The sequence below is a fragment of the Nonomuraea dietziae genome, from assembly GCF_014195505.1.
In the GTDB taxonomy this organism is placed as follows: domain Bacteria; phylum Actinomycetota; class Actinomycetes; order Streptosporangiales; family Streptosporangiaceae; genus Nonomuraea; species Nonomuraea roseola.
The window spans coordinates 3,415,522-3,471,106 of record NZ_JACIBV010000001.1; the positions used below are offsets into that span (position 1 = coordinate 3,415,522).

Here is a 55,585-nt window from a genome sequence, read left to right on the forward strand (position 1 = left end):
CTTGGTTGGTAGACCTGTCAACGGCGCGGGCCACGTCCCGCTCACTCCTGAGGCGCCTCGTCGGTCCAGCCCAGCCGCTTGACCACGTACGAGTCGAACACTTCGCCGTTGCCAGAGTCGCTCGCCTGACCGCCCGCAGGGATCAGCGCGTCCTGTACGGCGAGCAGATCGCCGCTGTCCCTGTCGATGACGATCTGCCGGCGCGCAGGAGAGGCTCCGTGCATCAGCGCGACCCCGGTGCGACCGTCGAGGTCGGTGACGCCGTCGGCCACCCGTGTGCCCGGCAGGTCGGCGAGTATCCGGTACAGCGCCGCCCTCGTGCCCGGGGTGCTCTCGGCGTCGAGGAGCAGCCACGTGGCGGCGCCCCAGAGCCACTCCTCCTGGCTGTCCACGCCACTCGCCGGGAAGTGCCTCAGCATCTCGGCCTTGAGCGCCTCGGGATCGGTGGGCAGTCCCGCCACGGGCTTGAGCGTCAGGCCCAGGGGGGTGAAGAAGGTCCTGCCGAGCCGGCAGTCGTCGCTGGGCTTGCAGAGCTTCGGCGAGCCGGCGTCCTTCCACGCCTGTTCGTCGGCGGCAGTGAGCGGTCTGGCGACCACGTCTCCCGTTTCCGTCCGCTGTCTCCCTTCTCTGTTCACCCACAGCACCTCCTTGACCCGCCGCTCGACGGTGAAGGTGGGATGGTCCTTGGTCCTGTCTCGCGATACGTGCAGCATCTCCCGCCGCCACCAAGCGCCGGTGCCGGGGGGTCGCGCGGCGAGCCGGTCGGCCGCCGCGCCGAGCACCGCGGCAGGCTCGGGCACCGCGGCCGTTTCGCCACCGGACCCGCCCAGCATGGACACCGCCACGAAGCCTCCGACCAGCACCAGGCTGACCGCCGCGGCCGCGAGCGCCACCCTTGACAGGGCAGGCAGGCGGTGACGACGGCGGGCGCCACCCAGCATCCGCGCGCGGACCGCCATCGCCCTGGCCTGGTCGGCGGGCGGCAGGTCCGGCATCACCTCGTCGATGAGCTGGAACTCCTTCATCACACCTCAACTCCCAACGCGTCACGCAGCTTGGTCCTGGCCCGGCTCAGCCGGGAGGCGACGGTGCCGTAGGCGACGCCGAGCGCCTCGGCCACCTCGTCGTAGGTCAGCTCGCCGTACGCGACGAGCAGCACGACATCGCGCTCGCCTGGCGACAGCCCGGCCAGCGCGGCCGAGAGTTTCTGGACGGTCACCCCGGCGGTGACCCGATCCACGACTCGCTGGTCGTGGCCGTCGTCGGCGGCGGGCGGACCGGACCTCGACAGAGCCCGGTAGCGTCGGAGTTCGGCCCGCCTGTGCCTGCCGATGAGGTTGGTGGCGATGCCGTACAGCCAGGGTCTTATGCCGCCTCGGGCGGCGTCGAAGCTGTCGCGCCGGCGGAACGCGACGAGAAAGGTCTCGGCGGCGAGGTCCTCGGCGATGTCGAGGTCGAGGCGTCGGCCGACATAGCGGCGTATCTCCTGGTAGTGCGCGTCGAAGATGACGGCGAATCGCTCGGGGTCGGCGACCGCTCCGTCGAGGGACATGGTCATGCAAGGGTCTCCCTTGCCGGGGAACATGGGACACCAGTGATTGCCCGTTCCCGGGAGACCCTTCCATCAGATCTCGGGCGGCTCGTCCTCTCTGCGCGCCGGCCGGTTCGTCGGGGCCGCGTCGGCGACCGCTCACGGGCGACGGCCGCGCCCTGCCCTGTCCGGCTCTCCCCCTGCTCTCAGTCTTCGCCGTGATAGGCGCGCAGCTCCCGGCGCGCCCGGCGACGGCTGCGGCGGCGCTCTCCAGAGCTACAGCTGACGTAGCACCTGCATGGCCTCCCGCTCGATGCGCGAAAGGTCGTGGAGGATGACGCCGGCCTGCTGGAGGTGCGCGTCGTCGCCGCTCTGCCCGGCTTCGGCGATCAAGCCTGCCACGTCCGTCCACATGGTGGCGGCCTCGCCGTACAGCCGGTGGCCGGCGCGCAGGCCGTCGTCGTCGATCAGCCCGGCGCACTCTTCGAGGAAGTCACGGTAGAGGGCGCGGAACAGGGCGCCGCCGGTGCCGGCCTTCTCCATGAGGAGGGCCGCCTGCGGCAGGTCCCGCTCTGGCCGCTCCACGCGCAGCAGCCATCTGGGCACCTGGCCGGCGGCCTTCTCGATGCCGCGATGGCCCACGTTCGCGATGGGGGCGGCCAGGAAGGCGTCAGCGCAGGCCTTGATCGCGGGGATGAGCTGGTCCTGCCAGCGGGGCGGGTGCGCCGGCAGCGAGATGGCGAAGGATCGGTTCCTGGCGGTCATCGGGCCCCGTTCGGCCCTCGCCATGGCCAGACTGGTCCGGCTGGTGCGCACCGCTCCGCCCTGCTGCTCGGTGTCCACCAGGTAGGCATGGTGTTCGTCGTAGCCGTACATCGCGACGACATGGCCGCCGAAGCGCACCTTGGACCGGAAGTAGTCCAGGTGGTAGCAGTCGAGCTGAAGGCCGACCGGCCGGCCGGCGTCGAGTTGGCCGGCCACGTTCTCCCACGCCTTGCGCGGTGAGGTGGTCTCCTCGACCCGCAGGGTCAGCCCCAGCCTTGCGGCCAGATTCCGGGTGAGCTCGAACGGCTTGACACGGCCTCCGAGGAAGGGGAAAGCCATGGCCTTGCTGTCCCAGTAGATGAAGGACAGGCCCGAGCCGAGCCCGAACAGCATGGGCTCGGACAGATCAAGCCCCTCGTGCCGCAGCAGCACCCCGAGCGCCGTCGTCTCGCAGTGCTGCATGCCCCGGGCCTCGATGTCCTCCACGATCGTCATGCGTCGCTCTCCTCCATGACTGGGCGATGAACGTGTGCGGAGCCGCTGTCCGGCACGCCGGATCTTCAGCGGCTCCAGTGGACCAGCATGAAGTCTCCCTCAGGGGGAGAGTCCAGCCGCCGTGGTGTCGCCGAGCATGAGGAACAGGGCGTCGCGGTGGTCTGAGCCGTCCCCGCGGAAGGCGCCACGCGGTCCCGCACGTTGTGGTTCGATGATCATCCATGAACGCAGGCTCAACGGGCGGGCGCGAGTCCGGGTGGAGAAGACGGCTCGTGCTGGTCGCGGCCCTGCTCGCGGTCCTCCTCCTGGTGGCGACGGGCCTCTACCAGCTGATGAACGCGCGGACCTTCCAGCTGGCGGGGCAGCTGACCCACCGGGTGGTGACCACCGAGAAGGTCGTCGCCCTGACCTTCGACGACGGCCCCGACGAGCACACCGGCCAGATCATCGACGTCCTCGCCGAGCAGCGGGTCCGCGCGACGTTCTTCGTCATCGGCTCCCAGGTGAAGGCCAGGCCGCAGGACGCGAAGGCGCTCGTGGCCGCGGGGCACCAGCTCGCCAACCACACCTACAGCCACCAGCGCATGGTCTTCGTCTCCCCCTCCACCGTGGCGAAGGAGGTCGAAAGGACCGACGCGGCCATCCGCATGGCGGGTCAGCGCGGCGAGATCCCGTTCCGTCCGCCGACGGGCAAGAAGTTGCTGATGCTGCCGCTGTACCTGGCCGAGCACCAGCGGCACACGGTCATGTGGGACGTGGAGCCCGACTCCGGCACGACCCCGGGGGCCGCCGGGATCGTCGCCGCCGTGCGGGAGCAGACCAGGCCGGGGTCGATCATCTTGCTGCACCCGTGGTACGCCGGCGGGGCGAGCACCCGCCAGGCCGTCGAAGGCGTGATCACCGGCCTCCGCGAGCAGGGCTACCGGTTCGTCACGGTCTCCGAGCTGCTCGCCCTGCGGCGCGGATGAGCGGACGGAAGGGCCTTCAAGCGGGCTCGCCCTCGCTGAACTTGCGGGTGTCGCGGGGCTCGACATAGGGCTCCTGTCCTGCGGGGTGTCCGTCCCTGATGGCGCGTTCGCGGGCGAGTTCGGCGTCGAGCTCCACCCCGAGCAGCACGGCGATGTTGGAGATCCACAGCCAGATCAGGAAGACGATGACACCGGCCAGGGCGGCGTAGGTCTTGCTGTAGGAGCCGAAGTTGGCCACGTAGAAGCCGAACGCGGCGGACGCGATGATCCACACCACGACGGCGAGCATGCTGCCGGGGGTCAGCCAGCGGAAGCCGGGATGCTCGACGTTGGGTGCGGCCCAGTACAGCAGGGCCAGGACCAGCGCCACCATGATCACCAGGATCGGCCACTTGACGATGCCCCAGATCACCAGCGCGGTCTCGCCGATGCCGAGGACCTTTCCCACCTGATCGGCCAGTCCGCCGGTGAACACGACCGCGACCGAGCCGATGGCCGTCAGGATCACCAGGACCGTGGTGATGGCCAGGCGCAGCGGCAGGGTCTTCCAGATGGGCCGGCCCTCGGGCATCTCGTACACGATGTTGGCGGCACGCATGAACCCCCCGACGTAGCCCGAGGCGGACCACAGCGCGACGGCGATACCCAGGATCGCAGCGATGCCGGCTGCACGCTGGTTGCCCTGCAGGGCCTGCAGCACGGTGTTGAGAGTCTGTCTGGCGGGCCCCGGCGCCATGGCGCCCAGGTTGTCGATGAGCGACTGGGTGGTCGACTGACCGAACAGGCCCAGCACCGAGACCACGGCCAGCAGCGCGGGAAAGATCGACAAGGTCGCGTAGTAGGTCAGAGCCGCGGCCCAGTCGGTGAGGTGGTCCCCCTGGAACTCCTTGAAGGTGCGTCTGAGCACGTCCCACCACGACCTCTTGGGCAGCTCCGTCGGCTTGTCCGGGGTGTCACCGCCGACCGGTTCCCCCGGCCGGTCGGCGGCGGCGCGTCTACTCATGACCGTGAGCTTTCGTGAGCTTTCGTGCGTTTGCGTCGGGCGTCGCCTGGCCAGTGCCCGGTCGTCTTGCGGACACCCTGTGCGCCGGCGCGTTGAATGGCCGCCTTCACCAGGCCGAAGATGGCTCCCTGCACCATGGCGGCCACGAGCACCTGCCGCCAGGTGTATTCCTGGTCGTCGGCGTCAGGCGCGTCGTCCTGCCCCGCGACGACCTTCCACACCTGCTTGAACAGCGCGCCCGCGATCATCCCGCCCAGCACGCTGATCAGCAGTGACAGTGGCTTGTAGATCAGGGCCATCGCACCTCACCCCATTTCGACGTGCCGGCGGGCCCGGCGGCGGCGCAGCCACACGAACATGAGCAGGCCGATCCCCGCGGCGGCGGCGCCGCGCGCCCCTGGCGTGACCGCCTGCGACGTGGCGGCGTGGCGCACCTGTACCCCGCTCCGCCGAGCGGCCCACAGCGCTCGCTGCCAGGGGGTCTGCCTGGCGGCGTTGCGGCGGCGCAGCCACGCCGTCACGGCGACGGCCCCGCCGCCCGCCGTCGCGACCGCGGCGGTGGCGACGGCACCGCGACGCACCGCCGGCATGGCGTTGTCCTTCGTGGCGATCTGCCGCGCCTTGGTGGTGACCTCGGTGGCCATGGTCCGGACGTGGGCTTCCGCCTGGTGCGCATGAGCGGCGAGGTTCGCCTTGACGTGCTCGGTCTTGTCCTTGGCCCCGGCCTTCGCGCGGGCCTTGACGTCGGCCTTGGCGGCCAGCGCCTCCACGATGTCCCCCAGGTCCTCGCGCATCTGGGCGATGTCGGCACGCAGCCGCGCGGCGGAGTCGGCCTTGTCATCCCCCTGGGGCGACCCGACCTGGGTCGAGTTCGTACTGTGAGATCCGCTGATGGTCATCGTCGTACTCTTTCTTGATCTCGGTCACGTCTTGTCGGGTGCTGTCGATCGCCCGCCAGGCAGGTGCCGGCGCATCGCGTAGGCGACACGTTCGCGGCCTGTCAGGCCCACCGGCAGGCGGTTGCACCGTGTCATTGCCGTTCGTCTCCTCGCCTGCTTCGCGCAGCCTGCGATGTTCCTCCCCTAGCTGCACCGCTACCCCTCGATGGCCCTCACCATGTGTCATCAGGGCAGGCTCCCTCCTCGGGGACAGGTCAGGGGGAAGCGGAGGAGAGCGGAAAGCCGTGGCCCTCGGCGAGTCCGCGAAGGGCTCTGCGGGCCGCGATCACTCGATCGCCTGACGGGATGACGAGCTCGGGCCGCGCCCGGGATGGATGAGACGCTCGCTTATGCGCCTGCGCGTCTCGACGATGTTCAGTCTTACCGCCGGCTGATGGACTAGAGCCATGACGAACAACGACACCACCACCCTGGTTCTCGGAGCTACCGGCAAGACCGGCCGCCGCGTGGCGGACCGCCTGAAGGCGATGGGCCGCGACGTGCGCGCCGGCTCCCGCCCCGATTTCGACTGGGAGGACAGCACCACCTGGGCGCCGATCGTGCGCGACGTCCATGCCGTCTACATCACCTACTACCCCGACCTGGCCTTCCCCGGCGCCCTGGACCGCATCCGCCAGTTCACCGCGCTGGCCGTCCAGGCCGGAGTGCGCCGCCTGGTGCTGCTGTCGGGCCGCAACGAGGAGCTGGCCCAGCAGGCCGAGCAGGTCGTGCTCAACTCCGGCGTCGAGGCCACGATCGTGCGCTGCAGCTGGTTCATGCAGAACTTCAGCGAGGGCTGGCTGCTCGACCCGGTGCTGAGCGGCACGATCGCGCTGCCCGCGGGGGAGGTGACCGAGCCCTTCGTTGACGTCGAGGACATCGCCGACGTGGCCACCGCCGCCCTCACCGAGGACGGGCACGCGGGGAAGGTGTACGAGCTCACGGGGCCGCGCCTGCTGTCCTTCGCCGAGGCCGCGGCGGACATCTCCGCCGCCAGCGGCCGCGAGGTCGCCTACGTGCCGGTCACCCCCGAGGAGTTCGCCGAGGGCGCACGCGCGGCGGGCCTGCCCGAGGACGAGATCGTCGGCCTCAACGCGCTGTTCGCCGAGGTGCTCGACGGCCGCAACGAGAGCCTCGCCGACGGGGTACGGCAGGCACTGGGCCGACCAGCGCGCGACTTCACCCAGTACGCCAAGGACGCCGCCGACGCCTGGCGCGCCTGAAACGCGAGGTTGCCGTCCTGGCCGGCGCCGACCGCACGAGGTCCTCGGCGGCGTGCCGGTCGCCGGTCAGCAGGTACGCCGCGAGGCGATGCGTCCAGGATGCGCGGCATACCGGCGGGGCTTCGTGATCGCGTCGTTGCGACCCCAGGCGGACCCGCCGTACTACGCAAGTCGCACATGAAGCTGGACATTCGTCCGAAGCGCGGGCCTCGGCGAGATCGAGAGCATGGGCGTCATGGAAATCAAGATCATGCGCGGTGTCCGCGTCGCGGGCGCCGTCACGGCGGGCCTGCTCGCCCTCCTCGCGGTCGTGCCGGCGCAGGCCGCGACTCTGACGCGAACCGAGCCCGCCCAGGACAAGAGCCTGGCGCTGCCGGCGCCCACCGGAGCCCAGCCGGTGGGGACGGTCAGCCTGCACCTGGTCGACCGCGGTCGTCCAGATCCCTGGGTGCCTTCGGAGAAGGCCAGGGAGCTCATGGTCTCGCTGTGGTACCCCGCCGAGAAGGGCGCAGGCCGGCCCGCGCCGTACATGACCGACGAGGAGGCCGAGGCCCTGCTGAAGGGTCAGAACCTCACCGGCGTGCCGAGCGAGGTGATCAGCGGCGCCAAGACGCACGCCACCACAGGGGCCCGTCCTGCCGGGCGCAAGGGCGCGCTGCCGCTGATCGTTCTCTCACCCGGGTTCACGATGTCGCGCTCGTCGCTGACCAGCCTCGCCGAGGAGCTGGCCAGCAGGGGGCACGTGGTCGTCGGCATCGACCACGTGCACGAGTCGTACGGCACAAGCCTGCCCGGCGACCGGCTGGCCCGCTGCGCGGCCTGCAGGGAGCAGCAAGCCGACCCCTGGGCCTTCGGCGCCAAGGCGGTCAAGGGACGGCAGGCGGACGTGTCGTTCGTGCTCGACCGCCTGCTCGGGCGGCATCCGGTGTGGAAGGGCGCCAGACTCATCGACCGCTCGCGTATCGGCATGGCAGGGCACTCGGTGGGCGGCTCGAGCGCGACGTGGACGATGCTGAAGGATTCGCGCGTGCGGGCCGGAGTCAACATGGACGGCACCTTCTTCGTGCCCATCCCTGACAAGGGTCTGGCCCGGCCGTTCATGCTGATGGGCGCGGGCGAGGTGCACGAGCCGGGTGGCAAGGACTTCACCTGGGGCCGCGACTGGGCGCGCATGACGGAGTGGAAGCGCTGGATCACGGTGGAGGGCGGCGACCATACCTCCTTCACGGACTACCCGCTGCTGACCAAGCAGTCGGCCAGGGAACTGGAGGTCACCCGGGCCTACGTGGTCGCCTTCATGGACCGGCACCTGCGCGGGCGCGAGCAGGAGTTGCTGGACGGGCCCTCCGCGACCTTCCCGGAGGCCAAGTTCTGGAAGTGAGGCCCACCGCGGGCCGTTCCTGAGATGGCCGGAGGAAGCCGACCGATCCCCGTCCGGTCGTCCTGATCGGACGGGCGCGCGCGCCTCAGGTGATGTCTCTGCGCAGCGGTGCCAGGACCGCGATGGCCACCGCGACCAGCGCGTAGCCCACCAGCACCGCGCCACCGGCCGGCGCGGACAGGAGCGGGACGGCCGGCTCGCCCGTCTGGCCGGCGACGGCGTCGGCCAGGTAGGTGAACCCCGTCAACGCGGCCGTGGCCCCGCCGGGCAGGAGGGGATACAGAGCCTTCACCCCTGGGATCATCGTCAACGCGGTCTCGACCGCGTAGAGATACCCGCCGACGACCGCCATCGCGGCGACCTGATTGCGCAGGAGCGCGCCGATCGCCACACCCAGGAGGGTGTAGACGGCCATGGTCAGCGCCACACGGGCCAGCAGCGACAGCACGACACCCACCGGCAGACCGAGCGTGACGCCGTCGATCGCGGCCGCGGCGAACAGGGCCGCCGCCGCCACAGCCGCGGCCAGGAATCCGTAGACGAGGCCGGCCCCCGTGTAGGCCAGGAGTTTGGCGGTGAGCCAGGTCCAGCGCCTGGGCGCGAAGAGGCTCGTGGTGGTGACCGTCCCGTGACGGTATTCCGAGGCCACGGCGGCGGTGCCGAACAGGGCGGGAAGGCAGGCGAGGAAGCCGAGCAGGCCCAGCAGCACCCGAGTGCCCTCAGCGGTGTCCAGAGGAGGCAGCGGAGGGTCGAAGTTCTCCGGGCCCGCCAGAGCCAGCAGCCCGATGAAGGCACCGCTGGCGAGCGCGGCGACCCCGCCCCACAGCCAGATTCTGCTGCTGGTCAGGCGGATCCACTCGGCGGAGATGAGTGTGGTCACGGGGTGGTGCCTCCTGTCAGGTGGAGAAATGCCTGCTCCAGGGTGGGCCGCTCGGAGGTGAGCTCCTGCAGCGGGATGCCGTGCGCGGCGGCCACCGAGGCGATCTCAGCGGCGCTCAGGTCGTGGACACGCAGAACCTCGGAGCTCAGGATCTCCGTCGGCGCCGCGAGCATCGTGCGCAGCCGGTCCGCCTGCGGCGAGCGGACCAGGACCGAGGCGGAGCCGTACAGCTCGCTGAGAGGGCCCGCGGTGACCAGCCGCCCTTCGCGGATGACCACGACCTGGTCGGCCGTCTGCTCGATCTCGCCGAGCACGTGGCTGGAGACCAGGATCGTGCGGCCCTGCGCGGCCAGGTCGCGCAGGAACCGACGTAGCCAGGCGATGCCCTCCGGGTCCAGGCCGTTGCTCGGCTCGTCGAGCAACAACACCCGCGGGTCGCCGAGCAGGGCGGTGGCCAGGTTGAGCCGCTGCCGCATGCCGGTGGACAGGCCACGGGTCCGCCGGTGGGCGAAAGCGGAGACCCCGGTCACCTCGGCCACGCGGGCGACGCGGTCGCTGCCGTACCGGCCCATGCGGGCGTACAGACGCAGGTGGTCGCGGGCGGTGTGCGCGGGGTGGAAGCCGGAGCTGTCGAGTACGGCGCCGACGACGGAGGTGGGGTCCCGCAGTTCGCGGTACGGCCTGCCGTCGATGGTGACGCTGCCCGAGCCGGGGGCCACCAGGCCCAGCATCATCCGCATGGTGGTGGTCTTGCCTGCTCCGTTGGGGCCGAGGAAGCCTGTCACGGTGCCGGGTCCGACGTCGAAGGTGAGGTCGGTGACGGCGGCCACCGGGCCGAAGGTCTTGGTCAGACCGCGTACCTCGATCATCGGCGCACCTCCGCCAAGGCCGGCGCGGGAGCGCTGAGGATCAGTTCGTCGTATCCCGATGAACGGTCGGCCAGGACGATCCGCACGCCGGGCTCGCCCCGCCTGGCGGCGACCAGGCGCTTGACGCCCCGCAGGGAGATCCAGGCGCCGACCTTGGCGACGCCGCTCATGCGCAGTCCGGCATGCAGGCCGGTGGCGGCGCGGAGCGGGTGGTCGAGGTGCTCGATCTCGCGGATGGACGCCAGGGGCACGGTCATGGAGCTCCTGCGGGTGAACAGCCGGGCCCACGGGTCGAACAACACGGTCAGGGCTTGGCCACGAATCTCGATCTTGATCACGTTGATCTCCTAGATCTATCTGTTCTATTAGTTATACATCAGATAAGATGGCCTTGTGAATCTGAGTCTCGATCTGGACAGCGAGGTCCCGATCTACCAGCAGATCCGTGACCGGATCGTGGAGGCCATCGCCTGCGGCGAGGCACGGGAAGGCGATCCGCTCCCCTCCACGCGACAGCTGGCGGCCGACTTCGGCATCAACTTCCACACCGTGAACAAGGCCTATGACCTGCTGCGGCATCAGGGCGTGATCCGGATCAACCGCAAGAGCGGCGCGGTCATCCGGCGTGACGCCGCCTCCGGCCCACCGGAGGCCGGCTTCACCGACGACTGGGAGGAACGCATGCGCGTACTGCTGGCCGAAGCCACCGTCCACGGCCTCGACCGCGACGAGGTGGTTCGCCGCTGCGAGACACTGCTGGAGGGATTTCGCTCGTGATCGCCATGAACCTGGCCACTGTCACGCTGATCACCATCGTGATGGCCGCGCTCCCTGCACTGTCCCGTCCGACGCTGCCGTTCGGGGTGCGGCTCCCCGCGGAGCGGGCCTCCGATCCGGTGATCATCGCCGAGCGGCGGGTCTACGCCCGCCTGGTCGTGGCAGCGGGCGTGGTCGCCGCGGCCCTCTCCTTCGAGGTGCTCGCCGTCGTCGCCCTGGTGCCTGTCGACCTGCTGCTGTTCTACCGCGCCCATCGCCGGGTCGCGCGCGCGAAGCAGGACGGACGATGGCAGGCCGGACACCGTCAGCGCGTCACCGTGGACACCAGCTTCCGCACCGATCCGGTCCGCATCCCCTGGCGCTGGGCCCTGCCCGCGCTTGCCGTCCTGCTGTCCACCGCCGCCCTCGGCTGGTCACGGTACGGCGGGCTGCCCGCCACCCTCCCTGCGTTCCGCGGCTACGGCGTCGACCCCGCGCGCCGCGTGGCCACCACGGCGCCGAGCGCCTTCGAGCCCGTGTTCCTCCAGGCCGCGATCACTGTGCTGACCCTCGCGCTCATGCTGGTGATCCTGCGCGCACGCCCCGACCTTGACGCGGCCAGACCTCGGGGCTCGGCCCGCCGATACCGGACCTACCTGCGCGGCATCGCCGTGCTGTCGCTGCTGGCCGCCGCCTGCCTGAACCTGGGCCTGCTGATCTCGGCCCTGCAGCTCTGGGGTGTCGTCGAGCCGTCCGGCGGCTGGCGGGTGGCCACGTACCTGCCGCTGGCCGCGCTGGTGGTCGGGGCTCTGGCCTGGGAGCGACGGGTGGGCTCGGCGGGGCACCGCCTGCCCGCCCTGCCCGGCGAGGAGCGGGAGGACTCCGGGGTCGTGCAGCGCGATGACGACCGGCACTGGTTCCTTGCAGGCATGGTGTACGTCAACCGCCGCGACCCCGCCCTGCTCGTCCACGCCCGCATCGGCCACACCTGGACGCTCAACCTCGGACACCCGGTCGCCTGGGTCATCGTGGCCCTCCTGGTCGGGCTGATCCTGCTCGCCCTGACCGGCGTGGTCGATCTGCCCATGAGGGAGAGCGCCTTCTAGCCGTCTCCGGAGGCATGACCCACTTGCGTTAGTCGGACTAACGATATAGCTTCATTCGTGTCATAAACGTTTGTCGCACTAACAGATTGTCGGGTCATGCCTTCCATCGATGTCCTGGACTCCTCCATCCACTACGAAGACAGCGGAAGCGGCGCGCCGATCGTCTTCCTCCACGGCAACCCCTCCTCCTCCCACGCCTGGCGCAAGGTCCTGCCCGCGATCGGCGAACCGGCCCGGCTGCTGGCCCCCGACCTGATCGGCATGGGACGCTCCGGCAAGCCCGGCATCGCCTACACCTTCGCCGACCACGCCCGCTACCTCGACGCCTGGTTCGACGCCCTCGACCTGCGGGACGTCGTCCTCGTGGGCCACGACTGGGGCGGCGCCCTCGCCTTCGACCAGGCCGCCCGCCACCCCGGACGGGTGCGCGGCATCGCCTTCTTCGAAACCATCGTCCGCCCCCTGTCATGGAACGACCTGGGCGAAGGCTCCCGCTCCCGTGCTGAGACGATGCGCTCGCCGAAGGGCGAAGAGCTGGTCCTCGACCAGAACTTCTTCATCGAGACCGCCTACACCGGCGGCGTCCTCACCCCGCTGACCCCGGACGAGATGGCCCCATACCTCGACCCCTACCCCACCCGCGACAGCCGCCGCCCCGTCCTGCAGTGGGCCCGCTCGCTGCCGCTCGACGGCGACCCCGCCGACGTGGCCGCACGCGTGGCCGCCTACGACACCTGGCTGGCCGCCAGCCCCGACGTCCCCAAGCTGCTGCTCACCTTCGACTCCTCACCGACCCTGCTCATCACCCAGGAAACGGCCGCCTGGTGCAGGGACAACATCGCCGGCCTGAGGATCGAGCACATCGGCCCGTCCGGCCACCACGCCACCGAGGACCAGCCCGAGGCGATCGCGGCGGCGATCACGGCCTGGATCGCGGGGAGCACCAGTCACTGACCCTCGTGCCGCCGGTGTGGGCAGCACGCCGGACACGCCCAGGAGCACACCGGCCGCGAGGCCCGTCGCGGCTCCTGTCAGCGACCCCGACCACGAGGTGAGCGGTGCCGCTGCCAGGTAACCGATCGGGGTCATCGTGGTGGCCGGCATCTGGTTGGCGGACAGCACGCACGCCGGTCGCGCCGGTCAGACGATCAGCAGTACTTGGCCTTCCTGACGCTGCCCACGGCGGTGGGGGCGGTGATCCGCGCGTTGACTCCGTGACGGATCTCGCGGCACAACGGATCCGGCCCGTACGCGATGTCGAGCGTCACGAGGTCCGTGCTGCCGCAGTTGAGGACATCGGCCCAGGCCTTCCCGCTGGTCTCGCCCTTGGCCGTGATGTGAAGGCCGGTCTTCCCCGAGCACGGGGCGCCACTCGCACCCGCCGAGGCCGCGGTGGTTCCCGCTCCCAGCCCAACGATGGTGAGAGCTCCGACGAGGAGTGCGCCCGCCGTACGCCTGTGGATCGACATCTGTCCCCTATTCTGACTTGGAGGCAAAGATCACGTTCGGCCGCATTGTAAAGGTTTGTCCGCCACCGGTGCGGACGAACGCGGAGAGCGGGCGGCCCCGGCACACCGACCTTCTCGAGGCGGATGCGGGGCGCCTGGGCCGGAGAGACGGCGCACTCCGTGTTCGTGGGAAGATCATTAGCGGTGGGCGATGGGCGAGCCGTACGCCAAGCGCGGCCGCCACGCCGCCGGCGGCCGTTCCCTGCCCGATCCTGCGGCGCGGCAGCTCGGACAGGAACGGCCGCACCCACCACACACGCCCTCCGTTCGGCCCTCGGAATGCGCGGCTCGTGTGACCATCTTGATCAGATATGGATGATCATGTGATACTTCGCGCAAAGAGTGAAATATGTCGGAAGAGCGACTCTTTTGGCATGTGATGCCCGAGGCGTTTGAAGTGGGGATCGACGCATGCCGTTCGACGCGGACACCGCTGCCTCTGGACTGCGTGTCCTTCCCTTCTACCGTGCCGTCCCCCGATTGGTGAAGGATCCGGTCACCGAGCTGGCCAAGATGGGCACCGAGACCGGCGGCCGGATCGTCCGGTTGGACATCGGGCCTTTCCGGCCGTACCTGGTCTCCCACCCCGACCACGTCCAGCAGGTACTGAAGACGGACTGGTCCAACTTCGTGCGCGAGGGAATGTTCTGGCGGCCGCTCCAACGCGTGATCGGCCGGAGCATCCTCGGGGAGGGCGAGGGCTGGGAGTCCAGCAGGAGGATCCTCCAGCCGCTGTTCACCGCGAGATACACCGCCTCGCTGGGCGAGGACATGGCCGACATCATCGCCGACTGCATCCTGGAGCTCGACGCGTACGCGCTGAGCGGCCGGCCCGTCGACGGCGGCCATCAGATGACGAGGATCGTCAACCAGGCCGTCATCAAGGTGCTGTTCGGTGGGCGGATCTCCCGCGACGTCGCCGAGCGGCTCGCGCCGGAGTTCGCCACGTGCGCGACCTCGATCGCCTTCCGGCTGCTGTTCCCCTTCGCGCCCTACTCCATCAAGGTGCCCGGGGACCGCGCCTTTCTCGCGGCCGCCAAGAAGATCGACGAGATCGTCTATCCCCTGATCGAGCAGGCGCGCACCGAGGGCACCGGCTCCAAAGAGGTGGTCTCCGCGCTGATCGGCGCCAGGATCCGGCAGGACGGTGAAGTCGACCTCAAGCAGGTCCGCGACGACCTGGTCAGCATCTACGGGGCCGCGTCGGAGACCACCGCTATGTCGCTGACCTGGCTGTGGTCCGTCCTGCATGATCATCCTGACGTCTACGCCCGCCTGCAGGCGGAGGTCGACGAGGTGGTCGGGGAAGGCCCGGTCCGCTCGGAGCACGTCCCCAGGCTCGGCTACCTCCGCATGGTCCTGCAGGAGCTGTTGCGTGTCTACCCGTCGGGGTGGATCATCCCTCGCCAGACGGTGGCGGACACGGAGATCGGTGGCGTCCCGATCAAGGCGGGCTCGCAGGTGCTGGTCAGCCCCTACACCACCCACCGGCTGGCGGAGTTCTGGGAGCGGCCACTCGTCTTCGACCCCGAGCGCTGGGCGCCGGAGCGTAACGAGCGTCGGCATCGCTACGCCTTCATCCCCTTCGGCGCCGGTCCGCACAGCTGCCTCGGACAGCACCTGTTCTACCTCAAGGCTCCGTTGGTGGTCGCCAACCTGCTCAGCAGATATCACCTGACGCTGACCAACCCGCAGCGCCTGACGCCCGTGCCCGGGGCGTCGGCGCGGCCCAAGGAGAAGCTCCTGCTGAAGCTCGAGCTCAAGTCGGGCCGCGGGGCGTGAGCGCGTGGCCCTCGGTCCCTGGCTGGCCGGGCTCGCTTGTCGCGCGCATCAACAGGCATGCCGGAGGTGTCCAGGTGAGCATCGGCCTGGCCGCCGATGATCGCTACCGGAAGCCCGCGACCGCTGCTCAGGGGCGGGGGATGGCGACGGCGGTGTACGGGGTGGTGGGGGTCGGGGTGGTGTCGAAGCGGGCGTTGGGCAGATACAGCCGGGGCCCGAAAGCCGCCACGGTCGCCGGTACGTCGAACCGGCGACTACTCACCCGCCGCACGACGCGGCCGTCGGTCCCCGCCGCGTTCAGATGCAGGACGGCCACGGCGTTGAGCCGGTTCTGCACCGCGAACAACGTCCGGCCGCGCAGCAACAGGCCGTCGCCCTCCCGCAATGACTCGCCGTGCAGGTCCACCCGGCGGGTCACACCGGACCAGTCGACGCGGAACAGTCCGCCGGTGTTCGACTGCACGACGAGCAGGCCCCGGCCGTCCGGAGTCGGCGTGATGCCGTTGGCGTTGAAGCCGGCGCCGTACACCAGGTCTCCGGTGAGAGGGATCCGCACCGCGGAGGCGGGCAGCCGTCCGCCGCGCAGCGGCAGTTGGTAGAGCACCGGGTTGGTGGAGTCGGTGAACCACGCGGCGCCCTCGGTAAGGATGACGTCGTTGACGAACGCCGGGCCGGTGGCCAGCCGGTAGGAGGCCAGCACCCGGCCGGTGCGGGAGTCGACGACGCGCGCGTCACCGCCCGTGCCCCCCGCCACGAACAGCCGTCCGCGCGGGTCGATCTTCATCCCGAGGGACGGCGTGCCGGGCCCCCGGCTGATGATCGCGCCGCGTCCGGTGCGCAGGTCGGCGCGGTAGATGGAGCCGTCGGCCATGGAGCCGATGAAGGCGAACGGGCCAGAGCCGATGGCGATGCCCTCTGGCCGGAAGCCGTCGGGCAACGAGATCGATGCAGGGAACTTGCCTGGCCGCCGGTCCGGCGTCGCTCCGGCGGAACCGCTCATGGTGATGGCCAGTGTGAGTGCGGCGAGAATCGCACCGAGACCTCTGATCGATCGCATCAACGGATGCCCTTCTGACATGGCGAGTGGGGTTCGAAGGCTGAGGTCACCAGCCGCCGTCTGTGACGTCGCCGCTGATGATCACCTATGACGGGGGCTGGGTGGAGCGGTCGTTGTGCCCACGGCCTCAGTGCTGGTGGCGGAGGTGGGCGGGCTGTTCGCTGATCCTCACCAACCGTTCGAAGTCGACGGCCACGCCGCGCAGCACCACGTCCACCAGCGGCCGGGCCGAAGAGCGGTCGATCGGCGCGTCACCGAACAGGGCGCGCTGATAGACCACGGACGCCAGTAGGTCGACCAGGAGTTCCGGATCGGCGTCCGGCCGTAGGTCGCCCCGCTCGACGGCGCGCTTGACCGCGGTGGCGGCGGCGTGCCTGCTTGGCTGCACCAGCACCGCCAGCAGGTGCTGGTGCAGGTCGGCGTCGCCCGCGCAGTCGGCGATGAGGGGCGCGAGGACCCTGGGGGGCAGCCGGTCGTGCAGCGCCTCGGCAAGCAGTTGCACGCTCCGGGTGAGGTCGCAGCGGGTGCAGCCCTTGTCCGGCACCGGCGGCGTCACCAGCACAGAAGCCAGCGCGTCGATGACCAGTCGCTGCCGCACGGGCCACCGTCGCCGGATCGCGGCTTTCGTGGTGCCGGCCCTGGCCGCGACCGTCTCGATGGCGAACCCGGCGTACCCGAACTCGCGCAGCACCGCCACGGTCGCGGCCAGCACCGCCGCGTCGATCGCGGGATCGCGCGGCCGACCGCCCCCTGCCCGACTCACCGCTCGGCGTCCTGGGGGTACCAGCGCAGCTCGACGGTGTTGCCGTCCGGGTCCTGCACATACAACGACTGCGCCTCGCCGCGCGCGCCGAACCGGGCGACCGGCCCCTCCAGCACGGTGAAGACGCCGGAATCGATCACCTGCTGCCAATCCACAGAATCCACGGCAAGGCAGATGTGGTCCACATTGGACTCGCCACGCGGGCGGTCGACCAGGTCGATGATGGTGGACTCGTTGACCCGTACCGATGGGAAGGGCGCCCTGCCCGCCCGCCACTCCGCCACCCGCTCCTCCTCGAGTCCGAGTGTTCCCGAGTAGAACGCCAGCGCCCGCTCGACATCCCGCACGTTGAGCACCAGGTGGTCAAAGGCCTTCACACGCACCGGCAGTCTCCTCAGTTAAGATCCGTACCGGTTCGGATCGTAATAGAGCCAGTCCTCTGGAAACAAGCCCGTCGGGCCGGCCAGGGCTTGCTCTAGCCCGGGCGGAGGCCGGCCTCGCCCGCCAGGTCCCGCACGGTGTAGGCGTGGGTGTCCCTGGTCATGTACCAGCGGCCGTTGAAGGAGACGCTCCTGAGCTGCCCTTCCGCGATCTCCGCCAGTTCACCGCTCACCTGGGCGACCTCGCCGCGGAAAGCCGCGTCGATCTCGTCGATGTGGGCCGTGACCCGCCGCACCGCAGCGGCCGCGCCGATGCCCGATGCCTGCAGGATGCTGATGGAGTTGGGTTTGCCCTCGCTCTTCTCGCGCTCGAACGAGCGGATGTCGTTGGCCAGCCGCATGGATGACGCGCCCAGGTGCGTCATGGGCTCGATCGCCGTCCAGTGCTCCGCGTTTGCCGGGGCGGGGCCGCACATGGCCAGGGCCGCCGCCCACCAGGTGGGGTAGAGGATGGTGAGCAGCCCGTTGGCGAGATAGCCGTCGTAGGACGGCCACGGCTCGACTCCCGCGGCCCAGGCGCGCTCTCGCGCCATGGCCGCGAAGGCGATGTCCATCTGCCGCACCAGGTTCGGCGAGTGAACCTCGGCGCCCGCATACGCGTGGAAGCGGGCGCACCACTGGGTCCACGCGGCCAGGATCTGCCCGACGGGCTCCTCGGACGGGTCCGCGCCGGCGTCGCCGGACAGGATCGCGAGGAGCTCGGCGAAGAACGCCGAGACCTCCCCCTCGGACCACTCGCCGGCGATGCCGTCCGCGATGTCGTCGATGCCGAACAGGATCGCGGTCAACGCTCCGAGATCGGCCAGCCGGCCACGGGTCGCGCGCGGAAACGTGGCGGCGGCCGACAGGCAGCTGAAGGCCACTCTGCTGGCCGAGCTCTCGCCGTCGGCGAACAGCACAGGATAGGGGCGCAGCATCGCGGAGGCCTCGGGTACGGCATCCAGCGCCGCGCGCAGGACGGTCGCCCGATCCGTCTCGGGCACACCCGCGAGTTGGTGTGACCCCTTGAGCAAGCCGTCCGCGAGGTCGTTACGGATCTCGAAATAGGCCTCAGGGCCAGGTCCGCTCACGAACCGACCCTACCTATCAACGATCTTGCTTGACAAAGGGAAAAACCAAGCGGAAAAGACTGCTTGATCAAGATCACGATTCTTTGCTAGGGTGCCCGGGTCGTCGGCGCCGTTATGCCGCTGTCTCCCGGCACTCAGCCCCTCACATGACTTCGCAGAGTAGGTACTATGCGCCTCCGCAATACACGTCTGCGGACCAAGGTCACGGCTTTGCTCCTCTCACTGGCGGCTCTGTGGTCCTTCGCGGCCTGGGTCACCCTGCGCGAGGGCGTCAACCTCCTCTGGGTCGCCCAGCTCGACAGCAGCGTGGTCGGGCCGAGCGAGCCGCTGCTGGTCGAACTTCAGCGCGAACGCCGGGCATCGATGATCCAACTGGGTGAGCGTTCCCCTCGCTCCCGCAAGGAGCTACAAGATCAGCGGCAGCGCGCCGATCGGACCAAGGCCGAGTTCGAGACCTCAGCACGCGCAGGAATCGTCGAGTGGGCGGTCGACGACCTGGGAGAGAAGCGGCTCGCCGACATGTTCGCCAAGCTCGACGACCTCGCGAGCATCCGGCAGGCCGTCGACGCGGGACGCGTGACCCGCATCGAGGCGAGCGCGGCGTACGCCGACGTCATCGACTCCGTCTATCGGATGTACGGCGCGATGGCGACCCTCGACGACAAGACCCTCGCCGGGGACATCCGTACCCTCATGGCCCTCAGCAAGGCGCGAGAGATTCTCGCCAGAGAGGACGCTCTGCTGGCCGGGGCGCTGGCCCAAGGACGGCTGAACGCCGAGGAGCACGAGCAGTTCACCCGGACGGTGGGCGCCTGGCACATCGTCGCCGAGCAGGCCGCATCGGAGCTGCCCGATGCCGATCGAGCGGCCTACGACAAGCTGATCAAGGGCAGGTCGTTCACCCGGCTGCACGACCTCGAGACTCTTCTCGCGCGGCAGGGAAGTGTCGTCGAGACCATTCCTTTCAGCGCCGAGCAGTGGAAGGCCGCGACCGAGCAGGCCCTGACCGACTTCAACGGCCTGGTGCTCGGCGCGGGCGACCGTGTCGTGGAGCGCGCGACGCCCGTCGCCGTGGGCGTCGTCGTGCGGCTGGCCCTGGCCGGCGGTCTCGGCCTCATCGCCGTCGTCGCGTCGATCGTCCTGTCCATCACCACCGCTCGGGCCCTCTTCGCCCAGCTGCAGAAGCTGCGCGACGCGGCGCACGAGCTCTCTGACGAACGGCTGCCTCGGGTGGTCGAGCGCATCGGCAACGGCGAGCGGGTCGACGTCGCCGTCGAGGCGCCGCCGCTGCAGTTCGGCACCGGGGAGATCGGGCAGGTCGGTCAGGCGTTCAACACCGTGCAGGAGACCGCCATCCGGATCGCCGCCGAGCAGGCGGCACTGCGGCAGAGCATCCGCGACATCCTCATCAGCATGGCCCGCAGAACCCAGGGCCTCGTGCAAAGGCAGCTCAACGTGCTGGACGTGATGGAGCGGCGCGAGACCGACCCAGTGGAGCTGGAGGATCTCTTCCGCCTGGACCACCTGGCCGTCCGCACGCGGCGCAACGCGGAGAACCTCATCGTGCTCTCCGGCTCCTCTCCCGCGCGTACCTGGCGCCGCTCGGTGCCCATGGTCGACGTGGTCCGCGGCGCGCTGGCCGAGGTCGAGGACTACACCCGCGTCTCGCTCATGCCCATGGGCGATGTCGTCCTGGTCGGTCGCGCCGTCGGAGACGTCGTCCACCTGCTGGCCGAGCTGATCGAGAACGCGGTCTCCTTCTCCCCGCCCTACACCAACGTCCAGGTCAGCGGGCAGCTCGTGGCCAACGGCTACGTGGTGGAGATCGAGGATCGCGGTCTTGGCATGAAGCCGGAAGACCTGGCCGCCGCCAACGAGCGCATCGCCAACCCGCCGGAGTTCCGCATCACCGGCGCCACGGCGAGGCTGGGCCTCTACGTCGTCAGTCGCCTGGCCGCACGTCACCAGATCCAGGTCGTGCTGAAGGCCTCCCCTTACGGCGGAACCACCGTCGTCGTGATGCTGCCCCAGGAGCTCGTCGAAACCGGCCCCGTCCAGCCGCTCGAGGACGAGCCCCTCACGAGCCTGCCGATCAGGCAGACGACTGCCACCGCCACGCGTGCCACGGCCACGCGCGCGCCGGCCACGCGTCAGCCTGCCCGTCCGGCCTCACCCCAGACCGGCCTCACAGCGCTGCCGCAGCGTACGGCACCGCCCGCCGCCGACAGCGAACCGGCCGAGGAGGCCGAGTCCGCCGCGCCGACGCCCACCGGGTTCACCCCGTCGGGACTGCCGTTCAGGGTGCCGCAGGCCAACCTCGTGCCCGCCCTGCGCGAGGAGGCCGCGCCCACACCGCCCAGCCTCATCGGGCCACCACCGGATGAGCAGGACGACGACCTGCGCTCGCCGGAGGAGATCCGCGCGATGATGCAGTCCCTGCAGTCCGGTAACCGTCGCGGCAGGTCCGCGGCGGAGAAGCTCATACAGGACCACCAGTCTGGAGACGACGCGTGACATCCAGTGCGAGCCCAGATCTGAACTGGCTGCTCGACGATCTGGTCAATCGGGTCAACGCCACCGACCACGCCATCGTGTTCTCCTCCGACGGCCTGCTGATGGCATCCTCAGCAGACCTGCAGCGCACCGACGGAGAGCATCTGTCGGCCGTGGCGGCCGGACTGCAGAGCCTGGCCAGAGGCGTCGCCGATCACGTCAGCGGCGGCAAGGTACGGCAGACGGTGGTGGAGTGGAAGTCCGGGTTCCTCATCGTCAGCGTGGCAGGACAAGGGGCCTGCCTGGCCGTCCTGTGCGGCCACGAGGCCGACATCGGCCTGGTGGTCTTCGAGATGGCCACGCTCGTCACGCGTGTCGGCCACTACCTCACTTCAGACGCCCGCACTGCAGAGATGCACGCCCGGAGCCAACAGTGAACGAACTCCCAGGTGACGGATGGGTCGAACCGGAGATCATCCGGCCCTACGTGGTGACACGCGGGCGGGCGCGACCCGCCAACGGCAAGTTCGACCTGATCTCCATGGCGCTCACCGTGGATTCACCGCCCGAGACCGAGACAGGACTCGACCCCGAACACCTGTCGATCCTGCGGCTGTGCAGGGCGCCCAGATCCGTCGCCGAACTCGCCGCCGATCTGAATCTCCCCGTCGGCATCATCCGCGTGCTGCTGGCAGACCTCTACGACCGCAATCTCATCTCCGCACGAGAACCGCAATTCGAGGCGGACATGGCCGACATGAACATGTACAAGGCGGTGCTCGATGGCCTTCGATCGCTCTAACCACCTACGACTGCCCACTGCTGTCAAAATCGTCGTCGCGGGCGGCTTCGGCGCGGGCAAGACCACCATGGTCGGCGCCGTGTCCGAGATCAGGCCGCTGCGAACCGAGGAGATCCTCACCGACCGCGGCGTCGGCGTCGACGACCTCTCAGGAGTGGCCGCCAAGGGCACGACCACCGTCGCGATGGATTTCGGACGCATCACCCTCGGCCAGGACTACGTGCTCTACCTGTTCGGCACACCGGGCCAGGAGCGGTTCTGGTTCGTCTGGGACGAACTGGCCAAGGGCTCCCTCGGTGCCGTCGTCCTCGCCGACACCCGGCGCCTGGCCGACTGCTTCCACTCGATCGACTACTTCGAACGGCGCGGAACACCGTTCGTGGTCGCGGTCAACGCCTTCGAAGGCGCGCCCACCTACGACCTCGACGAGGTACGGCTGGCGCTCCAGCTCAAGCCCTCGATCCCGATCGTCATGTGCGACGCGCGGAAGCGGAACTCCACCAGGGACGTGCTCGTCACACTGGTGCAGCACTCCGCCGAGTCGCGCATGATGCCGCTGCCGGCCCCGTAGGGAGGCGGCGCTCACACGGACAACGGGATCGTCAGGCCGGTCTTCACCGTGTCGAACACGACCAGCGTCTCGTAGCGCTGGACGTTGTCGTCGCTCTTGAACAGCCGGTTCCCGAGCATCCCGCACTCGCGGATGCTCGGAGCCGCCAGGATGACGACGTAGTCCCACGGGCCCGCGACGTTGTAGCACTGCTGCACCTGCGGCGTCTCCCGCATCCTTTCGGCGAAGGCGCGGTGGTGCTCGAACGTCTCGTGAACCAGCGTCACCAGGACGGTGGCCAGGACCACGGGGCCGAGACGCCGAGGATCCAGGACGGCGATCTCCTTGAGCAGCACGCCGTCGGCGCGGTAACGGGCGATACGACGCTGCACGGCGCTCGGCGAGAGGCCGACCAGCTCGCCGAGCTCGAACAAGGTACGGCCTGCGTCGTCCTGCAGAAGACCGAGCAGGCGGTGGTCGATCTCGTCCATGCGAAATTATTGCGCCTGGGCGCGAAAAATCTCAATCGCCTCGATCACGTGTTCGCCTAGCGTCTGACGGGAAACCCCTCGCGAAAGGCGACCACCATGGATCTCGACCTGGCCAACATCGAGAAGGCCGCGCGGGTGATCGACCCGCAGTTCCTCGACACCCCGCAGTACGTCGACGAGCTACTGGACCGCACCGTCACGGTGAAACTCGAGACCGCCAACCCCATACGCAGCTTCAAGGGCAGAGGCGCCGACTTCGCGCTGAGCGCCCTTGACCCCGGCACCCGGGTGGTCTGCGCGTCCTCGGGGAACTTCGGGCAGGCCGTCGCCTACGCGGGGCGGGCTCGAGGCATGCGGGTCCAGGTGTTCGTCCCTCGGACGATCAATCCGGGCAAGCAGGCCAGGATGGAGGCCTTCGGCGCCCGCGTCAGCCCGGCCGGCCCGGACGGCTCGGCCGCCCGCGCCGCCGCGGCCGCGTACGCCGCCGAGCATCCCGACGTCGTCTTCCTCAGAGACGGCTTCCAGCCGGCGATCGCGGAGGGGGCGGGCACCATCGGCGTGGAACTGGCCGCGGGCCAGGCGTTCGACGCCGTCGTGCTCCCCGTCGGAGACGGCGCCCTCATCAGCGGTGTGGCGCGCTGGATCAAGGCGCACTCCCCCACCACCCGCGTCGTGGGGGTCAACGCCGCGGGAGCGCCCTCGATGCTGCGCAGCCTGGAGGCAGGGCACGCGGTCGCCATCGAGCGGGCCGACACCTTCGCCGAAGGGATCTCGGTGTGCCTCCCCATCGAGGAGTCCGTGCGGCGGGCGCGCGAACTCGTCGACGAGATGGTGCTGGTGACCGACGAGGCCATCGCCGCCGCCATGGAGCGAGCGGCACGGACGCTGGGAGTGCTCCTCGAGCCCGCAGGGGCGGCGGGTCTGGCCGCGATCGCCACGGGACAGGTCGCAGGCGAGCGGCTGGCCACCGTGCTGACCGGCGCGAACCCCCGGCCCGAGCAGCTCGGAGAGCTCCTCACCCGGCTCGCGCGCTGAGCGGGATGAGGCCTGCCGGCGTCAGATCCTGCTGCTGAGGGTGCTCAGCAGCAGCCCGAACCCGCGCGTGGCAAGTCCCGCTGGTGCGAAGCCGTTCATGCGTAAGAGGTACTCGCTCTGCATCAGCGCCCTCGGACCGGACACCGCGAGGCTGTGCGAGGCGACCGTGGAGGCCAGGGCCGCCCGCCGCCTCCGTCTGGAGGAGTACGCGCCGACGACCGCGGCCGGATCGGGCGTGGTGTCCAGGCAGTCCAGCAGGGCCGCCACGTCCTCGAGCGCCTGGTTGGTGCCCTGCGCCATGACGGGCGGCATCCCGTGCGCCGCGTCACCGAGCAGCACGCACCGCCCGTCGCCCCAGCGGCGCGGCACCTTGTGCCTGGTGTGCGGGTACATCTCGGCGTCGCCGTCCGCCAGCGACGCCAGAACCTGCTCGACCTGCGGGCCCCACCCCGCGAACCGCCGGCGCAGCATCTCCAGCGGCTTGACCTCCTGCGGCGCCCCCGGCGACCACGGCACGTCGAAGAACCACTGCATGAGCCCGTCACCCGCGCCCATGTACCCGAAGTCGCCCTGCCGGCCGACCATCAGCGTCGTGACCGCCCCGGGATCGAACGGGGCCGGTGTCAGTCCCTGCCAGATCGCCGTGCCGGTCAGGGCCGCCGGTCCGTCACCCAGGACGAGGGCGCGCACCCGCGAGCGCACGCCGTCGGCTCCCACCAGGAAGTCGCCGCTGTACTCCTGACCCGTCGGCGTGCGCAGCCGTACGCCGTCACGGTCGGCCCGCAGTTCGGCGACCTCCGCGCCGAACTGCACGGTCCCCTCCGGCAGCCCGCTCTCCAGGAGGGTGATCAGCGATCCGCGCGGGATCACCCGCGCCGCCGACCCGAACCGCGCCGCCAGCGCTTCCAGGTCGAACTCCAGCACCTTGCGGCCGCTCCGCGTCCGCAGACGCAACGTCGTCAGCCGCTGCCCGGTGCCGTCCAGGTCGACGGCCAGGTCCGCGAGGATGGCGGTGCCGTTGTACCAGAGGGTGACGCCCCCGCCTCCGAGGCGCAGCCCCTGCGCCTGCTCCAGCACCACCACCTCGTGCCCCGCGGCGATCAGGCCCCGCGCCGCGGCCAGCCCGCTGATCCCCGCCCCCACCACAAGCACGCGCACCGGCGAACCCCTATCAACTCTACAAGCAGTAGTACTACACGTTATAGAGCAATGGGGCGTCGCCCACAAGACTCGCGACGGCGAGCGAGGCCGGCGAGCTCGGTCCGATCGGGTGACCACCCGCGCTCGCCGGTGAGCGCGGCGTGGACGGCGATGTCACAGAGGGGCCGCGTAAACGTCGACGGCCCGCTCCAGACCTCTCCGCGCGACCTCGCCTACGTGGCGTGGTGCTGGACCAGCCGGGTCAGCAGCCCGACCAGCTGCTCCCGTTCCGCCGGCGACAGCGGGGCGAGCACGTCGTCCTGGAGGGCCGACACGAGATGGTCGAGCCGGCTCAACTGCTCCCGCCCTTCCGCGGTCAGGGTGATGATGTTGCGCCGGCGGTCGGACAGGTCATTCTCCCGTCGCACCAGCCCACGTCCGGCCAGTTCGTTGATGACCGAGACCAGGTCACTGCGGTAGATGCCGGTGCGGCGGCTCAGCGTGGCCTGGCTGGCCTGACCGGAGTCGTCCAAAGCGGCCAGGACGGCGTAGTGCCACTTGTGCGCGTCGGCGGCGGCCAGCCCCGCGCTCACCGACCGGTCGGCCTGCGCCGCCGCGATCGACAGCAGCCTGCTCGGGATCTGCCTCAGCCGTGCCGGAGTGGCCGGATCGTCGCCGAGGTGCCGCATGTCGCCGGTACTCATGCCGTCGATCGTAGCGACTTGCGTTAGTCGCCCTAACGGTACAGGCGCCGCGCCGGCGTCCGGGGCCATGACGATCCGCGGGGCGCCATCAACGGCGCTTGACCCTCCGTTGACGTCTTCCAGGAGAGCGCCCAAGGCACCGTCGCGCGGAGGGACGCGCTGCGGAGGCGTCAGCCATGCGCCACGTCGCCGCCGAAGCGTGCCCATCCACCGGGCTCGTCACCAAAGTTCCAGGTCAGTCGGGGTAACGTCCTATATGTAGGACCCTGGAATGAGGTGGTGGCTTTGGGGCGACAGTTCCCACCCAACGAGACGATCTCCGCCTCGGATGAGGCAGACGACCAGGACGCGCTGCTCAAGGTCCTGACCGAGATGCTGCAGGAGATCGGCGCCCATACCGGCGCCATCTACCGCCTCTCTCCTGACGGCCAGGTGCTGGAGCTGGCGATGATGGAGGGGTTGCCGCGGGAGTTCGTCCAGCCGTGGGAGCGGGTGAGCCTGACCGCGCCGATCCCCGTGGCCGACGCGCTGCGGGACAAGCGGCTGGTGTGGGTGGGCAGCGAGGAGGACATGGTCCGCTGCTACCCGACGATCGCCGTCGCCCTGCCCTACGAGTTCTCCCTCGCGGCGGTCCCGCTGTCCACCCCCGCGGGCGACTACGGGGCGATGTTCATCGTCTGGTCCGGCTCCTATCCTCCGCCGCCCGCCCACACGCGTGAGCGCCTCACCGCCGCCGCGGCCGAACTGGCGGAGAAGCTGCAGGCTCTGGCCGGCAAGAGTCCGTCGAGGCGGCGCACCGGCCGGCACGAGGCGGCGCCGCTCACCGATCCGGCGGAGATACTCGGGGCGATGGTGGCCCGCCTGCCCGAGGGGATCTGCACGCTGGACGTCAAAGGCCGCCTCACCTACATCAGCCCCAGGGGAGCCGCCCTGCTCGGCGAGTCACCGCTGCGGCTGATCGGCGCCCAGCCCTGGACCGTGCTGCCGTGGCTGGACGACCCGGTGTACGAGGACCGCTACCGCAGGGCGATGATCAGCCAGCAGCCGTCCTCGTTCGTGGCGCTGTGCCCGCCGGAGCGGTGGCTGGCCTTCGACCTGTACCCCTCGATCTCCGGCATCACCGTACGCATCAGCCCGGCTCCCGTGGAGACGGAGGCCGCTCCGGCCCACACGCTTCCGATCGACGTGGCGCTTCCCATCAGGACAGGGGCCATCTACCACGTCCTCCATCTGGCCAGCACGCTGACACAGGCCGCCGGCGTCCAGGATGTGGTGACCCTGGTCGCCGACCAGATCATGCCCGCGTTCGGCGCCCAGGCCGTGGCTCTGCTGGCGGCCGAGGAGGGACTGCTGCGCGTCGTCGGCCATCGGGGTTTCCCGCCCCACATCATCGAGCAGTACGGCCGGCTCACCCTGACCTCACCCACGCCGAGCATCCGGGCGATGGTCACCGGAGTGCCCAACTTCTTCGAATCGCATGACGAGCTGTACCACATCTACCCGTCCGCCGTCGCCCCTGACGACGGCATGGCCGCATGGGCGCTGCTGCCCCTGATCGCCTCCGGCCGCCCCGTCGGCACGTGTGTGCTCGCCTTCCGCGAGCCGCACCCCTTCACCGTCGAGGACCGCGCCGTCCTGACCTCGCTGGGCGGCCTGATCGCGCAGGCGATGGAGCGCGCCCGGCTGTACGACGCCAAGTCGGAACTCGCTCGCGGCCTGCAGGAGGGCCTGCTCCCCCACGCCCTTCCGCGCATACCGGGGCTCGACGCGGCGGCCCGCTACCTGCCGGGCACCGAGGGCATGGACATCGGGGGCGACTTCTACGACCTCATCCGCCTGCCCGACGGAGCGGCCGCGGCCATCATCGGCGACGTCCAAGGGCACAACGTCACCGCCGCCGCCCTCATGGGCCAGCTCCGTACGGCGGTGCGCGCCTACGCCGCGGCCGGCGCCGACCCCGGCGAGGTGATGTACCGGACGAACCAGATGCTCACCGACCTCGATCCCGGCCTGTTCGCCAGTTGTGTCTACGTTCATCTCGACCTTCGGCGCTGCGAGGCGCGTCTCGCCCGAGCGGGTCATCCTGAGCCTCTCGTCCGGCATCCCAACGGCGACGTCGAGGTGATCCACGTCCCTGGGGGCCTCCTGCTCGGCATCGAACCCGAGACGGAGTACCCGTGCACGAACGTGCCGCTGGAGGTCGGCAGTCTCCTGGCGCTCTATACCGATGGCCTGATCGAGGTGCCGGGCATCGACATCGACGACGGCCTGGCGGCTCTTGGCACCAGGCTCGCGAGCGACGGCGACCAGCCGTTGAACGAGCTGGCGGAGAGCCTGATCAGGAACGTCGAGGAGGTCGGCCGTCGCAGCGACGACGTCGCCCTCCTCCTGCTGCGCCTGGCCGCCGAGCCGCTTCCGTAGGGCCGGCCTTTACAAAGTATGTCGCGAGCCGACGTCTCCACGGAACCGAGCCCGTTGACGTAGTCGGCTCCGGTTCTCACGTCTTCCACAGCCCCTGGGCGACCTCCCTTCCGGCAGAACCTAGTTGCCGAACTGTTTGGTCTCGGGACGCTCCACCATGAGCGCGTGCGCGGGCTCGTCGGCGACCGGGCGGTGGCGCATCCCTCTGGGCACCACGAAGACGTCTCCAGCGTTCATCGAGACCGGCTCGCGCCCCTCGAGCTCGATGCGGAACGTGCCGTCCCAGCACAGGAACAGCTCGTCCTCGTCGTGGTAGTGCCACGGGAACTCGCCGTGGAAGCGAGCCACTCTGACCACGGCGTCGTTCACCTCGGCCAGCTGGCGTTGCTGCCACGGACCGGGCAACGTCGAGACGACCTCGGGCACGGACACCGGCATGCTGGTTCGAGTCTCCAACTTTCCTCCTCAAAGGTTTCCACCATCGTCCTTGACGCCTGGTGCGGGTCTCCAGGTCCAATTCCAGCAAATTGGCCCATCGTTAGGGCCAATGCTCCCCAGTCCTTCCGAAGTGCCGCCGCGGTGCCGCCCATCAGCCCGTGATTTCGCGACATCTCTCGCAGGTCCGGATATTGAACTGCCTTTACGTCTGCGCGGTGAACGCGATGGAACGATGGCCTATGTGCCGTCATGACCTCTACGGGGCAGATCCGGCTTCCCGTCCTCTTCACGGGCCGCTGCTTCGACATAGCGGGAATCGGGGGATTCCATGAGCAATCTGATAGCCATCGCCTATCCGGACGTCGCCACGACGACCCGGGTGCGCGACCGACTGCTGGAGCTGCAGCGCGAAAGGCTCATCATCCTGGCCGACGCCGCGGTGGCGGAGAAGAAGCCGGACGGCAAGATCAAGTTGCACCAGCTCAACAGCACGACCGGCGGTGGCGCGGCGATGGGCACCCTGTGGGGCGGGCTGATCGGCATGCTGTTCCTGGCGCCGCTGCTGGGGATGGCGGTGGGAGCGGCGACAGGCGCGGCCGCGGGGGCGGCGACGGACGTCGGCGTCAACGACGCCTTCATGCGGGATCTGGGGCAGCGGCTCCAGCCCGGCGGGGCCGCGCTGTTCCTGCTGGTCACCCAGAGCACGCCGGACAAGGTGATCGTGGAGGTCGCCCCCTTCGGCGGGGAGATCATCCAGACCTCGCTGAGCGAGGAGGCGGAGGCCGACCTGCGGGAGGCCGTCCGCCACGTCCAGGCCGTCGCCGAACAGTAGCGCGTCCATCTCCATTCCCGATCGACCCGCCCAGGAGGCGTCGTGAGTACCAAGTACGGAGTCCACTCCGAGGTGGGCACGCTGCGACAGGTCATCGTGCACCGGCCCGATCTCAGCCTGAAGAGGCTCACCCCCGCCAACAAGGACGAGCTGCTCTACGACGATGTGCTGTGGGTGCGCCGCGCCCAGATGGAGCACGACGAGTTCGTGGAGATGATGCGCGGCCGCGGCATCGAGGTGTTCCACCACCAGCAACTGCTCGCCGAGGCGCTGGAGGCCGCACCCGAGGCCAGGAGGCACGCGGTCGAGCGGACGGTCACCCATCTGACGGTGGGTCCGTCACTCGTCGACGAGGTCCGCGCCGAGCTCGCGTCGTGGAGCGGGGACAAACTCGCCGAGCATCTGATCGGCGGGCTCACCAAGGAGGAGTTCGTCGCCGAGGCCCGGGCCAGCCGCGAGGACTTCGACACCCGATCCCTGGTCACCGCGATGGCCACGATCGGATCGTTCATCCTGCCGCCGCTCCCGAACTCCCTCTACCAGCGCGACCCTGCCGCCTGGCTGTACGGCGGGGTCTCACTCAACCCGCTCTACTACCACGCCCGCCGGCTGGAGACGATCAACCAGAGCATCATCTACCACTTCCATCCGATGTTCGCCGACGACGGCTTCGCCTACTGGTATCCGCCCATGGGCGACGACGGCACCTTCGACGAGGAGGACTTCGGCCGTGCCTCGCTGGAGGGCGGCGACATGATGCCCATCGGAAAGGGCGCCGTCGCCATCGGCGTGAGCGAGCGCACCAGCCCCATCATGATCGAGCACCTCGCCAGGGAGCTGTTCGACGCGGGGGCGGCCACCAGGGTGCTGGCGGTCAACATCCCTCCGCACCGCTCCTACATGCACCTCGACACCGTGTTCACGCTGCTGGACGTGGACAAGGCCACCGGCTACCCACCCGTGGTGGAGAACGCGGCGGTCTACTCGCTGCGGCCGGGCGACAAGGAAGGCACCGTGGACGTGCACCGCGAGCCGAGCCTGGCGGCCGCCTTCGAAGACGCGCTCGGCATCGGCAAGCTCGACATCATCCCCACCGGCGGGGACGACTACCAGCGGGCCAGAGAGCAGTGGGACAGCGGCAGCAACTTCGTCGCCCTGGAGCCTGGCGTCGTGGTGGGCTACCACAAGAACGAGTTCACCAACAGGAAGCTGCGCGAGCACGGCGTGGACGTCGTCGAGATCGAGGGCTTCGAGCTGGGCAAGGGCCGAGGCGGCGGGCACTGCATGACCTGCCCGATCCTGCGCGACCCCGTCTGAGGCCGGCCGTTTCGTCCATCGCGTGAAACTCCCCCTGCGACCAGCCGCCAGGCGTCCATCCGGGAGCAACACGATGACACACCCAGCACTGATCCTGTTCTTGGCGCTGTTCGGGCTCTACAGTCCGGTCGCCGCGCTGGCCTCCTACCTGCCGATCGTCCGCCCGTACGAGCACGGGGACGTCAACCGGCTGGCGCTGGGGCTGGCGCTCAACGTCGCGGTCTTCGTGCTCGTCGCGCTGTGGGTGGGTGAGCCGTTGCTCAAGCTGCTCGGGATCAGCACCGCGGCGCTCACCGCCACCGGCGGCATCGCGCTCGCCTACGCCGCCATCCCGCTCATGCGCGGTCAGGCGGGGGCGGTCGAAGAGCTGGAGAAGCTCCAGCGCCAGGAGGAGCAGAGGGAACAGGGGGTCGCGGCGCCGCCCGAGCCCGTCGCCGACATCAAGTCGATCCTGTTCACCCCGCTCACCTTCCCCCTGACCGTCGGCGGCACCACCTTCGCCTTCTGCGTCGCCGCCTCGGCGGCGGCGACAAGCATGCGGGAGAAGCTCGCCCTGTCCCTCGCGGTCGTGTGCTTCGCGGCGCTCACCGGCCTGACCCTGTACCTGTCCGGGCACGTCAAACGCCGCATCTCGCTGAAGGGGGCCATGCTCCTCGACCGCGTGGCCGGCATCCTCCTCACCGCCATCGCCGTCATCCTGCTGGCCAACGGTTTCACCGACCTGGTCACCGCGCGGCTGAACCAGTGAGGGGTCTTAGTTCGCGATGGACACCAGCACGGCGCCGAGCAGGACGAGGAGGAGGATCAGCGGGATGAGCAGGGCGCCCAGCAGCGCCAGCTGGTAGGCCAGTCCGTTCCACGGCTGCGGGGCAGGCCCGAGCGCGCCGGGCGAGAAGGACCACACCGGCGCGCGGTACTCCACGGCCACCGACTGCCCCTGCGCGACCCACACCTGGAGATCGGCGTTGCCGACCCGGGGCGGCAGGATGCCGGGGACGTGCACGTGGAGGTGGTAGGCGCCGGGCGCCACAGGGATCACGTTCTGCCCCCACCTGATCGGCACCGGGTAACCGTTCAGGGTGACCACGGGCTTGAAGAGGGCGAGGCCGAAGACGGCCCAGTGGTACTTCAGATCGAGCAGAAGGTGGTTCATGCCGGGGTCCTTCGGGCTGGGCGACTGGTTCGAACGGAGAACATTCTGGCCGTAGCCCACGCGGAAGGAGGCCCGGGCCTTCCTGGCGTCGGCCCGCCTGCCCGTCGTCATGGGGAGCGCGGTCGACCGACCACGCGCTGTTCGCCGAGGCTGTCACGGCGCTGGACCGGCTCGCGAGGCCCGGCCGCCCGCACAGGTGGACCTGTCGGCCGACGCGATCGGTCTCCGGGGCGAGGGTCCGATCGCCCGCGAGCGGCATCGGCGAGCTGACGTAAGATCCCCGCCATGGATCGCCCAAGTCTGCCCGGCAGCCTCCAGCTGCTGCTCTCCGACGACCCCGTCCTGGACCTGTACTCCTACGGCCCCTGGCGAGTCCCGGACGGCCTGTACGAGCAGGTGCGGGCGCGCGCCGTCGCGCTGAACGGCGATCCCGCGGCCGAGGCGCTCGCGGTGGAGCTTCCCGGCTTCTTCGCCGAGGACACCACCGTGATCGGCGCGGAGCTGTGGCACCTGCTGCAGTTCCTCGTCGGCTCGGTCGCGCTGTGCGGGGGCTCGGCCTGTGACCTCGCCTACGAGACGATGAGCGACTTCGTGGCCGAGCCGCGGCAGCCGAACCGCAGCTGGACGTGGTCGTCGGGCGACACACCCTTTCTTCCGCCCGCTTACTGGCTGATGGACGGCACCGGCGACGACCCGGAGCTGCGCGAGCTCGCGTTGGGGCTCGCGCGCCGGTGTCTGGACGTCTTCGCGGGCATCGAGCCGCTCGAGCCCCGGCGCAGGGCGCTGATCGCGCTGCACGACCTGCGCGCCGCGGATCCCGCCCTGGCCAAGGAGGATCGGGTCGCGCCCCTGGAGGCGCTGCCCGGGCTGTGGGCCGAGCGGGCCGGGCCCGAGCTGCTCGCCGTCCTGCCGGAGCTCCTGGGACCCGCCGGCTACCTGGACTGGGCCTGCTCGGGCTTCCTCGCCGCGCACACCCGCCTCATCGAGCACGTGCCCGGCGCGACGAGTGCGGGACCGTTGCCTGGCACCGCCCTCACGTTCGAACACGAGGTGACGCTGGCCTGCCTGCTCGCGCAGGCCGAGGTCAGCGAGGTCCCCGCCGAGCTGGCGATGAGCCTGGGCCTGTCGAGGTACACCCAGGTGCAGGCGGGCTTCTCCCGGCTGCGCGAGGGATTCGACGCCGACACCTGGCACTCGCTGGTGCGGTCGTGGCTGGCGCGCGGGGTGCTGGCGGGCGAGGCCGAGGCCTGCCGCGCCTGGCTCGACATGGCGATCAGGGTCTCCGGCGCCGTCCAGGGGTTGCCGGGGCCGGCGGTGAATCCGGAGAGCTCGCTGCCGGTCACCGCGTTCCAGCGGGATCTGCGCGTGCTGTGCGCGCCGCGCAGGGCCGTCAACCCGCTGCTGGCGAGGTACGTCGCCGATCAGCGCCCGCACACCGACCCCGCCGCCGAGCTGGTCGGTCAGCCGGAGCTGGCCGAGGCGCTCCGTGCCGTGGTCGAGGCCAGGTGGCGCGGCGACAGGAGACCGGCGCGGCTGCTGCTGGCGGGGCCTGACAGCACGGGACGCATGACGGCGGTCGACATCCTGCGGCGCGCGCTGGCGGGGGCCGACGGCCCTCCCGAGGTGGTCTACATCTCCGACCAGGTGTTCGCCAGCATGAACGCCAGCGAGGCGGCGCTGCACCTGCTGTCGAGGACGAGGGGTCTGGCGGACGGCGACCTGCTGGTGTTGCAGGGGCTGGACCGGATCGGCGAGTACGGCCGCTGCGGCGCCGTGGCCCTCGAGGAGCTACGGCGGGTGCTGCGGCAGCAACGACACCTGCACGTGGTCGCGACCTGCGCGGTGGGCGGCGACCTCGAGCTCGCGCGGGCCAACCCGGCGCTGCTCCACGAGTTCCGCGTCGCGCGCACCCGCGAGTTCACCGAGAACGAGCGGGCGGAGCTGTTCAGGCGGGCCGTCGCCCGCCGGGACGCGGTGGCCTTCGACGACGCGGCGGAGGCCGCGGCCCGCCTGGTGGGCCATCTCAACCTGCGCGGCGCCCGCCTCATGGAACACCTCGCGGAGCAGGCCGTCGCCTCGGCGCGCGGCAGGGGCTCGGTCAGGGTGAGCGGCGCCGACCTGCCCGCCACCCCCTTCCCGCAGGGGACCGGGCTGGACGCCTGCCTGGGGCTCGAGCCGGTCAAGGCGGAGCTCGCCCTCGTCATCGCCGAGGCGCGGGCGGCGAGGCTGCGGCGTGAGGCGGGGATGCCCTCGCCCGTGCGGGCGCCGCACCTGGTCTTCACCGGCCGTCCCGGCACCGGCAAGACCATGGTGGCGGGCCTTGTCGGCCGGATGTTCGCCGAGCTCGGGCTGCTCTCCTCCGGTCACCTGGTCACCGTCGACCGCGCCGACCTGGTGGGGCAGCACATCGGGGACGCCACGGTGAACGTACGGCGTGCCGTCGACCGCGCCCTCGGCGGCGTGCTGTGCGTCGAGGACGCGGGCAACCTCGCCCGTCCTGGCATCGACGTCGACAGGGCCCGCAGCCGCGACGTCGTCGACGCCCTGCTCGCGGCGGTCCGGGCGCACCGCGAGGACCTGGTGGTCGTCCTGTGCGGACCGGACGGGGCGGTCAACGGTCTGCTGAAGTCCTCGCCGGAGCTGGCGGAGTACTTCCCGAAGGTGGTGCGCTTCCCCGACCTCACCGGCGACCAGGTGGTCGCCCTCTACGAGATCAAGGCGGCCGAGGCCGGGTTCACCCTTCGTGAGGGGGTTCTGGCCAAGGTGGGGAGCATCGTCCGATCGGCGCGGCCGGAGGCGGCGGGCGCCCGCCTCGCGCTGCGCCTGCTGGAGCGGTCGGTGGCCATGCAGTCACGCCGGGTGCTGGCCGACGGGGTGATCGACGGGGACGAGTCTCTGCACGAGATCCTCGCCGAGGACGTTCCCGGCACCGCCACCGCCCGCGTGAGCAGCGGCCCCTCCGACGACCCGCTCGCCGCGATCGACGCGCTGATCGGGCTCGAGCCGGTCAAGCGCGAGGTGCGGCTGCTGGCCGCCGAGGTCGAGGCCGACCGCCTGCGCAGGTCGGCGGGCCTGCCGATCACCTCCCCCACCAGGCACCTGGTGTTCACGGGCAACCCCGGCACGGCCAAGACGACCGTCGCCAGGCTCCTCGCCTCGGCGTACGCGCGGCTCGGCCTGCTGTCGTCCGGCCATCTGGTCGAGGTCTCCCACGCCGACCTGATCGCCGAGTACCTCGGCCAGACCGCGCCCAAGGTGCGCGCGGCGGTCGAAAGGGCGCTGGGCGGCGTGCTGTTCATCGACGAGGCGTACGCGCTCACGCCAGGCGGCTCGCACAACTCCTACGGCCCTGAGGCGATCGCCGAACTGCTGCGCCTGATGGAGGAGCACCGAGACGACCTGGTCGTGATCGCCGCCGGGTACGACAACAGGATGAAGGACTTCCTCGCGGCCAACCCCGGGCTGGCGTCGCGTTTCCCCACCACGGTGCGATTCCCCGACTACTCCGAGGACGAGCTCGTCGCGATCTTCGAGTCCATGGCCTCGGCCGCGGGTCTGGTCCTGTCCGGCGACGCGCGCGAGGAGGTCCGCCGCGCGCTGCGGGCGATTCCCCGAGGCGAGTCCTTCGGCAACGGCCGCGTCGTGCGCAACCTGCTCGACCGCGCGACGGCGCTCCAGGCCGAGCGCGTCCTGGCCCTGCCGAACCCGACGAGCGAGGAGATCAGGGCGCTGCTGCCCTCGGACATCGTGGCGAGCCCCTCGCACACCCCCGAGGAGGGCGGGACCGGCCAGTACCTGTGACCGCCACCCCGGATCGCGGGGCGACGGTTCCCTGTGAACCTCGGCCGGGTCGCTCACGTCGTCAGGCAGAGAGGAGTTTCGATGACGCGAGCATGGGTCGCCGTCCTGTCGGTCGCCGGCGCGCTGGCGGCAGGGTGCGGCGCCGGCGGGACACCGGGGCTGTCGATGGAGGCGGCCCACACCTGTCATGGCGAGGACCTCCCGTTGGACGTCCTGAAGAGGGGACGGCCGGCGACGGAGCTCGGGCAGGACGGGCGCGAGGCGCTGAGGGGAACAGGCGTGGGACCGGTCGGCGACCTGGCCGCCTGGCGGATCGTCGAGGACGGCACCGACCGGCTGACGCTCGTCCGTCAGCTCGAACGGCCCGACGTGCGCGAGCAGGGCACGAGGTTCACCCACGCCCTGCTGAAGGTCGAGCGGTTCGGCCCGCGGGGAGCCGACGGCCGCCCAGGCTGGCACCTGCGCACCTCCACGCGCTGCGACCTGCGGAGGAAGATGGACGCGCTGGGCGTGGCCGACCTCACGCTGGACCCGGCCAGGCCCTTGGCCAGGACGCAGGGCACGGTCCATCTGCTGGTCACCGAGCGCGCGTGCGCGAGCGGGCGCGCGGCAGAGGGCCGGGTGCGGGTGTTCTCGCGGGAGGAGACCCCGCAGGAGGTGCGTCTGATCATCGGTGTGGAGCCACAGGGCGGAGCGCGGACCTGCCAGCGCAGTCCGGCCACCCCGTTCGCCGTCGAGCTCGACGCGCCGCTCGGCGACCGGGTGCTCAAGGACGTCGGCGTGTATCCGGCGCGGGAGATCGGGCCGTGACCCCCGGCTCAGCGGGCGCAGGCGCCCGCGCCTTCCCTCAGGTCGCGCCGCAGCGTATGGGCGTGGTGCAGATACTCCTGGGCGAGAGTCGTGCGGCCCGCCGAGCGGTACAGCTCGCCGAGCGTCTGGAACGTGGCGGCCTCTCCACTCCTGTCACCGAGCTGCTGGAAGATCGCCAATGACCGCTCCAGCTGGTCGGAGCCGTGGGACCGGTCCCCGTTGACCACCTGGAGGCCGCCGAGGTTGTGCATGGCGTAGGCCCCGCAGTGCCTGTCGCCCAGTGTCTCGAAGATGCCGAGCGCGTGCTCGTGCACGCGCATCGCCCTGTCGGACTCGGCGGCCAGGCCGTACAGGCGCCCCAGCTGCATGGACACGCAACCTTCACGATGGGCGTCGCCGAGCTCCTCGGCCAGCCGCAGCGCCTGCCCCAGCCATCGCGAGGCCTGGCCGAGGTCCTGGAGGGTCAGGTACACCCGTCCGATCGCCTGCCGGGCGTAGGCCTCGCCGCTCGTGTCATCCATGGCGAGGAACATCGACAGCGCCTGCCTGAAGTAGCCGAGCGCCTTGAGCCGGTCGCCGGAGAACTGGCTGGCCGCTCCCAGCCCGCAGATCGAGATGGCCTCGCCGCGTCTGTCACCCAGCTCGTGGAAGATCGCGCGCGATCTCCTGAGCATCTCCTCCGCCTCGGCGTACCGGTCCTGGTACAGGCAGACCTGGGCCAGCCCCCGGAGCATGGAGGCCTCACCGTTGAGGTCTCCTGCCGTGCGCGCGGACTCCAGGGCGATCTGATGGGTGTGCCGCCACTCCTCGTACCGGCAGTGAAGGTCGAAGTAGGGGACGAGCGCCGCGGCCAGGCCCCATGAGGCCTGCGTCAGCCCGGCGTCGGCGGCCAGCCGTACGGCACCGACCAGCGACTCCCGCTCGGCGTCGAGCCACGAGAGTGGGTCGGCGGTCAGGAGTCCGAAGGTGTCTCCCTCGGGGTTCCACCGGGGCGCCGTCGGGGAGGTGAGGCTGAAGAGCGTGGTCGGCAGCCGCGCCGAGGCCTGCTCCGTGGCGCTCATCCACGCCCCGAGCACCCGGGTCAGCGCGTGACGCTCGACGTCGCCTCCGGCCTTCTCCCTGGCGTTGCAGCGGGCCAGGTCGTGCAGCCGGTAGCGGAGCTGGCCGATGGCGTCCGTGCCCGCCAGCCGCACGAGGTTCACGTCCACGAGGGCGTCCACCACGGTCTCGCTCCTGTGACGGTCCAGGACCGCGTCGACCACCCAGCCGGGCATGGAGAGCGGGCCGAGCAGGCCCAGCGTCCGGTAGGCCGTGGCCACGTCGTCGGGCAGCTGCCGGTAGGTGCGGTCGAAGGAGTCGCGTACCTCCAGGTCGCCGGCTCTCAGCTCGTCGAGCCTGTTCGCCTCGTCGTCCAGCCGCTGCCGCAGCGCGCTCAGCGGCCAGCCCGGCCGTCCCGCGAGCCTGGCCCCCGCGATCCTGACGGCGAGCGGCAGACAGCCGCAGGAGCGCACGATCATCGCGGCGGCCTCCCTCTCCTCTCGCAGCCGTTCAACGCCCACGATCTTCTCCAGGAGCTCCTCGGCCTCCGCGGGTGACAGGACGTCCAGGTCCAGCTGGAGCGCGCCGGGCAGCTCGGTGATCCGCCGCCTGCTCGTCACGAGCACCGCGCAGCCGTTGCCCGGCAGCAGCGTCCGCACCTGGGCGGCGTCGGCGGCGTCGTCGAGGAAGACGAGCATGGGGCGTTCCGCCAGCAAGGAGCGGTACAGGGCGGAGCGTTCGTGCGTCGTGTGCGGCAGGTCCTTCTCGTCCGTCCCCAGCGCGCGTAACGCCTCCGCCAGGAGCTCGGCGGGGTCGGCGGGGGCATCCGCCGTACCGCCGAGGCTGAGGTAGAGCTGCCCCGCCGGATAGTCGGCCCGTACGGCGCGCGCGCAGTGCACGGCGAGCGCCGACTTGCCCACACCGGGCGGCCCCACGACCACGGCGATCGTCGGCGGCCCCTCCGGCCGCCGTCCCGCCTCCGCCAGGGCCCGCGTCAGCGTGGCGACGGCGTCGGCTCGCCCGGTGAAGTCAGGGATGTCCGGCGGGAGCTGCTGGGGCGCGACGACGCTTCGTGCCGAGCGCGGAGGTGAGTGCTGGGGCGCGTTCGCGGCGGACACGGCGGGCGGCGACTCTCCCGCGAGGACGGCGGCGTGCACCATGCGCAGGTCGGGCCCTGGCTCGACGCCGAGTTCGTCGACCAGCTGCCGCCTGACGGTCTTGTAGGCCTGCAGCGCCTCGGCCTGCCGTCCGCTGCCGTGCAGGGCGAGCATCAGCTGCCGCCAGAGATCCTCTCTGAAGGGGTGGACCGTGACCAGCTCCTTCAGGTCGCCGATCGCGGCCGCGTACTCGCCTCTCGCCATTCTCATGGCGGCCAGTTCCTCGGTGGCGCCGAACCTCGCCTCCGTGAGCGAGAGCAGCCTTTCGTCCCACAACGGGCTGGCCGGCAGATCGCCCAACGGCGTGCCCCGCCAGAGCGCGAGGGCCCCGCGCAGGTGCTCGGAGGCCTCCTCGTCGTCGTCCGCCGCCCTCGCCCTGGCGATCAGGTCCTCGAACAGCAGCGCGTCGAGCTGCTCTGCCTCCAGCTCGATCGCGTAGCCGGACGGCCTGGCCAGGATCTGCGCGCCGACCGCGGCGAGGGTGCCCCGTAAGGAGCTGACGTAGGTACGGAGGTTGGCCAGCGCGGACTGCGGGCGGCGCTGCGGCCACAGCACCTCCACGAGCACATCCGAGCTGACCACCCGGTTCGCGTCGAGCAGCAGCGAGGCCAGCAGGACCCGCGGCTTGGTGCCCGCGACGGGAAGTCTCCCCTCCGGCATCCGGACCAGCAACGAACCGAGAACGCTGAAGACAGGCTGATCAACCACCATGACGCAGGTACTCCTCGATGGAGGCTTGCAACTGGTTGCAGTGCGTACTGGAAGCTCTTTATACCGATTTCGGATGTTCTTTGTATGGATTCCTCGCACTCTTGAGCCGCAACACGAGCCTTTCGACAGCTCCACGGACAGCACATGGCGCGAGCCGGGTCTTCGCCTCTCGCGCCGCAGAAAGGATCCGCATGAGACTCAACGGGGTGCTCACAGCAGGATTGGTCCTGCTACCCGGCCTGCTCGGGTTCACCGGAGCGACGGCCGCGGCCGCCTCGAACCCACCGGCCAGCCCCACGCCGAGTCCCACGGCCACGCAGCCGAGTTCCACGGCCACGCCGGCCCCCTCGGCCGGCGAGGACAACGACCCGCCGAACGAGGCCACCGTGGCCGAGCGATCGGCCACGGTCATGGCGAGCACCAACTTCCAGCTCCCCTTCCCCTGCGGCCAGACCTGGGTCGGCAACAGCAGCGGGAGCAGCGCCCACAGGGCCTATGAGATCGACTTCAACCGGGGCAGCACGGCCGAGGCCGACCGCGGAGACCCCGTCGTGGCCGCCGCCGCCGGCACGGTGGTCATCTCCTCCCACCAGGGCTCGGCCAACGGCTTCGGCAACCTCGTCAAGATCGACCACGGCGGCGGCTGGACGACCTTCTACGCGCACCTGACCGTCCGTAGTGTCAGCGCGGGCGCCCGCGTCACCCAGGGCCAGCAGATCGGCACGGTCGGCAGGACCAGCAAGCCGGGCAACAACATCTCCTCCCACCTGCACTACGAGGTCCGTCAGGGCGAGGGTTACCCGGGCAACATCCGCAAGGCCGTCTTCAACGGAGCCACGTTCGGCTACCCGATCCAGACCCTCACGTCCAAGAACAAGTGCGGCGGCGGAGGCGGCGGCGCCACCAACCCGCACACCGCGCAGTCGGTCTGCGGCAGCGGCTACAAGGTGGTCGACTCCGCGGCGCTGGGCACGGCGGGCACCGTCTACCTGCTGTACAGCGCGGGCAGCGGCAAGAACTGCGTCGCCACGATCAAGAAGACCTCGCTCGGCAAGGCCACCGCCACCAGCGCCTATCTGGAGGTGCAGGGCAAGAGCCGCGTCACCGACAGCGGCAACTTCGCCTACTTCGCCGGCCCCGTGCAGGCCAGCGCGCCGGGCAAGTGCGTCAAGTGGGGCGGCAAGGCAGGCTCGGACGTCTACAACAGCCCCTTCGAGCACTGCGGCTGACGCGTGAGAACCCCCCAACCCTTCGAGGAGAACCTGTGAAGGCTCGACTCCGCCGTTCGGCTGCCCTGCTGGCCGGCTCGCTCATCCCCCTCTCCCTCCTGATGGGACAGCCGGCCAACGCGGTCTCCGCTGATCCCATGACCGACGCGTTCGCCCGCGCGGCCGCCACCTATGAGGTGCCGCGCGACCTGCTGGTCACGCTCGCCTTCGCCGAGACCCATCTCGACGGGCACGAAGGCGAGCCCAGCGCCAGCGGCGGCTACGGCGTCATGCACCTGGTCAGCAACCCCACCGCGCACACGCTGGAGCGGGCGGCCAAGCTGACGAGCCAGCCGGTCTCGGCGCTGAAGGCCGACGACGCGGCCAACATCACGGGCGGCGCGGCCGTCCTGCGCGCCTACGCCGACGAGCTCGGCCTCGACGCGGCGGCCCGCAAGGACCCGGCCAAGTGGTACCCCGTGGTCGCCAAGTACGGCAACGCCGCCTCGCCCGACGTCGCCAGGCTGTACGCCGACACCGTCTACGACCTGCTGGCCGAGGGCGTCGACGCCGACACGGCGGACGGCGAGAGCGTCACCGTGCGACCGCAGGCCGTCGAGCCCGACCGCGGGGCCTACGCCAGGGCGCGCGACCTGAACACCAGCGCCGCGGCCGCCGCCGTGGACTACCCCTCGGCCCACTGGGTGCCGGCGCACAGCAGCAACTACGCCGTCTCCAGCCGTCCCACCAGCGACGCGATCGACCGCATCGTCATCCACGTGGCGCAGGGCTCCTACGCGGGGACCATCTCCTGGTTCCAACAGGGACCGAGGCCCAACCCCACCTCCTCGCACTACGTCATCCGCTCCTCCGACGGCGACATCACCCAGATGGTGAGGGAGAAGGACAGGGCCTTCCACGCGGGCGAGTACAACAGGCGCTCGGTGGGCATCGAGCACGAGGGCTACATCAACAACGCCTCCTGGTTCACCGACACGATGTACCGGGCCTCGGCGGCGCTGACCCGCAACATCGCCGACAGGTACGGCATCCCCAAGGACCGCACCCACATCGTCGGGCACCACCAGGTTCCCGGCGCCGACCACACCGACCCCGGCCCGAACTGGGACTGGACCAAGTACATGCAGTACGTCACCGGCAGCAGCGGCGGTAGCAACCCGCACACCGCCGAGTCGGTGTGCGGCAGCGGGTACAAGGTGATCGACTCGGCGGCCCTCGGCACGGCGGGCACCGTCTACCTGCTGTACAACTCGGCCAACGGCTACAACTGCGTGGCCACCATCAAGAAGACCTCGCTCGGCACGGCCACCGCCACCAGCGCCTACCTGGAGGTGCAGGGCAGGACGCGAGTCACCGACTCGGGCAACTTCGCCTACTACGCCGGTCCCGTGCGCGCGAGCGCGGCCGACAAGTGCGTCAGGTGGGGCGGCAAGGCAGGCTCGGCGGTCTACGACAGCCCCTTCGAGCACTGCGGCTAACACCGGCCCCCTACCAGCGCTGATCCGCATGGCGTGCGCCCGCTCTCCCCTGGTGGAGGGCGGGCGCTCGTCCGCTGTGAGGCATAGTCTGGTCGATCGTCGCCGGAGGGGGAGCCGTGCTGTTCAGGCAGAAAATCCTGGAAGGCATCGCGGACGCGAGCGTCATCCTGGCCTTCCGCCGCTGGAAGCGCTGCGGCGTACGCAGGGGAAGCCGGCTGCGCACGTTCTAGCACGGGGCTATCGTCATCAGCGGGAAGTCCCTCAAGCCGCCACCGGTCGCCATGCTCGTCCACGCCTGGGCGATGGCGTTCGTGGGGACGGTGACACAGTACTTCTCGGGGGCCCCGGGTGCGGGCGTCCCGGAGGGCTGGGGAACGGGCCCGCCGCGCGGGCTCCGGTCGCCGATCGACGGCGCGCCGGCGGCGGCGGGGGCCGCCAGCAGGGCCAGGGCGAGGGCCAGGGTCGTCACGGACGCGGCGCGGTGCTGCATGAATCCTCCGGCGAGTGCAGAGCGCCCGGGCGAGGAGCGCATCCGCCGGGATACCCGGCGGAGGGGATCACTTATCCATACGTTCGATCTTGCCTTCTTTGGGGCCCGGCGCGGCGTGTCCGCCGCCTCGCAACCCCGCGACGTGCTACTGCCGCGTGACCCGAGGAGAGCGGCGCGGAAGACCGTTCCGGACTCGTGGCCTGGGGCGCACCGAAGTGGCGCCATGGGCGGGACCCGAGCGCGGCGAGCCGTCCCCCTGGTACAGGGCGGCCCAGGCGGGGGTCCCAAGGGCTGACGGGCTGCCGATCAGGGCGTGGAGCGGGTGGCGTAGTAGCGCCGGGCCTTGTCTCGGCTGCCGCAGGAGGCCATGCTGCACCACCGGCGCCTGCCGTTCTTGCTGGTGTCGAGGAACAGCCAGCAGCACGAGGGGCATCCGCCGAGCCGCTCCAGCTGCCCGTGGGTGAGGAGTTCGACGGCCGAGGCCGCGACCTCCCAGAGGAGGATCTCCGCCGTCCGTGGCGCCTGCCATGCCAGCCGGTAGCCCGCGCCGTGCGGCTCGAGGTGGCTGCGGGCGACGCCCTCGGCGTACAGGACGGCGATGGCGTCGAGGTCCTGCCGCGGCGGATCGTCCTCGTGCGCCAGCGCCTCGAACACCCTGAAGACGGCTTCGCGTAGCTCGCGGGCGGCGGGCAGCGCGGCGGCGAGGCCGCGCGGGTCCTCGATCGGACGGCCCACGGCGTCCGCCCAGGTCGTCGCCTCCTCAGGGGTGGCCATCCAGTCCCGTCGCGCAACCGGCCTGCTGTTGACGGTGTTGGCGAAGTCAAGACAGAGCGCGTTGCCGACCAGCTCGACAGGGGTCATGCGGCCATTCTCTCACCTTCTATCGGCTATTGACAGGTGAGATAGCCTGAGGCCGATATTACCGATCAAACAGCTTTGACAGGTGAGAATCCATGCGCGTTCTACCCGCCTCACTGGGCCGATCGTTCAACGGGCTGTGGTTCGGCACCGGGGCGGCGAACCTGGGTGACGGCATGGCCCTGTTCGTCCTGCCGCTGCTCGCCCTCGCCGTCGACGCCTCACCCGGTGGCGTGGCGGCCGTGACGACGGCGCTCACCCTGGCCTGGCCGATCTTCGGGCTGCACGCCGGCTGGATCGTCGACAGGGTCGACCGCCGAGCCCTGTTGAGCGGCGTCAACCTCGTCAGGGCGCTCGTGCTGGCGGGGCTCACGGCCGGCCACCTCACCGGCACGCTGTCGCTGCCGCTGCTCCTGGCCGCGGCGGTGCTGCTCGGCGTCGGCGAGACCCTGGTCGACACCGCGCTCACCTCGACCGTCCCCTCGGTCGTCGAACCGGCCGGCAGGGGCAGGGCGAACGCGCGGATCGAGGCGACCATCAACGTCACCAACCAGCTGGTGGGGCCGCCGCTCGCGGGCCTGCTGGCGGGCCTCACCCTGGCCATGGCCACGGGCGTGAGCGCGGGCCTGTACGTCCTGGCGGTCGCAGGGGTCGCGGCGATGACGCTGCGCCGCCCGCCGGTCGGGCCCCTGCCGGAGGAGGGTGGCCCACGGGTCTCGGGGAGCGGCGGGGTCGTCGCGGGATTCCTCCACCTGTGGCGGCAGCCGGTGGTACGGGCGATCACGCTGTTCACCGCCGCGATGAACGTGGTCTGGGCGGCCGCGACCGCGCTGCTCGTCGTCTACGCCGTGCGTCCGGGCCCGCTCGGTCTCACCGCCGCCCAGTACGGCCTGCTGCTGACCGCGATGGCCGTCGGCGGGCTGCTCGCCTCGATGGTGGTCGAGCGGCTGCGGCTGCGGTTCGGCGTGACGACGCTGCTGATCGCGGACGCCGTCGGCACCGTCCTGCTGGTGGCGCCGGTGGCCTTCGACGCCCCGGTGTGGGCCGTGGCGGCGGGCGCGGTGGTCGCGGGAGCCGGCTCGAGCATCTGGCGGATCCTGGTCGCCACCATCCGGCAGAACCTCTCACCGCCGGAGCTGCTGGGGCGCATCTACTCGGCGTCGCGGGTGCTCAGCTGGGGCGTCATCCCGGTCAGCGCCGCGTTGGCCGGGGTGGGCGCGGAGCTGTCCGACGTGCGGACGGTGTTCGCCGTCGCCACCGGGCTGGCGCTCCTCATCCTGGCCGTCTTCGTGCCGTTCGCCCGCCGTACGGACCTGTCGGCCGCCATGGAGGCGGACCAGGAGCACCGGGCCCTCGCCTGAGGCGGGAGCGAGTGATCGCCTCCGTGAGGGGTAGGCCAGATTCGGGATCGGGCTGTCGGGGAAGGACCTTCACGATCATGGGTGTGCCGCGCTCTTCGCCCCAGTCCGGGCGGTCGATGGCGGCCGCGGCGTTGATCGGGGTGGCGGTGATGGCGACGGTCGACGAGATCGTCTTCCACCAGCTCCTGGGCTGGCATCACTTCTACGACCGCTCCACCCCCGCGGTCGGACTGCTGTCGGACGGCCTGCTGCACACCGCCGAACTGCTCGCCCTGGTGGCCGGGTTCGTGATGTGGGCCGATCTGCGTCGCCGCCGAGCGCTGTCACCAGGCCACGCCTGGGCCGGGCTGCTGCTGGGGCTGGGCGGTTTCCAGCTGTTCGACGGCCTGGTCGACCACAAGGTGCTGCGGGTGCACCAGATCCGGTACGGGGTCGAGCTGCTGCCTTACGACCTGGCATGGAACGCGGCGGGCGCGGTCCTGCTGCTCATCGGCGCCGGGCTGGCACTCAGGGCCAGGCGCGCGCCGGGCGCGAAGGACCCCGAGAGGTGACGGCGCACGAGCACGCCTCCGCCGGGCTGGACGCCTGGCAGGTGGCGGCGGCGATCATCGGCGCGCTGGCGGTCGCCCTCTACCTGGGGGCGGCGCGACGGCTGGGCCGCAGGGGCGACGCCTGGTCGTGGAGGCCAACCGCCTCGTTCACCGCCGGCGGCCTGTCCCTGGTGGCCGCCGCCACACTGGAGCCGCCAGGGGAGCCGTTCACCGCTCACATGGCCCAGCATCTGGTCGCGGGGATGGCCGCTCCGCTGCTGATGGCGCTGGGGCGCCCGTTGACGCTGGCGCTGCGGGCGCTGCGGCCCGGCGCCCGGCGGCGCGGACTGCTGGCGGTGGCGCATTCACCTCCGGTGTCGTGGCTGGTCTTCCCGCCGACGGCGGCGGTGCTGGATCTGGGCGGGCTGTGGTTGCTGTACCGCACACCGCTGCTCGCCGCCGCCCAGGAGCGGCCATGGCTGCACGCCGCCGTGCATATCCACGTCGTGGCGGCCGGCTTCCTGCTGGCCTTCTCCGTCTGTCAGCTCGACCCGCTGCGCCGGCGCTGGAGCCTGCCGTGGCGCGCGGCCACGCTGCTCGCGGCGGGGACCGCTCACGCCGTCCTGGCCAAGACCCTGTACGCCACTCCCCCGCCCGGCACCGGCTTCGCCGTCCCCGATCTGCGCACCGGCGCCCAGCTGATGTACTACGGCGGCGATCTGGTCGAACTCGGCCTGGCCACCGTGCTGGCCGTCCAGTGGTACGCCGTCACAGGCCGGACCCACGCCCGCGCCCTCCGCCGGGCTCGGCTCCTCCAAGAGCCTGTCACCCCGCCTTTCGGGCGTCGCTGAAGCGCGGTGTCGGTCCGTGGGGTCAGCCGCACACCTCGACCGCGGGGAGGTCCGGCAGGTGGGCCGCCCACTCCTGTTCGGTGAGCGTCCTGCCGGATCGGCCGCAGAGGGCGGTGGCGACGGCCGAGGGGGCGACGGGGTACTCGTGCCGCCCGCCGTACTGGTCGAAGGTGATCAGCCTGGCGCCGTCGGGAGTGAAGGCCGCCAGCTGGACGCTCCCCCTGTCGTCGTCGAGCGGCGCGCCGACCGGCCGGCCGGAGATCAGGTCGTAGAGGCGCAGCCGGCCGTCGCCGCCCACGACCGCGGCCAGGTCCTCGGTGGGCGAGATGACAGGCGGCTGGGCAGGCGTGCCGGAGACACCTCTGATGACGGTCCTGGACGAGCCCGCGTGGTCCCAGACCGTGAGGCGGCCCCTGCTGTCGGCCGTGACGAACTCTCCCGCCCTGGTGAAAGCGCCGTAGACGACGCTGGTCGCCCTGCCGGTGGCGGTCAGGCCGCCGCCCAGCTTCCTGCCGGTGGCGGTGTCGAGGAAGACCGGCCTGTCCGCCAGCACGGCGAGTCTGGAGCCGTCGGGGCTGAAGGCGACGTCGGTGAGCGCGTTCTGCTCGGCCGACCACAGGAGTTCGCCCTTCCGCCAGTCCCACAACTGGAGGGCGGATCGCGTCGAGTCGTCGGAGATCGTGAGATCGACGGCCACCCTTCCCCCGTCGGGGCTGAAGCCCCGCAGGAACGCCTGCGTCCGGTCGCTCAGCGTGAACCGCCTGATCTCCTTGCCGGTGGCGGTGTCGTGGACCCTGAGGTAGGTGGTGTTGCGCACCTCGCCCGGCGGTGTGCCGGTGATGTGGAAGGTGGCCATGGCGACCTGCCGGCCGTCGGGGCTGAAGGCCGCGCCGAGGAAGTCGGAGTCGCCAGGGGGGCCGCCGCGCAGCGGCATCCGGCGCTTGCCCGCGCCGGTGAGGTAGAGGGCGCGGTCGCCGGTTTCCTCGCTGCCGCGTAGCTCCACGGTGCGGACCCGGTCAGGGCTGATCGCGACCGTCTGCAGCTCCTCGTCGATCGGCGTGGTGAGGGCCGAGATGTCGAGGGTGAAGACGCGATCCTCGCTGAGGTAGCGCAGCGTCCTGCCGTCGGGGTCGAATCGCGGCCGTGGCCGTGTCACCTCGGCCGCCTGCGAGCCGGGGTCGGCTGCGGAGCTGACGGTGAGCGTGGCGAGGAGCATGCCGTGACCCCAGAGCTGGATCTCGTTCTCCGTCGCGGAGGCCAGCAGCCGCTCGTCGTGGCTGATGACCACGCGGCCCTGGTTCCACCGGTCGGGACCGACATCGATCAGCGAGCCGGTGCTGAACACCGTCGGGTCCGACAGGTCAGCGGTGCCGATCCTCGCCCCTGGCAGCACCTCGAGCAGCCAGCCCTTCCTGGTGACGGCCAGCGGGTCGGGACAGTGCCTGCACGGCTCCTGCGCGCGTCTGCTGCCGGTGAGTCTCAGGCTCGGCAGCGCGAACCTGCCGATCGTCCCCGGTCTGCCGTGGTGCATGTAGAGCGCCGAGCCGTCGGGGGTCATGGCGCCGTTGTAGAAGCCGGGCAGCGCCGCGGTTCTTCCGGTCTGGAGGTCCCAGAGGGTGAAGGTGTCCCGTTGCAGGATCACGTAGCGGTCGACCGTGCCGAACGTGACGGCGGCCACGTCGAACTGGTCGCCGCCGATGGCGGTGCGGAACGGCCACGCGCGTCTGACCTTCCCCGTCTTCGCCTCCCACGCGTGGACGCCCCTGCTGGTCAGGACCACCAGCACCTGGCCCGACGGGCTCAGCGCCACGTCGATCGGCGTGCCCTTGACGCCGAGCTTCACCTTCCCGACCTGACGGCGGCCGACCACGTCCCACAGGCGCGCCTCGTTGGCGCTGACGCTGACCAGGGTCCTGCTGTCGGCGCTGAGCGTGCGGATCGTCTCGGGTTCGGTCGCGGGGTCCTGGAACATGCCGGTCTCGCGCTTGGCGAGGGAGTCGTTCATGGCCTTGCGGGTCTGGGGGGTCGGGTGGAGCCGCCAGGCCGCGACGCTCAGCAGTCCGCCGAGCCGTGGATCGGTGGCGCGGATCGTCCCCGCGGCCGCCGCGATCCTGGCCGCCTCCGCGGCCCTGAACCGGTCGTCGGCCACCTTGCCCTGCCAGACCGCCACCCCTGTGGCGGCCAGCGAGACCACCAGCAGGACGGCCAGGCTCATCGACAGCAGCCTGGTCCTGCGCGCCCTGCGGCGGCCCAGCGCGGCCCCCGCGTCGAGGAAGTCCCGCTCGAACCCGGCCAGCGTGATGTCCTTGCGGCCGGTGGCCGCCCACTGCAGCGCGTTCTCCAGCGAGTGCCCCGCGAACAGGTCGCCGTCGCGCCTGCCGCGGTCCTCCCACCGCCTGGCGGCGGCCAGGATGTCGCGGTGGGCGGCGAGGCCGTCCCTGTTCGTCTCGATCCAGCGGCGGAACCTTGGCCAGGCGTGCGGCAGCGCGGGCCTGGCCAGCCGTACCTCGTCGCCGCTGATCTCCAGGAGGTAGCCGAACACCCGCAGCACGCCCTGCGCCTCGGCGAACTCGCTGAGACGCGCCCGCCGTACGGACAGCTCGCCCTCCTCGTCCACCGTGACCAGCCGCAGGAAGACCTGCGCGGCCAGTTCGCGGTCGGCGGGGCTCAGCATGCCGTACGCCTCCTCCGCGAGCGGGCCGAGGCCGGGATCGTGGGCGTCCGTCGTGAGGTGGGAGGCTCTGCCGCCTTCGGCCAGCAGCCTGGCGGTGTCGAGCTGGCCGTCGCCGCTGATCAGGGCGAGCAGCAGGGCGCGGGCCGTGGGCCGCAGCAGCGGGTCCTTGCGCAGCGCGGCGTGGACCAGCGGCCTGAGCGACTCGGGCAGGCAGGTGAGGTCCGGCTCGACCGACATGACCTGGTGCATGACGGCACCGAACGTCTCGGCCTTGAACGGATCCCTGCCCGTCGCGGCGAAGAGCATGATCCCGCCCCACGCGAACACGTCGGCGGGCGCCCCCGCCCGCTCGCCCGTGAACACCTCGGGCGCCATGTAGGTGGGCGTCCCTGAGATCAGTCCTGTCGCGGTCAGCGACATCTCCAGCGTCCGCGCCAGCCCGAAGTCGATCACCCTCGGACCGTCGGGGCCGAGCAGCACGTTGTCGGGCTTCATGTCCCTGTGGATCACACCCGCGTCGTGGATGGCGGTCAGCGCGGTGGCGATGCCGGTCGCGAGCCTGTGCAGGTCTCCCGGGGTGAAGACCCTGCCCCCTCGTACCGCGCCGCCCAGGCTGGGCCCTTCCACGTACTCACTGACCAGGTACGGCCTGGGCCCGGTGAGGTCTGCCTCGATCACGCCCGCCGTGCAGAAGGAGGAGACCCTGCGGGCCGCGGTGACCTCGCGCTGCAGCAGGCTCACGTCGACGCCGTGCAGCATCTTGATCGCCACGCGGCGTCCGGCCTGGTCGTACGCCTCGTAGACCACGCCCTGACCGCCCGCGCCCAGCCGCCCGGCGAGCCAGTAGTCCCCGATGCGCAGCGGATCCCCCGCAACAAGTGTCACAGGATCTTGGATGGAGGACATCGCGACAAAGTTCGTGTATCCCCCGTATTGCCGTGTCTGTTGTGGTTGATGGTGCCAGATGACGCGAGGCCCGCCGACGATGCCGACATGGGCCCGTTCCGGAACTCTCCCCCGCGAGGGGGAGCGTCGTCGCCCGCCATGGGGAGGGCCACGCAGGGGGCGGCTGCCAGCCTTGACGGCATGACGATGTGGATCGGGCGACGGGCGGGCTGGGCGGCGATCGGGTGGACGCTGCTCTACGTGGTGTCGAAGGCGCTCTTCGCCCTCGACGGGCGGCTCGGCGTCACCGGCGGGCCTCGAGTGCTCCCCGACGCCTACCTCGGCTACGGACCGGGGGAGGTCGCGCAGGCTCAGTGGGCCAACGCCGCGGCAGGGGCGCTCATCATCGGGTTGCTGCTGGCGTCCTTCCTGCCGATCCGTCGTCCGCTGCCGCGACGGGCGCTGATCGTGACGCTGTGGCTGTGCGTCGCCATGGCCGCGGCGGGCGCGGTCGGCATGCTGGGCGGGGCCGTGCTGACCGGCAGGGGCGGCGCCGTCTTCGGCGGCTACTGCGCGGTCTGGGCGCTCCTCCTGACGACCGCGACCCTCGCCTTCCACCGCCGTACCGCCGCTGGCCGACGGGTGGAGCCGTCATGAGGAGGCGGGCATGGCCGGATATGCAATGTTCGTGTCATTGACGCCATAGTGCCCCGCTGACCAGCATGAAGGACATGCAGCGACGTGTCGTCATGGTGATCTTCGAGGGGTTCCAGCTCCTCGACATGGCCGGGCCCGCCGACGTGTTCGCCATGGCGGCGCTGCTGAGCGGCGAAGGCGATTATCAGGTCGAGGTGACCTCCCTGCGGGAGGGAAACGTCCGCGCGGTCAACGGCATCGCCATCGCCGTCGACACGCCGATCGCCGACGTCACAGGGCCCATCGACACGCTCGTGGTCGTCGGCGGATGGGCCACCATGGAGCTCCTCGCGAACAGGGAGCTCGTCGACGGCATCGCGCGCCTGGCCGGTTCGTCCCGCCGGGTCACGTCCGTGTGCAGCGGCGCGCTGTTGCTGGCCGAGGCGGGGCTGCTGGACGGCATGCGCGCGACCACCCACTGGCTGGCCGCCGACGAGCTGCGCGGCAGGTATCCGCGCGTCGAGGTGGACTCCGACCCCATCTACGTCAAGGAGGGACAGGTCTGGACCTCGGCAGGCGTGACGGCGGGCATCGACCTGGCCCTCGCGCTCGTGGCCGAGGACCACGGGCACGCGCTCGCCAGGGACGTGGCCTGCGCGCTGGTCGTCTACCTGCACAGGCCAGGCGGGCAGAGCCAGTTCAGCGTGCCGATGAACGCGCTGCCCCCGCGCAGCGAGCCGTTGCGCGAGCTGCAGGCGTTCATCGACGCCAACCCCGCCGACGACCTGAGCGTGCCCGCGCTCGCCCGGCACGCGGGGATGAGCGAGCGGCACTTCTCCCGCGTCTTCACCGAGCAGTCCGGCGTGTCTCCTGGCCGCTACGTCGAGCTCAGCAGGGCCGACGCGGCCAGGCGGCTGCTGGAGACGACCGACCACCCGCTCGAACGCGTGGCGAGGGAGGCGGGCCTCGGCACGCCGGAGACCCTCTATCGCGTCTTCCGCCGCCACTGGCGGATCTCACCGGGCGACTACCGTCGCCGATTCCAGGCAAAGGAGTGCTGACCATGCAGGTCGCCATCCCGCTGTATCCGCGTTTCACCGCGCTCGACGCCGTCGGGCCGTACACCGTGCTGGCCTTCGCCCCCGGCTTCACCGTCACGTTCGTCGCCGCCGAGCCGGGACCCGTCACCGACGACAAGGGCAGCCTCACCCTCGAGGCGACGGCGAGCTACGCGAGCATTCCCAGGCCCGACGTGATCCTGGTGCCGGGCGGCATCGGGACCTTCGACGCGCTCGGCGACCAGGCGCTTGTCGACTGGATCACCGAGGCGCACCCGCACAGCCGGTGGACGACCTCGGTCTGCAGCGGGGCCCTCCTGCTGGGCGCCGCCGGGCTGCTCGACGGCAGGAAGGCCACCACGCACTGGGCCCTGCTCGAGCACCTGGCCACGTACAGCGCCGAGCCGGTGAGCGAGCGGACCGTGGTGGAGGGCAAGATCGTGACGGCGGCCGGGGTCTCGGCGGGGATCGACATGGCGCTCACCCTGCTCGCCCAGGCCAGTGACGTGGAGACGGCGCAGGCCGTCCAGCTGGCCATCGAGTACGACCCGCAGCCGCCGTTCAACGCCGGCTCGCCCAGGACCGCTCCCGCGGGGCTGACCGAGCGGGCCATCCAACTGATCGTCTAGGAGGCGCCCTGGTCGAGGAGCGCGATGCCGCGCTCCCCCCAGAGCGCCCGCGAGGCCGCCTCGGGGTCGGAGACGTCCGAGGGCTCCACGTCGAACAGGTGGGTGGTGGCCGTCAGGGAGTCGTAGGCGGGCCAGCCCGGGTCGCCGGTGGCGGCGAAGCCGGTCCACGCCGTGCGGAACTGTCTGGACAGCCCCTCACCCTCCGGCGCGCCGCCCGTCAGCATGCGCCCGAGGGGGCAGTCGAGGGTGGCGAAGGTCAGCGGCACGTCGAGCCCGTGACAGGCCCCCATCGGGGTCGGCGACCAGGTCAGCTCGTAGGCGTGCGTCCGCCCCTGGTGCGCGTCGGCCAGCAGCGCGCTCGGCATCCTGAACATCCAGTCCGACATGAGCAGCGTGTGCAGCTCCTCCGGGGTCGCCTGCGGGTGGGCGGCCCTGTAGGCGGCGTCCGCCCCTTCGGGCGCGACTGTCTTCATGACGGTGCCCAGATCGGCGACCGGCGCGCCCCCGAGCGCCTGGAAGAAGCGGTACTCATCCCTGGTGAACCCGACGATCAGCTCGACGTCGCGGCTCGCCCCCGCCGCCAGCGCCTTCCACGGCAGGTCAGGCAGCACCTCGCCGTCGACGACGGGCGCGAAGGGGATCCTGGAGTAGGCCATGGGTCCCCACCGCGCGGGGTCGTCGCGGCCTGGCTCCGTCATGACCGCCGTGGCCGCCGCCACCAGCCGCTCAGGCGCGCTGTCGTACGGCGACAGCCCACCGAGCCTGTCGACGATCGCGCCGGTGATGCCGGAGGCGAGCCCCGGCGAGAAGAACAGCCCCGCCACGCTCTGCGCGATCGCCCTGCGGAACAGCCCCGCCGCCGACGGCATCGCCATCAGGCACGCGATCCCGCCCGCTCCCGCCGACTCGCCGAAGACGGTGACGTTGCCGGGGTCGCCGCCGAAGGCCGCCGCGTTCTCCTGCACCCAGCGGAGCGCTGCCAGCTGGTCGAGCAGCCCCCTGTTGGGCGGCGCGCCGTCGACGTGCCCGTAGCCCTCCATGCCGACGCGGTGGTTGAAGCTGACCACCACCACGCCCTCGGCGGCCAGCCTGGCCCCGTCGTACTCGGGCATGTCGGCCGCGCCCGTCAGGTAGGCGCCGCCGTAGATCCACACCATCACCGGCAGGCCGGAGCCGCCTGGGTCGGGCGTCCAGACGTTCACGGTGAGGCAGTCGAGGCCGTCGGCCGGGCTCCACTCCGGCATCCCCGGCAGCACCGCGGGCTGCGGCGGGCGCGGACCGAACGTGGTCGCGTCACGCGTGCCGTCCCAGGGCTCGACGGGGACCGGCGCAGCCATGCGCAGCGGCCCGAAAGGGCTCTTGGCGTAGGGGATGCCCTTGAACGCGGTGACGCCGTCGTCGTGCAGGCCCCTGATCTTCCCTGTCGTGATCATCGTCATGCGGCCGAACGTACCGTACGGCATGGTATGTACCTGAAGCGGGGTCGCCATGGCAATATGGAACTAATGGTTCCGATACACTCAGTTCCGTAAGGAGCGCTCATGGCCGCCCCCGCCCTCTCCCCGCGACGCCCGGTCGTCCTCGCCGGCCGGATCATCGCCTTCCTCGGCGTCGTGCACCTGGTCGTCACCCTGGCCTTCAACCTCCATCGCCTGCCCGCCTGGCTCACCCTCGAGCTGTGGTTTCCCGCCAACGGCCTGCGCGAGCTCCCTCCGGACGTGGGCGCCTTCTGGCTGACGATCGGCTCCTTCGGCCTGCCGCTGCTCCTGCTCGGACTGCTGATCGCCTGGCTCGGCCGCAGGGACGTCACTCCCCCGGCGTTCGCGGCATGGGCGCTCGGCGCGTGGGGCACCCTCCTCGCGCTCCTGTTCGAGCCTTCACCGGCGATCCTCCTCTGGCTGCCCGCCGCCCTCCTCCTGGTCGCCGCCAGGAGGCGGGCATGAGCATGACCTCCGTACGGCAGGGCGCCCCATGAGCGCCGAAGGCCAGCGCGCAGGGCGGCCGAGGGACAGCAGGGTCGACGCGTCCATCCTGGCGGCCACCAGGGAGGTCCTCGCCGAGACCGGGTACGCCCGCCTCACGGTGGACGCCGTCGCCGCCAGGGCCGGCGTCGGCAAGGCCGCCATCTACCGCCGCCACGCCACCAAGCAGGAGATGGTGTTCGCCGCCACCGTCCACACCATGGAGCTGCCCGCTCCCGCCGACACGGGCGCCTTCATCACCGACCTGGCCGCGCTGATCGACGACGTGCTCGCCACGCTCGGCAATCCCGTCGCCCTCGTCACGGTTCCCGGCCTGCTCGCCGAGATCACCTCGGACGCCGACCTGACGGTCAGGTTCCAGCAGACCTTCATGGAGCGGCAGCGCGAGTGCGTCAGGGCGGTGCTGGACCGCGCCGTCCAGCGGGGCGAGCTTGACGAGCCGCCCCAGACGGACCTGGTGCACGCCATGCTGGTCGGCCCCGTCTTCGCCTGGCTGTTCATGATCCGCGGCCAGAGTCCCGAGGTCTTCGCCCGCGATCTGGCCGCCCGGCTGACGTCGGCGTTCACCGGGCCGTCGCCGTCAAGCCCTGCTCTGGTCCATCTGAAATCACGGTAAATACGTTCAATGCCAGAAAAACGCGTTTTATGGTGCTAAGAGCGGGATCAGGGCTGGCGAGGAGTCCGAGGTGCTCTGTCGCGGTCCCTGGTGCCGGGCGACATCAGCTCGAAGCGAAAGTCGGTGACTATGGCCACCACGCTGAGCAGGGCCGACGACTACAGAGCCCTGGTGGAGAAGTTGCGGGACGTCTACCCGGCCGTCGAGAGCCGGCTGGTGTCGACGTCGGTGGCGATCGCCGCCGACTGCGCCAGGCATGTGGGCTGCACGCCGACCGAGGAGATCGTGGAGCGCCTGGCGGTCGAGTACCTGCGCGCCAGGGTCGCCACGCAAGCGACCCTGCCCGCCGCGCGACCGCGTCACCAGCTCCACAGGCCGACCCGTACGGGCACCCCCGGCGAGGCGTGCAGAAGAGGGGCCTGATCGGGGGCGGGAAGCCCCGCCACCCGCAGCAGGTCCTGGTCGAGGCCCGCCAGACGGGCGTGCCGCAGCGGCCATGGGGGGTGTTCGACCTCGGCGGAGGCCAGCCGGCCCGCCACGACCGTGAACAGCCGAAAGCGTGCCGTCAGGAAGTGCGCGAGCTCGTCGAGCTCGTCCTCCGCCAGGTCAGGGCCGGTTTCGACGTCCACGTCGCAGCGCGCGCCGCCGGGTCCTGGCCAGTACCTTCGCGATCTGTACCGCCGCAGTGAGCCGTCCGTCCGCACGGACATGTCCGACCAGAAGTAGGGCAGCCAGTAGCCGGCGCGTCCGCCGAGGGCGGCGGGGAGCCGCCCCGCCTCCATCGACAGGAACCAGATCCCGCTGCGTCCGCGGGCGTCGCGGACGTAGGTGCGCAGGTTCGTCTCGGGGAAGCGCGACAGCCATGGCAGGGCGGGCGTGC

General features: G+C 70.9%; 54 protein-coding genes (1 of these 54 cut by a window edge). 29 read left to right on the forward strand and 25 right to left on the reverse strand.

The window, feature by feature from the left end; genetic code table 11:
* Positions 1-41: 41 nt before the first annotated feature.
* From FHR33_RS16310 to FHR33_RS16320, 3 genes are all read right to left on the reverse strand, one after another.
* Positions 42-1,025: a CU044_5270 family protein gene (locus tag FHR33_RS16310; protein WP_183648098.1), complete on the reverse strand. Its 984-nt coding sequence runs from the start codon at positions 1,023-1,025 to the stop codon at positions 42-44.
* Positions 1,025-1,558, reverse strand: coding sequence for an RNA polymerase sigma factor (locus FHR33_RS16315; protein WP_183648100.1), 534 nt, complete (start codon positions 1,556-1,558; stop codon positions 1,025-1,027). Before FHR33_RS16315 ends, FHR33_RS16310 begins: the two co-directional genes overlap by 1 nt.
* 249 nt (positions 1,559-1,807) lie before the next feature.
* On the reverse strand, positions 1,808-2,791 hold the full coding sequence (locus tag FHR33_RS16320; RefSeq protein WP_183648102.1) for a BtrH N-terminal domain-containing protein: 984 nt from the start codon (positions 2,789-2,791) through the stop codon (positions 1,808-1,810).
* Positions 2,792-3,012: 221 nt separating this feature from the next.
* Between FHR33_RS16320 and FHR33_RS16325 the strand changes: the two genes are divergently transcribed.
* Positions 3,013-3,759: a polysaccharide deacetylase family protein gene (locus FHR33_RS16325; protein WP_183648105.1), complete on the forward strand. Its 747-nt coding sequence runs from the start codon at positions 3,013-3,015 to the stop codon at positions 3,757-3,759.
* 16 nt (positions 3,760-3,775) lie between these two features.
* Here the strand turns inward: FHR33_RS16325 and FHR33_RS16330 are convergent, their stop codons facing one another.
* From FHR33_RS16330 to FHR33_RS16340, 3 genes are read right to left on the reverse strand one after another with little or no spacing between them, the layout of a single operon-like run.
* Positions 3,776-4,762: a YihY/virulence factor BrkB family protein gene (locus FHR33_RS16330; RefSeq protein WP_183648108.1), complete on the reverse strand. Its 987-nt coding sequence runs from the start codon at positions 4,760-4,762 to the stop codon at positions 3,776-3,778.
* A complete protein-coding gene (locus tag FHR33_RS16335; RefSeq protein WP_183648111.1) occupies positions 4,759-5,061 on the reverse strand; it encodes a DUF4235 domain-containing protein in 303 nt (100 codons plus the stop codon). The genes FHR33_RS16330 and FHR33_RS16335 overlap by 4 nt, the downstream gene beginning before the upstream one ends.
* A gap of 6 nt (positions 5,062-5,067) precedes the next feature.
* Positions 5,068-5,661, reverse strand: a complete 594-nt coding sequence (locus FHR33_RS16340) for a DUF3618 domain-containing protein (protein ID WP_183648113.1) — start codon at positions 5,659-5,661, stop codon at positions 5,068-5,070.
* A 446-nt stretch (positions 5,662-6,107) separates the two neighbouring features.
* Between FHR33_RS16340 and FHR33_RS16345 the strand changes: the two genes are divergently transcribed.
* Positions 6,108-6,923: a Rossmann-fold NAD(P)-binding domain-containing protein gene (locus FHR33_RS16345; RefSeq protein ID WP_183648116.1), complete on the forward strand. Its 816-nt coding sequence runs from the start codon at positions 6,108-6,110 to the stop codon at positions 6,921-6,923.
* A 235-nt stretch (positions 6,924-7,158) separates the two neighbouring features.
* Complete coding sequence (locus FHR33_RS16350; RefSeq protein ID WP_246451916.1) at positions 7,159-8,304, forward strand: alpha/beta hydrolase family protein; 1,146 nt, start codon at positions 7,159-7,161, stop codon at positions 8,302-8,304.
* Positions 8,305-8,389: 85 nt separating this feature from the next.
* Here the strand turns inward: FHR33_RS16350 and FHR33_RS16355 are convergent, their stop codons facing one another.
* The 3 genes from FHR33_RS16355 to FHR33_RS16365 are packed head-to-tail and all read right to left on the reverse strand — an operon-like array spanning position 8,390 to position 10,391.
* Positions 8,390-9,184: an ABC transporter permease gene (locus FHR33_RS16355; protein ID WP_183648119.1), complete on the reverse strand. Its 795-nt coding sequence runs from the start codon at positions 9,182-9,184 to the stop codon at positions 8,390-8,392.
* A complete protein-coding gene (locus FHR33_RS16360) occupies positions 9,181-10,053 on the reverse strand; it encodes an ABC transporter ATP-binding protein (RefSeq protein ID WP_183648122.1) in 873 nt (290 codons plus the stop codon). The genes FHR33_RS16355 and FHR33_RS16360 overlap by 4 nt, the downstream gene beginning before the upstream one ends.
* Positions 10,050-10,391, reverse strand: a complete 342-nt coding sequence (locus tag FHR33_RS16365) for a hypothetical protein (protein WP_183648126.1) — start codon at positions 10,389-10,391, stop codon at positions 10,050-10,052. Before FHR33_RS16365 ends, FHR33_RS16360 begins: the two co-directional genes overlap by 4 nt.
* Before the next feature lie 55 nt (positions 10,392-10,446).
* Here FHR33_RS16365 and FHR33_RS16370 point away from each other — a divergent pair, with 55 nt between their 5' ends.
* The 3 genes from FHR33_RS16370 to FHR33_RS16380 all read left to right on the forward strand — a co-directional run bounded on the left by FHR33_RS16370 (position 10,447) and on the right by FHR33_RS16380 (position 12,869).
* Positions 10,447-10,830 carry a GntR family transcriptional regulator gene (locus FHR33_RS16370; RefSeq protein WP_183648129.1) on the forward strand — a complete coding sequence of 128 codons (384 nt, stop codon included), beginning with the start codon at positions 10,447-10,449 and terminating at the stop codon, positions 10,828-10,830.
* A 5-nt stretch (positions 10,831-10,835) separates the two neighbouring features.
* The gene (locus tag FHR33_RS16375; RefSeq protein ID WP_183660119.1) at positions 10,836-11,915 is read left to right on the forward strand and encodes a DUF1648 domain-containing protein; all 1,080 of its coding nucleotides are present in this window, start codon (positions 10,836-10,838) and stop codon (positions 11,913-11,915) included.
* Between the two features lie 96 nt (positions 11,916-12,011).
* Positions 12,012-12,869: a haloalkane dehalogenase gene (locus FHR33_RS16380; RefSeq protein ID WP_183648132.1), complete on the forward strand. Its 858-nt coding sequence runs from the start codon at positions 12,012-12,014 to the stop codon at positions 12,867-12,869.
* A gap of 194 nt (positions 12,870-13,063) precedes the next feature.
* Here FHR33_RS16380 and FHR33_RS16385 read toward each other — a convergent pair whose 3' ends face one another.
* Positions 13,064-13,384 (reverse strand): hypothetical protein, encoded by a 321-nt coding sequence (locus tag FHR33_RS16385; protein ID WP_183648135.1) that lies wholly within the window; start codon positions 13,382-13,384, stop codon positions 13,064-13,066.
* Between the two features lie 450 nt (positions 13,385-13,834).
* Here FHR33_RS16385 and FHR33_RS16390 point away from each other — a divergent pair, with 450 nt between their 5' ends.
* Entirely contained in the window at positions 13,835-15,205 is a 1,371-nt protein-coding gene (locus FHR33_RS16390) for a cytochrome P450 (RefSeq protein ID WP_183648138.1), read from the forward strand.
* Between the two features lie 127 nt (positions 15,206-15,332).
* Here FHR33_RS16390 and FHR33_RS16395 read toward each other — a convergent pair whose 3' ends face one another.
* From FHR33_RS16395 to FHR33_RS16410, 4 genes are all read right to left on the reverse strand, one after another.
* Complete coding sequence (locus FHR33_RS16395; protein ID WP_246451924.1) at positions 15,333-16,205, reverse strand: SMP-30/gluconolactonase/LRE family protein; 873 nt, start codon at positions 16,203-16,205, stop codon at positions 15,333-15,335.
* Between the two features lie 184 nt (positions 16,206-16,389).
* A complete protein-coding gene (locus tag FHR33_RS16400) occupies positions 16,390-17,025 on the reverse strand; it encodes a TetR-like C-terminal domain-containing protein (protein WP_183648144.1) in 636 nt (211 codons plus the stop codon).
* Entirely contained in the window at positions 17,022-17,408 is a 387-nt protein-coding gene (locus FHR33_RS16405; RefSeq protein ID WP_183648147.1) for a VOC family protein, read from the reverse strand. Before FHR33_RS16405 ends, FHR33_RS16400 begins: the two co-directional genes overlap by 4 nt.
* A 92-nt stretch (positions 17,409-17,500) precedes the next feature.
* Complete coding sequence (locus FHR33_RS16410) at positions 17,501-18,535, reverse strand: terpene synthase family protein (protein ID WP_183648149.1); 1,035 nt, start codon at positions 18,533-18,535, stop codon at positions 17,501-17,503.
* 168 nt (positions 18,536-18,703) lie between these two features.
* Between FHR33_RS16410 and FHR33_RS16415 the strand changes: the two genes are divergently transcribed.
* The 4 genes from FHR33_RS16415 to FHR33_RS16430 are packed head-to-tail and all read left to right on the forward strand — an operon-like array spanning position 18,704 to position 22,401.
* The gene (locus tag FHR33_RS16415) at positions 18,704-21,049 is read left to right on the forward strand and encodes a sensor histidine kinase (RefSeq protein ID WP_183648152.1); all 2,346 of its coding nucleotides are present in this window, start codon (positions 18,704-18,706) and stop codon (positions 21,047-21,049) included.
* On the forward strand, positions 21,046-21,465 hold the full coding sequence (locus FHR33_RS16420; RefSeq protein ID WP_183648155.1) for a roadblock/LC7 domain-containing protein: 420 nt from the start codon (positions 21,046-21,048) through the stop codon (positions 21,463-21,465). Before FHR33_RS16415 ends, FHR33_RS16420 begins: the two co-directional genes overlap by 4 nt.
* Positions 21,462-21,830: a DUF742 domain-containing protein gene (locus FHR33_RS16425; RefSeq protein ID WP_183648158.1), complete on the forward strand. Its 369-nt coding sequence runs from the start codon at positions 21,462-21,464 to the stop codon at positions 21,828-21,830. Before FHR33_RS16420 ends, FHR33_RS16425 begins: the two co-directional genes overlap by 4 nt.
* Entirely contained in the window at positions 21,811-22,401 is a 591-nt protein-coding gene (locus FHR33_RS16430; protein ID WP_183648161.1) for a GTP-binding protein, read from the forward strand. Before FHR33_RS16425 ends, FHR33_RS16430 begins: the two co-directional genes overlap by 20 nt.
* Positions 22,402-22,412: 11 nt before the next feature.
* Here the strand turns inward: FHR33_RS16430 and FHR33_RS16435 are convergent, their stop codons facing one another.
* Complete coding sequence (locus tag FHR33_RS16435) at positions 22,413-22,871, reverse strand: Lrp/AsnC family transcriptional regulator (RefSeq protein WP_183648163.1); 459 nt, start codon at positions 22,869-22,871, stop codon at positions 22,413-22,415.
* Between the two features lie 96 nt (positions 22,872-22,967).
* On the opposite strand from FHR33_RS16435, the gene FHR33_RS16440 reads away from it, so the two are divergent.
* Positions 22,968-23,906: a threonine ammonia-lyase gene (locus FHR33_RS16440; protein WP_183648166.1), complete on the forward strand. Its 939-nt coding sequence runs from the start codon at positions 22,968-22,970 to the stop codon at positions 23,904-23,906.
* Positions 23,907-23,927: 21 nt separating this feature from the next.
* Here FHR33_RS16440 and FHR33_RS16445 read toward each other — a convergent pair whose 3' ends face one another.
* Positions 23,928-25,064: an FAD-dependent oxidoreductase gene (locus FHR33_RS16445; protein WP_183648169.1), complete on the reverse strand. Its 1,137-nt coding sequence runs from the start codon at positions 25,062-25,064 to the stop codon at positions 23,928-23,930.
* A gap of 215 nt (positions 25,065-25,279) precedes the next feature.
* Positions 25,280-25,750, reverse strand: coding sequence for a MarR family winged helix-turn-helix transcriptional regulator (locus FHR33_RS16450; RefSeq protein ID WP_183648172.1), 471 nt, complete (start codon positions 25,748-25,750; stop codon positions 25,280-25,282).
* 279 nt (positions 25,751-26,029) lie between these two features.
* Here FHR33_RS16450 and FHR33_RS16455 point away from each other — a divergent pair, with 279 nt between their 5' ends.
* The gene (locus FHR33_RS16455; RefSeq protein ID WP_376773160.1) at positions 26,030-28,171 is read left to right on the forward strand and encodes a SpoIIE family protein phosphatase; all 2,142 of its coding nucleotides are present in this window, start codon (positions 26,030-26,032) and stop codon (positions 28,169-28,171) included.
* Positions 28,172-28,291: 120 nt separating this feature from the next.
* Here the strand turns inward: FHR33_RS16455 and FHR33_RS16460 are convergent, their stop codons facing one another.
* Complete coding sequence (locus FHR33_RS16460) at positions 28,292-28,627, reverse strand: cupin domain-containing protein (RefSeq protein ID WP_246451928.1); 336 nt, start codon at positions 28,625-28,627, stop codon at positions 28,292-28,294.
* 310 nt (positions 28,628-28,937) lie between these two features.
* Here FHR33_RS16460 and FHR33_RS16465 point away from each other — a divergent pair, with 310 nt between their 5' ends.
* The 3 genes from FHR33_RS16465 (at position 28,938) to FHR33_RS16475 (ending at position 31,506) form a co-directional block, all read left to right on the forward strand.
* On the forward strand, positions 28,938-29,441 hold the full coding sequence (locus tag FHR33_RS16465; protein WP_183648175.1) for a DUF1269 domain-containing protein: 504 nt from the start codon (positions 28,938-28,940) through the stop codon (positions 29,439-29,441).
* Positions 29,442-29,483: 42 nt separating this feature from the next.
* A complete protein-coding gene (locus FHR33_RS16470; RefSeq protein ID WP_183648177.1) occupies positions 29,484-30,758 on the forward strand; it encodes an arginine deiminase in 1,275 nt (424 codons plus the stop codon).
* 73 nt (positions 30,759-30,831) lie between these two features.
* Positions 30,832-31,506, forward strand: coding sequence for a MarC family protein (locus tag FHR33_RS16475; RefSeq protein WP_183648180.1), 675 nt, complete (start codon positions 30,832-30,834; stop codon positions 31,504-31,506).
* 6 nt (positions 31,507-31,512) lie between these two features.
* On the opposite strand, the gene FHR33_RS16480 is transcribed toward FHR33_RS16475, so the two are convergent.
* Positions 31,513-31,911 (reverse strand): hypothetical protein, encoded by a 399-nt coding sequence (locus tag FHR33_RS16480; protein WP_183648182.1) that lies wholly within the window; start codon positions 31,909-31,911, stop codon positions 31,513-31,515.
* Between the two features lie 285 nt (positions 31,912-32,196).
* On the opposite strand from FHR33_RS16480, the gene FHR33_RS16485 reads away from it, so the two are divergent.
* Together FHR33_RS16485 and FHR33_RS16490 are read left to right on the forward strand one after the other, a co-directional pair.
* Entirely contained in the window at positions 32,197-35,712 is a 3,516-nt protein-coding gene (locus FHR33_RS16485; protein WP_183648184.1) for an AAA family ATPase, read from the forward strand.
* A gap of 81 nt (positions 35,713-35,793) precedes the next feature.
* The gene (locus tag FHR33_RS16490) at positions 35,794-36,522 is read left to right on the forward strand and encodes a hypothetical protein (RefSeq protein WP_183648186.1); all 729 of its coding nucleotides are present in this window, start codon (positions 35,794-35,796) and stop codon (positions 36,520-36,522) included.
* Between the two features lie 8 nt (positions 36,523-36,530).
* Here the strand turns inward: FHR33_RS16490 and FHR33_RS16495 are convergent, their stop codons facing one another.
* The gene (locus FHR33_RS16495) at positions 36,531-39,428 is read right to left on the reverse strand and encodes an AfsR/SARP family transcriptional regulator (RefSeq protein ID WP_183648188.1); all 2,898 of its coding nucleotides are present in this window, start codon (positions 39,426-39,428) and stop codon (positions 36,531-36,533) included.
* A 191-nt stretch (positions 39,429-39,619) separates the two neighbouring features.
* Here FHR33_RS16495 and FHR33_RS16500 point away from each other — a divergent pair, with 191 nt between their 5' ends.
* Together FHR33_RS16500 and FHR33_RS16505 are read left to right on the forward strand one after the other, a co-directional pair.
* Entirely contained in the window at positions 39,620-40,657 is a 1,038-nt protein-coding gene (locus tag FHR33_RS16500) for a M23 family metallopeptidase (RefSeq protein WP_221241127.1), read from the forward strand.
* Between the two features lie 35 nt (positions 40,658-40,692).
* The gene (locus tag FHR33_RS16505) at positions 40,693-42,135 is read left to right on the forward strand and encodes an N-acetylmuramoyl-L-alanine amidase (RefSeq protein ID WP_183648191.1); all 1,443 of its coding nucleotides are present in this window, start codon (positions 40,693-40,695) and stop codon (positions 42,133-42,135) included.
* A gap of 226 nt (positions 42,136-42,361) precedes the next feature.
* Here the strand turns inward: FHR33_RS16505 and FHR33_RS16510 are convergent, their stop codons facing one another.
* Positions 42,362-42,625 (reverse strand): hypothetical protein, encoded by a 264-nt coding sequence (locus FHR33_RS16510; RefSeq protein WP_183648193.1) that lies wholly within the window; start codon positions 42,623-42,625, stop codon positions 42,362-42,364.
* 306 nt (positions 42,626-42,931) lie between these two features.
* Positions 42,932-43,486: a CGNR zinc finger domain-containing protein gene (locus FHR33_RS50285; RefSeq protein ID WP_183648196.1), complete on the reverse strand. Its 555-nt coding sequence runs from the start codon at positions 43,484-43,486 to the stop codon at positions 42,932-42,934.
* A 92-nt stretch (positions 43,487-43,578) separates the two neighbouring features.
* On the opposite strand from FHR33_RS50285, the gene FHR33_RS16520 reads away from it, so the two are divergent.
* From FHR33_RS16520 to FHR33_RS16530, 3 genes are all read left to right on the forward strand, one after another.
* Positions 43,579-44,844, forward strand: a complete 1,266-nt coding sequence (locus FHR33_RS16520) for an MFS transporter (protein WP_183648199.1) — start codon at positions 43,579-43,581, stop codon at positions 44,842-44,844.
* 77 nt (positions 44,845-44,921) lie between these two features.
* Complete coding sequence (locus FHR33_RS16525; RefSeq protein WP_183648202.1) at positions 44,922-45,395, forward strand: DUF2243 domain-containing protein; 474 nt, start codon at positions 44,922-44,924, stop codon at positions 45,393-45,395.
* On the forward strand, positions 45,392-46,225 hold the full coding sequence (locus FHR33_RS16530; RefSeq protein WP_221241128.1) for a cytochrome c oxidase assembly protein: 834 nt from the start codon (positions 45,392-45,394) through the stop codon (positions 46,223-46,225). The genes FHR33_RS16525 and FHR33_RS16530 overlap by 4 nt, the downstream gene beginning before the upstream one ends.
* Positions 46,226-46,247: 22 nt before the next feature.
* On the opposite strand, the gene FHR33_RS16535 is transcribed toward FHR33_RS16530, so the two are convergent.
* Complete coding sequence (locus FHR33_RS16535; RefSeq protein WP_183648207.1) at positions 46,248-49,784, reverse strand: serine/threonine-protein kinase; 3,537 nt, start codon at positions 49,782-49,784, stop codon at positions 46,248-46,250.
* A 201-nt stretch (positions 49,785-49,985) separates the two neighbouring features.
* Between FHR33_RS16535 and FHR33_RS16540 the strand changes: the two genes are divergently transcribed.
* The 3 genes from FHR33_RS16540 to FHR33_RS16550 all read left to right on the forward strand — a co-directional run bounded on the left by FHR33_RS16540 (position 49,986) and on the right by FHR33_RS16550 (position 52,107).
* Entirely contained in the window at positions 49,986-50,441 is a 456-nt protein-coding gene (locus FHR33_RS16540) for a hypothetical protein (protein ID WP_183648211.1), read from the forward strand.
* Between the two features lie 74 nt (positions 50,442-50,515).
* Positions 50,516-51,481: a GlxA family transcriptional regulator gene (locus FHR33_RS16545; protein WP_183648214.1), complete on the forward strand. Its 966-nt coding sequence runs from the start codon at positions 50,516-50,518 to the stop codon at positions 51,479-51,481.
* Between the two features lie 2 nt (positions 51,482-51,483).
* Positions 51,484-52,107: a DJ-1/PfpI family protein gene (locus tag FHR33_RS16550; RefSeq protein WP_183648216.1), complete on the forward strand. Its 624-nt coding sequence runs from the start codon at positions 51,484-51,486 to the stop codon at positions 52,105-52,107.
* Here FHR33_RS16550 and FHR33_RS16555 read toward each other — a convergent pair.
* On the reverse strand, positions 52,104-53,546 hold the full coding sequence (locus tag FHR33_RS16555; protein WP_246451938.1) for a carboxylesterase/lipase family protein: 1,443 nt from the start codon (positions 53,544-53,546) through the stop codon (positions 52,104-52,106). The two genes, FHR33_RS16550 and FHR33_RS16555, sit on opposite strands and share 4 nt — an antisense overlap.
* 102 nt (positions 53,547-53,648) lie before the next feature.
* Between FHR33_RS16555 and FHR33_RS16560 the strand changes: the two genes are divergently transcribed.
* From FHR33_RS16560 to FHR33_RS16570, 3 genes are all read left to right on the forward strand, one after another.
* A complete protein-coding gene (locus tag FHR33_RS16560; RefSeq protein WP_183648222.1) occupies positions 53,649-54,050 on the forward strand; it encodes a DUF6463 family protein in 402 nt (133 codons plus the stop codon).
* Positions 54,051-54,078: 28 nt separating this feature from the next.
* Positions 54,079-54,705, forward strand: a complete 627-nt coding sequence (locus FHR33_RS16565; RefSeq protein WP_183648225.1) for a TetR/AcrR family transcriptional regulator — start codon at positions 54,079-54,081, stop codon at positions 54,703-54,705.
* Between the two features lie 129 nt (positions 54,706-54,834).
* Positions 54,835-55,128 carry a hypothetical protein gene (locus tag FHR33_RS16570; RefSeq protein ID WP_183648228.1) on the forward strand — a complete coding sequence of 98 codons (294 nt, stop codon included), beginning with the start codon at positions 54,835-54,837 and terminating at the stop codon, positions 55,126-55,128.
* Here FHR33_RS16570 and FHR33_RS16575 read toward each other — a convergent pair.
* Positions 55,065-55,585: the 3' portion of a YqjF family protein gene (locus FHR33_RS16575; RefSeq protein ID WP_183648230.1), read on the reverse strand. It continues 196 nt past the right edge of the window; only the last 521 of its 717 coding nucleotides appear in the window; its start codon lies off the right edge, out of view; the stop codon is at positions 55,065-55,067. The two genes, FHR33_RS16570 and FHR33_RS16575, sit on opposite strands and share 64 nt — an antisense overlap.

Excerpts from the sequence above, each read along its gene's own strand:
- FHR33_RS16310 (WP_183648098.1), bottom strand. The coding sequence starts at position 1,025 with ATGAAGGAGTTCCAGCTCATCGACGAGGTGATGCCGGACCTGCCGCCC.
- FHR33_RS16315 (WP_183648100.1), bottom strand. The coding sequence starts at position 1,558 with ATGACCATGTCCCTCGACGGAGCGGTCGCCGACCCCGAGCGATTCGCC.
- FHR33_RS16320 (WP_183648102.1), bottom strand. The coding sequence starts at position 2,791 with ATGACGATCGTGGAGGACATCGAGGCCCGGGGCATGCAGCACTGCGAG.
- FHR33_RS16325 (WP_183648105.1), top strand. The coding sequence starts at position 3,013 with ATGAACGCAGGCTCAACGGGCGGGCGCGAGTCCGGGTGGAGAAGACGG.
- FHR33_RS16330 (WP_183648108.1), bottom strand. The coding sequence starts at position 4,762 with ATGAGTAGACGCGCCGCCGCCGACCGGCCGGGGGAACCGGTCGGCGGT.
- FHR33_RS16335 (WP_183648111.1), bottom strand. The coding sequence starts at position 5,061 with ATGGCCCTGATCTACAAGCCACTGTCACTGCTGATCAGCGTGCTGGGC.
- FHR33_RS16340 (WP_183648113.1), bottom strand. The coding sequence starts at position 5,661 with ATGACCATCAGCGGATCTCACAGTACGAACTCGACCCAGGTCGGGTCG.
- FHR33_RS16345 (WP_183648116.1), top strand. The coding sequence starts at position 6,108 with ATGACGAACAACGACACCACCACCCTGGTTCTCGGAGCTACCGGCAAG.
- FHR33_RS16350 (WP_246451916.1), top strand. The coding sequence starts at position 7,159 with ATGGAAATCAAGATCATGCGCGGTGTCCGCGTCGCGGGCGCCGTCACG.
- FHR33_RS16360 (WP_183648122.1), bottom strand. The coding sequence starts at position 10,053 with ATGATCGAGGTACGCGGTCTGACCAAGACCTTCGGCCCGGTGGCCGCC.
- FHR33_RS16375 (WP_183660119.1), top strand. The coding sequence starts at position 10,836 with ATGAACCTGGCCACTGTCACGCTGATCACCATCGTGATGGCCGCGCTC.
- FHR33_RS16380 (WP_183648132.1), top strand. The coding sequence starts at position 12,012 with ATGCCTTCCATCGATGTCCTGGACTCCTCCATCCACTACGAAGACAGC.
- FHR33_RS16385 (WP_183648135.1), bottom strand. The coding sequence starts at position 13,384 with ATGTCGATCCACAGGCGTACGGCGGGCGCACTCCTCGTCGGAGCTCTC.
- FHR33_RS16390 (WP_183648138.1), top strand. The coding sequence starts at position 13,835 with ATGCCGTTCGACGCGGACACCGCTGCCTCTGGACTGCGTGTCCTTCCC.
- FHR33_RS16395 (WP_246451924.1), bottom strand. The coding sequence starts at position 16,205 with ATGAGCGGTTCCGCCGGAGCGACGCCGGACCGGCGGCCAGGCAAGTTC.
- FHR33_RS16415 (WP_183648152.1), top strand. The coding sequence starts at position 18,704 with ATGCGCCTCCGCAATACACGTCTGCGGACCAAGGTCACGGCTTTGCTC.
- FHR33_RS16430 (WP_183648161.1), top strand. The coding sequence starts at position 21,811 with ATGGCCTTCGATCGCTCTAACCACCTACGACTGCCCACTGCTGTCAAA.
- FHR33_RS16435 (WP_183648163.1), bottom strand. The coding sequence starts at position 22,871 with ATGGACGAGATCGACCACCGCCTGCTCGGTCTTCTGCAGGACGACGCA.
- FHR33_RS16440 (WP_183648166.1), top strand. The coding sequence starts at position 22,968 with ATGGATCTCGACCTGGCCAACATCGAGAAGGCCGCGCGGGTGATCGAC.
- FHR33_RS16450 (WP_183648172.1), bottom strand. The coding sequence starts at position 25,750 with ATGAGTACCGGCGACATGCGGCACCTCGGCGACGATCCGGCCACTCCG.
- FHR33_RS16465 (WP_183648175.1), top strand. The coding sequence starts at position 28,938 with ATGAGCAATCTGATAGCCATCGCCTATCCGGACGTCGCCACGACGACC.
- FHR33_RS16475 (WP_183648180.1), top strand. The coding sequence starts at position 30,832 with ATGACACACCCAGCACTGATCCTGTTCTTGGCGCTGTTCGGGCTCTAC.
- FHR33_RS16480 (WP_183648182.1), bottom strand. The coding sequence starts at position 31,911 with ATGAACCACCTTCTGCTCGATCTGAAGTACCACTGGGCCGTCTTCGGC.
- FHR33_RS16485 (WP_183648184.1), top strand. The coding sequence starts at position 32,197 with ATGGATCGCCCAAGTCTGCCCGGCAGCCTCCAGCTGCTGCTCTCCGAC.
- FHR33_RS16490 (WP_183648186.1), top strand. The coding sequence starts at position 35,794 with ATGACGCGAGCATGGGTCGCCGTCCTGTCGGTCGCCGGCGCGCTGGCG.
- FHR33_RS16495 (WP_183648188.1), bottom strand. The coding sequence starts at position 39,428 with ATGGTGGTTGATCAGCCTGTCTTCAGCGTTCTCGGTTCGTTGCTGGTC.
- FHR33_RS16500 (WP_221241127.1), top strand. The coding sequence starts at position 39,620 with ATGAGACTCAACGGGGTGCTCACAGCAGGATTGGTCCTGCTACCCGGC.
- FHR33_RS16510 (WP_183648193.1), bottom strand. The coding sequence starts at position 42,625 with ATGCAGCACCGCGCCGCGTCCGTGACGACCCTGGCCCTCGCCCTGGCC.
- FHR33_RS50285 (WP_183648196.1), bottom strand. The coding sequence starts at position 43,486 with ATGACCCCTGTCGAGCTGGTCGGCAACGCGCTCTGTCTTGACTTCGCC.
- FHR33_RS16520 (WP_183648199.1), top strand. The coding sequence starts at position 43,579 with ATGCGCGTTCTACCCGCCTCACTGGGCCGATCGTTCAACGGGCTGTGG.
- FHR33_RS16525 (WP_183648202.1), top strand. The coding sequence starts at position 44,922 with ATGGGTGTGCCGCGCTCTTCGCCCCAGTCCGGGCGGTCGATGGCGGCC.
- FHR33_RS16540 (WP_183648211.1), top strand. The coding sequence starts at position 49,986 with ATGACGATGTGGATCGGGCGACGGGCGGGCTGGGCGGCGATCGGGTGG.
- FHR33_RS16545 (WP_183648214.1), top strand. The coding sequence starts at position 50,516 with ATGCAGCGACGTGTCGTCATGGTGATCTTCGAGGGGTTCCAGCTCCTC.
- FHR33_RS16550 (WP_183648216.1), top strand. The coding sequence starts at position 51,484 with ATGCAGGTCGCCATCCCGCTGTATCCGCGTTTCACCGCGCTCGACGCC.
- FHR33_RS16555 (WP_246451938.1), bottom strand. The coding sequence starts at position 53,546 with ATGACGATGATCACGACAGGGAAGATCAGGGGCCTGCACGACGACGGC.
- FHR33_RS16560 (WP_183648222.1), top strand. The coding sequence starts at position 53,649 with ATGGCCGCCCCCGCCCTCTCCCCGCGACGCCCGGTCGTCCTCGCCGGC.
- FHR33_RS16565 (WP_183648225.1), top strand. The coding sequence starts at position 54,079 with ATGAGCGCCGAAGGCCAGCGCGCAGGGCGGCCGAGGGACAGCAGGGTC.
- FHR33_RS16570 (WP_183648228.1), top strand. The coding sequence starts at position 54,835 with ATGGCCACCACGCTGAGCAGGGCCGACGACTACAGAGCCCTGGTGGAG.